Origin of the sequence: Helicobacter sp. (genome assembly GCF_014799995.1) — a bacterium.
GTDB lineage: Bacteria > Campylobacterota > Campylobacteria > Campylobacterales > Helicobacteraceae > Helicobacter_D.
Window position 1 is genome coordinate 1 of record NZ_JAAVGY010000005.1, and the last position, 57,107, is coordinate 57,107.

Genomic DNA, 57,107 nt, shown 5'->3' on the forward strand with positions numbered 1-57,107 from the left:
TCTTCTACTGCTTTAGCAGTTTGTGCAGATTGTGCAATTGCATTTTGGTCTTTTTCTAAGCCGTGTTGGATATTCTCTATATTCTGATTGATTTCTTTTGCCATAATGCCGAATTCGTCATTGGAATTAAGATTTAATCGTGGTGGGAAAGTTTGGCTTTCGTGATTCACAACCTTTAAGAATCTAAATAAATAGGAGGAAATAGATTTCAATCGTGAAGTAATTTGCAATTTAGTAAAAATCATCATTCCAGCCGCAATGATAATAACAACCAAAATATTGGCAATGATTAAAATCCATCTTGCCTTTGTTGCCGCGGCATAGATAGAACTTTCTGGAGCGGACACAATCAAGGTCCAAACAGCAACTTTATTGCCAACTTCAATCGTGGTTACTGCGGTATGGCTCAACTCACCCAAAGAATTGATATAGCTAGACTCTCCCTCAATCTGATTTTCAATCATATGTTTGAGTTCATTCATTGAGGGGCTTTGATTGACTTCCCTTAGATACAATCCCAAAAACTCCTTGCGTCCGTGCGCCGCAATCGTGGAATCTGTCGCATAGATTCCTTTGAAATCACCCTTGAAAACAGCCTTATCGGGTCTTTGAAGGTCGTTTGAGATTTCTAACAAATCAATGAAAACACCCAAAACACCAATAGTTGTACCTCTTTCATCAACAATAGGTTGTCCGATTCCCACACCAAAAAATTCTTTCCCATCAATCTTAGTCCATAGAGGTCTTCCTACTGAAGGTTTTCCTGTGGATAGAACATTTTGCGCATTTTTAAAGTTTGCAATGGTTTCATTGGCTGTTCCAATATGACTTTTCCACACATCTCCCTCATCATCATTGACAGCCAAAATCATAAAATCCCCATTGGGCAATCTGTATTTGGCATCAATATGTTCTCCTCTGAATCTTGAATCCTTGAGTATCAACCACCCAAAAGCCCCTGCTCCATTGCTATTTAGAATATCCATTACATCTTGTTCCAAATAAGCAATATTCCCTCTATACACATCGCGTGCTACTAAATGTCTGGACGCATTCAGAGCGGTATAAATATCATTGAATACCCCCTCTACTTTATAAGCCTCACGTTTAGCTGCATTCACAAGCAACTTGTTAGCCGTCTCTTCTTGGATTCCCCTCAAAAAGCTTGTAACAACAAATGTAGAAATCAACATACAAACAATCAAAATACTTGAAAGTGCTAATATAATCTTACCGCCAATGCCCAATGACAACTTCATAGTGTTTCCTTTGCTATAAAAATTTGGAAGCTATTTTATTGACAAAATCATTAATATAAAATCAAAAAAAAAAAAAAAAAAAAACGAAAATTTGTTTCCAAGATTCTAATCTCGCTCTTACTCCATTTGATTTATAATTACACTTATGGAGGGTTAAATATGCTTAATGTTATTTTTGATATGGACGGGACATTGCTTGATAGTGAAAACTCTATTTGTGAGGCGATTAACGCGATTCGCAGGGATAAAAATCTGCCTGTGCTTCCAAAAGAAACCATACAACACGCGATTCACACACCAAATCTTAATTGTGCAAAGATTTTTTATGGGATAGAGGATTTTCCGCACAAGAGCTATAAAGTAGGCTTTGAGGCTTATTTCACAAAACACTATGAACAAAGTGCGGTATTGTTTGAGGGCGTGCGCGAAATGTTACAAATTTGCAAAGAGAGAAATTACTTTTTAGCCCTTGCTTCCAATGCACCACAAGAGGCACTAGAGGGAATCTTACAAAAGCACAAAATTCATCAATTCTTTAATATCATTCTTGGCACAAATGACACAATAGAATCCAAACCAAACCCTATGATGATTCACCTCGCATTAGAAAAAGCCCCTTTCCAATCTAGCGTCTTTGTCGGGAATTGTCTCAAAGACGAGGGTGCGGCAAAAAACGCAAAGATTCCTTATCTCCAAGCCAAATGGGGCGAAAAGGCACTGCAAAGCAATGAGTTTAGTACCGCGAAAGAACTTCTAGCAAAACTCCAAGACTACGAATCATAAGCCGCTTATAAACCTCAACCCTTAAGGCTTGCATATTCTTGCGATTCGCTCTTGCACATTCCCTAAACGAATCTTTTTAGCTAAAGTCTCATTGGTGTTGTCTCAAAATGCTATCATTTCATTTTGCTTGACTGATACCCGCTCTCATCACTTATAATTGTGTCCATATTCTAAAAAGGAGCAATCATGCACAAACAAACAAGCGCAAATAGCGCAAACAACGACAATGTGGCAGCCGATTCGAGCCGCCGCGAGTTTCTGAAAAAGAGCATTCTCGCAAGCGGAATCGTGGGCAGCGGCACGCTCGCAAGCGGGCTTTTCTCGCCCCTTGCCGCCGCGCCCGCCGCACAAAAGGAAGTCCTGCTTCCAAAAGAATCCCCCAAGCCAAACGTGGAACAGAATCTCGCCGAGTTCCAAAACGCGCAGCCCATCACAGCAAAGGGCTATGCGGCGACAAGCAAGGAATGGAAGTTTCGCCCCTACAACTTCACGCGGCATGCGGTGGGCGAGCACGACATCTTGCTCGAGATTCTCTACGCGGGAATCTGCCATAGCGATTTGCATGCCGTGAGCGGCGACCACCACGCGCCAACCTACCCCATCGTGCCCGGGCACGAGATTCTGGGCAGAGTCATCGCAGTGGGGAGCAAGGTGAGCAAATTCAAGGTTGGCGATTATGCCGGTGTCGGGTGTATGGTCAATAGTTGCGGCGAGTGCGAGGCTTGCAAGGCGAGCAAAGAGCAATATTGCCAAAACGGCAAGACCGTCTATACCTACAACAGCAAAGATGTCTTCCACAACAACGACATCACCAAAGGTGGCTACTCTAGTAATATCGTCTTGAGCGAAAAATTTGCCATTTCTGTACCAAGCAATGCCAAACTCGAGAAAGTCGCGCCATTGCTTTGCGCGGGGATTACGACTTATTCACCGATTATGTTCTCAAACGTCAAAAAAGGGCAAAAGGTCGCCGTTGCTGGGCTCGGCGGGCTCGGGCACATGGCAGCAAAATATATGATTGCGCTAGGCGCGGAGGTTACGGCATTTGATATTGTCGACAAGGCGAAAGAGGCGAAGGTGCTTGGAATCAAGCGATTTGTGAATGTCAAAAGTAAAGAATTTGCGCAAATCGCAAATGAATTTGACTTTATCATTAGCACGATTCCGTATCATTATGATGTGAATGATTACCACAAAATGTTAAAGTTTGGCGGCGAAATGGCGATTGTCGGCTTGCCCGCGCCAAAAGACAAGCCAAAGCTAGATTTTGACGCGTTTGTGTGGCAGTTTCAGAATAAAAAAATCTACCCAAGCGTGATTGGTGGAATCAAAGAAACGCAGGAAATGTTGGATTATTCTGTGAAAAACAACATCTACCCCGATGTCGAAATCATTCCGATTCAAAAACTCGATGAAGCATATCAAGTTGTCGCGGCGGGCAAGGTAAAATTCCGCTATGTGATTGATATGAGCAGCTTAAGTTAAGGGGGACAAAATGGCACGAGGAATGGCTAAAATCTTCGCGATTCTATTCGCAATATTTCTAGGAGGAACAAGCATGGCAGCAGACAAATGGGACAAAGTTTTCGCAAAAAGCGAACAGGTGAATGTGCAAAAAGTGCGTTTTAAAAATCGCTATGGAATCGAGCTAGTCGGGGATTTATATATTCCCAAAAATGTCGGCAAGCAAAAGCTCGCGGCAATCGCAATCGCGGGACCATTTGGCGCGGTGAAGGAACAAGCAAGCGGATTCTATGCGCAAACGCTCGCACAAAAGGGCTTTATCACCCTCGCCTTTGACGCGTCCTACACAGGCGAAAGCGGCGGCGAGCCCCGCAGTGTCGCCTCGCCCGACATCAACACAGAGGACTTCAGCGCGGCTGTGGATTTCTTGAGCAACCACGCAAATGTGGATTCTAAGAGAATCGGAATCTTGGGCATTTGCGGCTTTGGCGGGTTTGCCATCAATGCCGCCGCGATGGACACGCGCATTCGCGCCACGGTGGCTTCGACAATGTATGACATGACACGCGTAAGCGCGCGAGGATACAACGACACGATGGACGCAAGGGCGCGTTATGAGCTCAAAGAGAATCTCAATAAACAGCGCACGGAGGATTTTAAGAAAGGCACATTTGCAAAAGCAGGTGGATTGCCCGAAAAACTCACAGGAAATGAGCCGCTGTTTATCAAGGAATATTTTGAATATTACAAGACGCCGCGAGGATTCCACGAGCGTTCGATTAACTCAAATGGCGCTTGGAATCTAACATCATCGCTTTCAATGATAAATATGCCGATTTTGGCATATAGCGATGAAATCCAAAGCGCGGTTTTGGTCATTCATGGCGACAAGGCGCATAGTCGATATTTTGGCGAAGACGCGTTCAAGAAGCTAAAAGGCAAGAACAAGGAATTGCTGCTTATCAAAGACGCAAATCATGTCGATTTGTATGATAATGCGCAGAAGATTCCATTTGAAAAAATCGCGGCATTTTTCAATGAGAATCTGAAGTAATTAGATTTGCTCCTTGCTTGGCAATTTGCCTTGCGAGGGGCAAGCATAAAAGGAAAATAATGGACAAAGAACAAGCATTCGCATTTATTAGCGAGCAAAAAACCGCCTTTTTGGGCTCGGTGAATGAAAATGGATTCCCCATGATTCGGGCAATGCTCGCGCCAAGAAAGATAGAGGAGAATCAAATTTATTTCACGACAAACACATCATCAAACAAAATCAAGCATTATTCGAGCAACCAAAAGGCTTGCGTGTATTTCTATAAACGCGGACGTTTTAAATATCAGGGGCTCGGAATCATTGGCACGATAGAGATTTGCGAAGACATGCCCACAAAAGAGATGATTTGGCAAGAGGGCGACACGAAGTATTACAAAAAAGGCATCGGCGACCCCGATTATTGCGTCTTAAAATTTACGTGTATTGAGGCAGAATATTATTGCGATTTCAAGAAAGAAAGGTTTGTTTTTTGATGATACTGAAACGAAAATTGATGAAAGGGAATTGGCGCATGAGAATAATCTGGACTCTTTTCTTTTTTCTTTTAGTCTCCACCAACCTCTATGCGCTAACCAAAGATGAGGAAAACTTTTTACAGGCTTCACAAAATGGAGATATAAATAAAGTAAAAGAGTTATTAGCTTTAGGAATTGATGTCAATATACAAAATGAAGAAGGTTTGACTGCTTTAATGTATGCTTCATATAAAGGATATATAGAAATAGTGAAAGAATTAATAAAGAATGGAGCTAATATTAACATGCAAGATAAAGAAGGTTGGGCTACTTTAATGATTGCTTCATTTGAAGGTCATACAGAAATAGTTAGAGAACTGATAAAAGCAGGTGCTGATGTTAATATACAAGACGAATATAGTTTTACTGCTTTAATAGTGGCTTCAAGAGAAGGTCATACCGAAGTAGCTAAAGAATTGATAAAAGCAGGTGCTGATTTAAATATTCAAGCTTTTGGAGGCGATACTGCTTTAATATGCGCTTTTATTTGGTATAACAAAGAAATAATTATGGATTTAATAAAAGCGGGGGCTGATGTGAATATTCAAAATGAACTTGGTGATACTGCTTTAATACGAGCTGTAATTAATGGTGATACTGAAATAGTTAGAGAATTGATAAGAATAGGTGCTAATGTTAATATTAAAAATGAAAAAGGTAAAACAGCTTTAGATTATGCAAAAGAGGAAGGATATAAAGAGATTGTAGAACTTTTAGAGAAAAAAGGAAAGGAAGGTAAAAAATGATACAATCCATAGACCATATTGTCTTGCTCACAAAAGACATTCAAAAATGCCTCGCATTCTATGGCGAGATTCTCGAATGCGAAATCAAAGAGCAAAATGGACGCTATGCAATCTGCTTTGGCAATCAGAAAATCAATATCCACCAACGCTTTGGCGAGTTTCAACCAGCGGCAAGCAAACCTTGCGATGGGGCTTTAGACTTTTGCCTACTCGCAAAGGGCGACATCGAAGAAATCAAAAGAAAGCTTGAATCAAAGGGGGCAAAAATAGAAATGGGCATTGTCGAAAGAACAGGAGCAGTCGCAAAACTCGATTCGATTTATCTCAAAGACCCTGACGGCAATTTGGTTGAGATTGCCACACCAAAGAAATGAGAAGCCCTTGTTAAAGGTAACAAAAATGATAGCAAGAAGCATATAGAAGAATATGTATGGATTCTAAAAAAATAAAAACATAAAGGAGTAAAAATGAAAAAGCTACTATTGCTTAGTCTGTTCTTGTTTGCGAGTGCTTTTGCTGATGAAGCAAAAGTTAAAACCCTCGTGATTGTTTCGCACCCCTACTTTGAACATTCCACGTTTATCAAGGGATTAGAACAAGCCGCTAGGAGTGTCCAAGGTGTAGAGGTACGGAATCTTGAACAAATCTATGGCTATGACACGCGCGCCATTGATGGCAACCTAGAGCGCAAAATCACGCGCGAACATCAAAGAATCGTCTTTTTGTTTCCCACGCATTGGTTTAATATCACGCCAATGATGAAAGCCTATTTAAACGAAACATGGGGCAGCGTGGGACCGGGACTTTGGCAGGGCAAACAAATGCTTGTTGTCTCCACAGCAGGCGGTGGGCGCAGCACATATGGTAAAAATGGCAGAGTGGGCGTGGAGCTAAAAGACGTCTTTTTGCCAATGAAAGCAAGTGCCCTGCATTGTGGCATGGAATATTTAGAACCCTTAGTCTTTGAAGGTGTCAATTCTAGCCAACTAGAAAGCTACAAGCAAGCCTTGATTCAGAGGTTAAAAAATTAAAATAAGGAGCAAAAATGAAAACCCTCGTTGCCTTTTTTAGTGCAAGTGGAATCACAAAAGAAGTCGCGCAAACGATTGCGAATGTTGCCAATGCGGAACTCTATGAAATTGTGCCGCAAGAGCCATATAGCAAGGCAGATTTGGATTGGACAAACGAGCAAAGTCGCACGAGTCTCGAGATGAAAAACAATAAAACATCTCGCCCACAAATCGCCAATAGCATTGACATAAGCAATTACACGACAATATTTGTCGGATTTCCTGTGTGGTGGTACACCGCGCCACATATCATCAACACATTCCTCGAATCGCATGATTTTAGCGGCAAAACCATCGTTCCATTCTGCACAAGCGGTGGGAGTGATTTGAGCAATGCGCCACGCGATATGGCAAAGTCTGCACCCAATGCAATCTTTAAAACAGGGCGCAGATTCAACTTTGGAGAGAGCAAAGGAAGCATTAGAAAATGGCTAGAAACTCTCAAAATAGAGTTAGATTAATGAGCAAAAAGGAGAACAAATGGCTTGGACAATCATAGAAGTCTCGAAACAAACGGGAATCTCGCCCCATACTCTACGATTTTGGGCGAAAAAAGGGGTTTTTGAAACTGTGATAGACAGGGACGAAAACGGCGTGAAATATTTCAATAAACAAGCTGTGGAATGGGTCTCGTGGGTTAATTATCTAAGACACACGGGAATGAGCCTCAAGGACATCAAAAGATATGCCATTCTACTCACGCAAGGAATGAAAACGGCACAAGAGCGGCGAGAAATGCTCGTAAAACAAACGCAGTCTCTTAAGAATCAACTAGCGACAATTCATGAAACCATACAGGCGCTAGAAAAGAAAATTGGCATCTATGATGAAATGATAGCCACAGGTGTTGATTTGTTTAATTCCTGCAATGGTATGAAAAATTGCACAGACACAAAAGGGAGAAAAAAATCATAGAATCTGTTATAATATATTTTTGATTGCAACAAAGGAGCAAAGAATGGTATTTGGGAGTATTCTTATCATTGTTGGTATTATTGCTTTTGGAGTGATATGGCTTATTGGTGCTTATAATTCTCTAGTAACCTTAAAAAACCGCGCACAAAATGCTTTTTCGCAAATTGATGTGCAACTCAAGCGGCGATATGATTTAATCCCAAATCTCATTGAAATTGCCAAAAAATACCTAAGCTACGAGCAAGAAACCTTGATGAAAGTCATAGAGGCAAGAAACACTGCAAAAAGCGCACTAGATAATGTTGCAAAAAATGCACCCGATGCTATCAATGCACTAAATAGTGCTGAAAAATCCTTGCAAAATGCACTGATGAATTTCAATATGACAATGGAAGCCTATCCTGATTTAAAGGCAAATACTACGATGATGCAGCTAAGCGAGCAGCTTGCTTCCACAGAGAATAAAATCGCTTTTGCGCGTCAAGCCTATAATGATAATGTAACAAACTTCAGTACCTATAAACAAACCTTTCCGGTTAATATTATTGTGGGATTCTTTTCACAATTCGCACAAGATTTATCTCTACTAGAGTTTGAGGAGAAGCGTGAGGTATTAAACCAAGCACCCAAAGTGCAGTTTTAAGGTTTTTTTGCAATCTTATAGGGTGTGCTTATGGATTTAGTAGATTCTATTTTTTTGGATAATCATTTTCTTTTAGCCTTGCCTCTAAGCGTTAAGACTTTGCTTATGGTGTTTATCCTTGGGGTGTGGATAGTTACCTATAATAAATTTTCCAAAAAAAGCGGTATTTTGTTTCAAAGTCTTGCTACTTTCTTTGCGATTTTGTTCATAATTTTGTTGATTAATTCTTCCTCACAAATTGTAGATTTCCTAAATTCTTGCACAATGTTTTTTGCAGACATACGCACATCTCTAGGTTTTGATGCGCCCACTCGGTATTTTTTTAATATCAAAACCCTCATTGCACTTCTTGTCTTTGTCGCATTCTGCACACTCATTTTGTTTTTTATCACACGCACTATTTTGGGTAGGGAAGTGAAGCTATCCAATACATTTTGGGAGCATAAAGACACTGCACAATCTAAGATTTTGTGGTGCAACGCTCTTTTTTTTATAATGCTATTTTTGATTTTTTTGACTGCTTTTTCTTGCTTTGGGCTGATTTTTATTTTACTAGATAATCCTAGTGAGTTTAATGTAGCTGTGCCATCTTCTTTTGATTTCCCACCTAGAAGAATGGTTCTTGTAGCGGATAATTCTTCTGAAAATTTTCTTATTTCTCTAGCTTTAGCATTTGTTTTAGTTGCAGTGATTTTTTGCGCCTTTGTTTTTCAAAAATTCTCTTTGGCAAAGCACAGCATTGACAAACTCGCAAAAACACTCAATGCCACAGAAATTACAGAATCTAGTAATTTAGAACAAAAAGAACGAGTGCTTTTAAATGTGATTGCAGAAATGGCAATTGCCTCCTCTTGCCCTATGCCACGCGTGTTTATTCTCAAAGAGGAGAAAGGTATTAATGCAATGTGTAGCGGGGAATATTTTGGCAAAGAGAAAGAAAAAATAGCGATTTTTGTAACGCAAGGTGCGCTAGATTTTCTAAGTCGTGATGAGCTTCAAGGCGTGATAGGGCACGAGTTTTCACACGCTTTTCATCGTGATGTCGCACTCAATCTTAGAATCTTCGCACTTGTATTTGCTCTAAGCTGCTTAGTGGTGGTGGGTGAAGTGTTGCTTGAGGCGATGTCCAATAGCTCTAAAAGAACTTCTCGCTCTAAAGATGATGGCAAAGGCTTTGCCGCACTTGCTGCCATTGCATTTGTATTTTATGCGCTTGGATATGTCGGTATGTTTTTTGCGCAAATCATTCAAGCAGCAATTTCGCGTCAAAAGGAATTTTTAGCTGACGCCTCAAGCACACAATACACACGCAATCCTCAAGGCATAAAATCTGCTCTGCAAAAAATTGCACAGGTTTCAAGCACCTATGAAGCAGGTGAAGATTCTCCCAAAAAGCCCACCTATCTTACCAACCCCAAAGCAAGTTCTTGCGCACATATGTTTTTCCTGCCTTGCCGTGCTATGATTTTTGCCACACACCCTCCATTAGAGCAGCGAATCCTACGCCTAGAACAAATGGGCGCATTGGAATAAGCCCCAAAATCACGCACAAGAAAATTAAATTCGTAGCCAAAGAAACTTTATTAAGAGAATAGTTTTTGGTAATTTTCGCAAAAATCTCTTGACAAACACTAAGTATTAAGCCTTATAATATAATGTCAAAATATACTTTAAGATTGCAAAGGACGAAAATGCAAGAACATTCAAGGCGAAAATTTTTAAAAACAAGTGCGACACTTGCTACAATGGCTTTTTTCGGCACACAAGGACTAGCGCAAACCCCTAAGCAAACCCCCTACCCCCAAAGAAACATTGGGAATCTCAAAGTCTCAAGTATTGGCTTGGGTTGTATGGGAATGAGCGCAAATCATGGACCAGCAAGAGACAAAAAAGAAATGATAAAACTCTTGCAAAAAGCTGTCGATTTGGGCTATACATTCTTTGACACAGCCGAAGTCTATGGACCACACACAAATGAAGAATTGCTAGGAGTTGCACTCAAGCCCTACAAAGACAAAGTTGTCATCAACACAAAGTTTGGATTCTATTATCCTTTTGGAAAACAACAGCTTGATTCGAGCAGAAAAACTATCATTCGCGCCGTTGATGGGAGCTTAAAACGATTGCAAAGAGATTGCATTGACCTCTATACGCAACATCGAGTTGATATTGACACGCCGATTGAAGAAGTGGCAGAAACAATGCAAATGCTTGTTAAAGAAGGTAAAATCAAAGCATGGGCATTGGGCGAAGCGGGAGTTAAGACAATCCAAAAAGCATGCAATGTCTTTGCTCCTGTGGCAATGCAAAGTCAATATTCAATGGCTTTTCGCGAGCTAGAAAGCAATGGCATTATGGATACATGCGAAAAACTAGGCATTACGATTGTCGCATATAGCCCGCTTGATAGAGGGTTTTTGGGTGGAAGTTTTGATAAAAACACAACTTTCCATGCCACGCTAGATATGCGCAATTCTTTTCCGCGACTTTCTAAAGAAGCACTAGAAGCAAATCAACAAGTGATTGATTTTATTAGAAATGTGGCAAAGAGCAAAAGCATTAATGGCAAACCAGCAACCGTGGCGCAAGTTTCTTTGGCATGGATTCTTGCAAATAAGAGTTTTGTTGTGCCCATTCCCGAGACAACTAAGATTCATCGGCTAGAAGAGAATCTTAACTCTTGTCTGCTAACATTTAGCAAAGACGAGCTCAAAGAAATCAATAGCCAGCTTAGTAAGCTTGTCATCGTAGGTGAGCGATACGCTCCGGGTAGCGATGCAGCAAACAGCGTAGGGCTATAACCTAAAATAAAAGGAGAAACAATGCAAAATCACACTATCAATCGCCGCGAGTTTTTGAAAGTCGCGACAATACTAGGGGCAAGTTTGAGCTTAGGTGCTTCGCCACTTTTGGCAGCAGATTCTAAAAAACAAACCATGCCAACGCGCACTTTGGGTAAAGGCGACTATGCCTTCAAGGTTTCAGCTCTCGCATTTGGACTTATGGGGCTCAACTATCACCGCAGCAAAGTCGTGAGCGAAAAAGAGGCAGCAGAGATTGTCGCAAAATGCGTGGATTATGGAATCACGCTTTTTGATACCGCGCAAGTCTATGGACCAGATAGCAACGAAATCTTAGCGGGCAAGATTCTAAAGCCCTATAAAAATAAGGTTTTTGTTACGACAAAATTTGGTTTTGGGGCAAATGCCGATGTGCTCAATTCTTCACCAAAACGCATTAGAGAAGTTTGCGAGCAAAGCCTAAAAAGACTTGGAATAGAGCAGATTCCGCTTTTTTACCAACACCGCTTCGACCCTAAAACGCCGATTGAAGAAGTCGCGGGAGCTGTAAAAGATTTGATAAAAGAAGGCAAAGTCGCGCGCTTTGGTGTGTGCGAATTAAGCGCAGCAACGATAGAAAAAGCGCACAAAGTCTGCCCAATCACAGCCGTGCAAAGTGAATATCATTTGATGTGGCGCAATGTTGAAACCGAACTCTTTCCAACATTAGAAGAACTTGGAATCGGCTTTGTCGCCTATTCACCTTTGGCGCGCGGATATTTAAGTGGAAGACTAAGAAAAAATAGCGATTTCGACCCAAAAAATGATAATCGCGCAACCTTTCCACGTTACCAAGACGACACAATGACAGCAAATTATAAGATTGTCGAACTCTTAAGAGAATTTGGCAAGGGCAGAAACCCTGCCGCTAAAGATGGCAACGCGACCCCTGCTCAAATGGCAATCTCTTATCTTTTAATCAACAAGCCCTACATCGTCCCACTTTTTGGCACGACAAACCTAGCGCATTTGAGCGAAAATATTGAGGCATTGCTGATTCGGTGGGACAAAAAAGAGTTGAAAAACTTTGAGGCAGAGCTCGCAAAAATACAGATTCTTGGCGACCGCTACCCGCCAGAGCAGGCAAAGCGCGTGGGGCAATAAACAAAACCTATAAGCGGGATTCACTTTTGTGGCAAAATTATGCTATCATGCTAATGTCTTTGATGAAAAATGCCCAAAAACGCGCTATGATAGGGCTTCCAAGCCCATTGTGGCTCGGACATTTTCTACCATCGCGCGGCATAAGGGCGTTGATATAATAAAATATAGATAAAGGCGAGACATGGCAGCGCAGCCTCAAAAACTCGAATCGACCCTGTTTGTTGCCGCCGACAAACTCCGCAAAAACATTGACGCCGCCGAGTATAAGCATATCGTTTTGGGCTTAGTTTTCTTAAAATACATCTCCGATAGCTTCCAAGCTATTTTTGAAAGAGTGCAAAGTGGGGGTGGAGACACAGAGGACAAGGACGAATATCACGCACACAATGCGTTTTTTGTGCCCCCAAAGGCGCGGTGGGGTTACATTATGGAAAACGCCAAACAAAGCAATATCGGTAGCCTTTTAGATAATGCAATGCAAACCATAGAACAGGAAAATCCAAGCCTAAAGGGCGTTTTACCTAAAGTCTATGCCAAAGAAAATTTAGATTCCATTTGCTTAGGCGGGTTGATTGACTTGCTATCTAATCTCTCTTTAAGCGGAGAATCGGGAAGTAAGATAGCCCAAAGTAGTGACATCTTAGGACATATCTTTGAATATTTCTTGGGCGAATTTGCACTAAGCGAGGGCAAAAAGGGCGGGCAATTCTACACGCCAAAGAGTGTCGTAGAACTGCTCGTTTAGAGCCCTACAAGGGCAGAGTGTTTGACCCATGTTGTGGTAGCGGCGGAATGTTTGTGCAAAGCGAAGCTTTTGTGCAAAATCATCAAGGCAAGATTGACGACATCTCTATTTATGGACAAGAGAGCAACCAAACGACTTGGCGACTAGCAAAGATGAATCTGGCGATTCGGCAAATTGATTCTTCACAAGTCAAATGGAATAGTGAGGGGAGTTTTTTAAATGACGCGCATAAAGATTTAAAAGCAGATTTTGTGATTGCCAACCCGCCATTTAACGATTCTGATTATAGTGGCGAGCAACTCGCAAACGATGGACGTTGGAAGTTTGGAATCCCGCCAACGACAAACGCAAACTATGCATGGATTCAGCATTTCCTCTATCATCTCGCGCCAAAAGGTGTCGCCGGGTTCGTGCTTGCCAAAGGCTCGCTAACAAGCAACACAGGCGGCGAGGGCGCAATCCGCAAAAATTTAATTGAATCCAATCTAATCGATTGCATTATCAATCTCCCTGCCAAACTTTTCTTAAATACGCAAATCCCCGCTTGCCTATGGTTTATTCGCCGCTCTAAGACAAACCAAGAAATTCTTTTTATAGACGCGCGTAATTGTGGCGAGCTGATTAACCGCAAAAATCGCATTCTAACAAGCGATGAGATACAAAGAATCAGTCAAACCTACCATAATTGGCGAGCGGCAAAAGGCTACAAAGACATCAAAGGTTTTTGCAAATCCGCCTCTTTAGAAGAAGTCGCCGCGCTTGGCTATACGCTGACACCGGGCAGGTTTGTGGGGCTAGAAGAAAACGAGCAAAACTTCGACTTTGAGGCTGAATTTACACGTCTAAGGGCGGAGTTAGAATCTCAAATCAAAGAGGAACAAGAGCTCAACCAAAGGATTTTGGCAAACCTCGCGTTGATAGGTGGAGAGCAAAAATAGCCATTTTGTGCTACAATATTTTACAAAGTGGTTTTACGAGGTGGATTCTGCGGGGGATTTGATTAAAGAAAGAAATTCAGAGTATCCTCTCTTAAAGAGCACCCACCATTCACGGCGGTAAGACCTCTGAACTGAATAGGATTATAACAAAATAAAAATAAATGCAATATTAACGGAGAAATTGCGATGAGTAGCTTTAGTTTAGAAACTCAAAATCTGTGCAAGATAAAAAAAACTCTTTACTCACTGCCCACATTTATTAACACCAGATTTTGAAAATCGCATTAAGCAAAGCACAAGAGTTTTGCATTTTCATTATTTATGGGGAGCGTGCAGAGAAGCGCAGGCTGTTTTGCCTAAATTCCACACAGATAATCTTTTTGATTTTATTATGAGTTTTTATAATAAAAGGCGCAAATCTCATCAAGCGCATTTTTTACTTTTGCATTGTTTTGAAAATGCCTTGCGTAGCACATTAGCAGTAGAAATAGCAAATCTATACAATAACGACAAAGACGATTGGTTTTTAAAATCTCAAAGCCAAAACCTCAAAGAAAATAAGCTTTTAAAGCAGATTAAAAGTATCACCGAAAAAAGACATTTGCGAATTTCCGATTTTAAAGATACCTTTGAAGTTTTTGATATATTTTCTCTAGGGGATTTGCAACAAATTTTAGACAATCATTGGAGCGAACTCACTCCATTGTTCAAGAATCCAAAAGAATATAAAAATCAACCACTCCCAAGCTATGACACAAAAGCACATTTGATAGACAAAATTGATAAAATCCGCAATGCAAGAAATGAGATTTTTCACAACAAACCCACCAAAATAAGATTCCAAAAAGATTTAGAAATTTTGCTTTTGCGTTTAGGATATAATCTCTATGATGCCACCAATATAGGAGAGATTCAATCTTATATCAAACTGCAATATCATTATAACCATAAGAGTGATAAGGAGGAATTTGGCTTTTTTAAAATTATTGAACGGTTGAGGTGCATTATTTTCACACACAAAAGCAAAGTAAAAGGTAACTAATGGTGCAAACACAGAATGAAAATTTCTTCCAATCCCTCCACAAAGAGCAATGGAAAGAAGTCAGGTTGGGGGAAGTGGCGGAGATAAATCCATTAGAATCTATTAAGAAAAATACGATTGCCAAAAAGGTTTCTATGGATAATTTAGAGCCATTTAACAAGAAAATTTATTCTTTCAATGTAGAATCTTTTAAGAGTGGAAGTAAATTCAAAAATGGAGATACACTACTAGCAAGAATTACCCCTTGTTTAGAAAATGGCAAAACTGCTTTTGTTGATTTTTTAGAAAACAACGAAATTGCTTTTGGTTCTACTGAATTTATTGTTTTAAGGCAAAAGGAAAATATAAGTGATAAACACTTTCTATATTATCTAGCAAGAAGTGAAAATTTTAGAGAAACTGCTATCAAATCAATGACGGGAAGTTCAGGTAGAGAAAGGGTGCAAATAGAAGTCATAAGAGATTATGAGTTCCTCCTCCCGCCCCTCAAAGTCCAACAACAAATCGCGGAGATTCTAAGTAGTTTTGATGACAAGATAGATTTGCTTCATAGGCAAAACAAAACCCTAGAATCCCTCGCCCTCACTCTCTTTCGCCATACCTTTATAGACAATCCCAACCGCAACGAGTGGGAAATGGGGAAATTGGGGGATTATGTGAGGATAGTTTATGGTAAAAATTTACCAACTAAAAACTTGCTATCACAAGGATATTCTGTGTTTGGTGGAAATGGTAAAATAGGGTATTTTGATAAATATCTTTATAAAGAACCTCAAGTGTTGGTTTCATGCAGAGGTGAAGCATCGGGCAAGGTGAATGTTTCAGAAAGAAAGTCATTTGTAACTAATAATTCTTTGGTTTTAGAGAGAACAAAGGATAAGGACATAACTTTTTACTACTTGAAATATTACTGCTTGTCTAGTAATTTTTATATATATGTTTCAGGTTCAGCCCAACCACAAATTACTATTGAGGGACTATATCAGGCAAGTTTTTTAAAGCCAGATTTCAACACGATAAATGAATTTAGCAAAATAGTTTCAGATTTTGAAAATAAAATAGAAAACAATCAAAAACAAATTGAAACTTTGCAATCAATGCGGGATATGCTTTTATCAAAAATCTTAAATGAAAAAATGGAGGCGTGAGGGTTTTAAGATTCTTGTTGTGTTGTATTCTCTAAAACAAACCTTGCTTGTTTGCGTCTTAAAAACTCTGCTATATCTATACAATCAATCTCTAAGCTTTCGCAGACATTGGGAATTTTTATTGTATTTTTCGCATTATTGCCGCTTTTGGCTTCGTGCGTTACGATAGTGTAGGATTCTTGATAGGCAAGTGCTATAAGGAAATAATCTGCACCACTAGAAAAATCGCTGATTGCTTTTTGTGTATATTGCATTGTTCTAAGCGTTTGTGAAATGACTGCATAAGATTCTAAGCCTATGTTTTCTATGGATAGGAAAAATTCCCTATTGTTCAACCGCTCTTTAAATTCTTGCAAATTAGGATTATCAGAAGTTATTTCATTATAAACTTTGTCAATGGATTTTACAGAATCTAATCTAGCACATTTTTCTAAAAAATCCCAAAATCCCGGACAAATATCAAAGGCATAAAATCTATAAGCAGATTCTATAAAAATATTTGTATCAATAAGGTATTTAGTCATCAAATCCCCAATTCTTTGGCAAGTTTATCAAACTTATCAAATCCCTTAATATTAAGTAAATTCAGTGCTTCTTTAAAGGTTTCATAGCCATTAAGTGTATCAATGATAACACTTTGAGTAAAGTTTTTGCTATTGGAAGCAATAATATTGGAGTAATAATTACCTCCTTTGGAATCTTTATTTTTTGAAAATTTTTCTAACTCTGCATTTTTAAAATCCTGATATTTTTCATTATCTGTTAATTTAAGTAAAAGTGCTTTGGTAGCAAGTGCTAGAGAGCTTGCCATTTCAAAATTATTTTTCAATTTTTCTATATTTGCTTGAATAGGAATTTGTCGTTTCCATTTTGATTTAAAGGCTTCACTTGGCATTAGAATTTCTCCCGCAATGTTATTGCAACGGTATTCTTCTTCTAACTCAAAATCATAAGAGCTGACGCCACTATGTTTTAGTAAAATATGCGCTAATTCGTGCAAAAGGGTAAAAATCTTTCCATTTTCACTTGTATCTTTAGAATTTATAAATATAAGTGGTGCATATTCATCATAAATGGCATAGCCTCTGCATTCATTAAAGCTGATGGCTTTACGCGTTTGATTTTGTGAAATTCCGCTTTGCTGCACGATAATATTACATTGTTCAATATTGCTTTTAAGAAAAATAAATCTTTGCCCTTTTGAGTAATTTTTTGCTTTATCAAATTGTGTAATTTGCTTGATAGTTTGGATAATATCTTTATCTGAAGTTAAATTTTGATTTGCTAAAAACTTGCTGTGTCCATTCCTTATGAGATAATTTCTAAACCATTCTTGTTTTTTCTTGCTTGAAGCAATACAAGATTTAAGATTTTGACTAAATTCTGCACCATTACTTCTAAAATCTGGCAAAGATTCCTCCGCCTGTGGCATCTCATCTAAAAAGAGGTAAGCAAAAGGAATATCAAAAATATTTGCAAGTTTTATGAGTTTTTCAGTCGTAGTTTCAAAGGTTTTAGAGATTTGATTGATAAAATCTTGGAATTCTTGCGCTTTTTTCTTGCCAAAAATTTTAATAATATCGCTTTCTTGATAGGGAATATTTCTTATAATTTTGCTATTTTCATAATTCAAAATCATAACATATCCCCTAAAAGCTTTATAGTGTGCAGAGATTATAGCTAAAGATTGTATCGCTTATTCTTAATTTTGTTATAATATTTTTTAAATTTTTAATAATAAATTGCAAGTTAAACTCTAAGGAAAACAATGCAAACCGATACCCTCAACGAAAGAGCCATAGAATCCCTGCTCCTTGAGCATTTGGCAAATGCGGGATATATTTGCAAAAGTGGCAAGGAAATCGAGCGCAAAGGCGGAGAGTGGATGCTCGAGAACGAGTTTAGAGAGGCAGTGCAAAGGGTTAACTTTGGGGCAGATTCTAGGCATTTGTGCAATCTTGCCTTAAGCATAGAATCTCAAGAGCGGCTTATTAGCGAGGCGTTGCAAAAGCTCAAAGCCCTTGAAAACGAGGAGCTTATGGAGGCAAACGCCAAATGCCACGCCTACCTCACACGTGGAATCACGCTTGAAGTGTTTTTCGAGGGCGAGACGCGCGGCGTTCTCTTGCGCCTTTTAGATTTTGAGAATCCCTCTAACAACTCCTTGCTTGCGTGCAATCAGCTCCATTTTGCCGCGCCGATGCCCAAAACGTCCCGATGTCGTGCTGTTTATCAATGGCTTGCCTGTGGTCGTGTGTGAGCTCAAAAATCCGCTCGATGCAAATGCGACTTTGGAAAGTGCCCATCAACAGATTCAAACCTACAAGGCGCAGATTCCCTTTTTGTTTATCCCGAATGTACTTTGTATGCTAAGTGATGGGCTAAATGGTAAAATCTGGAGTTTAAGTGCAGACTTCGCGCGGTTTATGGTCTGGAGAAACGAGAATCAAGCCTTGCCCTTAGGAATGCCTGCCGCGTTAGAGCCGCACACACTCTTAGAGATTCTGCGCTTTTTTATCGTGTTTGAGAAGCAAACATTTAACGACAAATCGGGCTTATCTAGCACGCAGATTGTTAAGAAACTCGCCGCTTATCATCAATATTATGCTGTGCAAAAGGCGATAGAATCAGTGAAAGTCGCGATGTGCGGGGACAAAAGAGGCGGGGTGATATGGCACACGCAAGGCAGCGGAAAGAGTCTTACGATGGTGTTTTTTAGCGCAAAGGCGATTGCGACTTTTGGAAATCCTACTTTGCTTGTTATCACCGATAGGAACGACCTTGATGAGCAATTGTTTGAGACTTTCGCAAAGGCAAAGGAACTTTTGCGCACAGAGCCAACTCTCGCAACGAGCACGCAGGATTTAAAACCAAGCTCAAAAGGGCAAGTGGGGGCATTGTTTTTAGCACGATTCAGAAGTTTAGGAGCGAATCGGAAAGCTTCGAGCTTTTAAGTCAAAGAGAAAATATTCTCGTCTTATGCGATGAGGCGCATCGAAGTCAATATGGATTCGAGGCGAGGCTTGATGAGCAGGCGCAGCTGCGCTATGGCTATGCAAAATATTTGCGAGACGCGCTGCCAAATGCGACTTATTTGGGCTTTAGCGGCACGCCAATTGAAAAAGCAGACGCCGACACGCGCCGTGTGTTTGGAGAATATATTGATATTTATGATATTGCTAGGGCGGTCGAGGATAAAGCCACGGTGGGAATCTATTATGAAAGTCGGTTGGTTAAAATTGGGCTTAGTGAGGAGGGGCAAGAGATTTTAAAAGAGCTTGATTCTAAGCTTGTTACAAGCAAGGAACAAGACAGAATCAACGCCAAAGCCACGAGGCTATGCGAGATTGTCGGGGCGAAAAATCGGCTTGAAGTCGTGGCAAAAGATATTGTGGAACATTTTAGCAAGAGGCAAGAGGCGTTAAAAGGCAAGGCGATGATTGTTTGTATGAGCCGAGAAATTGCCGTTTCTTTGTATGATATAATCGTGAATCTTATGCCCTCTTGGCATAGTGATGATTATCAAAAGGGCGCATTAAAGGTGATTATGACAGCAAATAGCAGCGATGGTGCGCATTTAGCCAACACCATACGAGCAAGGCACAAAGAAGCGAGATTGCCAAACGTTTTAAAGATATTGATGATACGCTTGACATTGTTATCGTTTGTGATATGTGGCTCACGGGCTTTGATGTGCCACCTTTGCATACGCTCTATATGGATAAATTCCTAAGTGGACATAATCTCATGCAAGCCATTGCGAGGGTAAATCGCGTCTATAAAGACAAGCCTGCGGGGCTGATTGTCGATTATCTGGGGATTGCCCATGAGCTCAAAAATGCGTTGGAGTTTTATACCCAAAGTGGGGGCAAGGGCGAGTTTGTGCAGGATAAAGACAAAATCATTGACAAAATGCAAGAAAACTATGAAATTTTGATGCAGATGATTCAGGGAATTAATCCCTTAGACTATTTCGCGCTTGATAGTCAAGGCAAGCTTGCATTGATTGCCCAGACTTTAGAAACGATTCTTGCCCAAGAAAATGGCAAAAAGCGATTCTTGGACACTGCGGCAAGGCTCTTGAGGGCTTATGCAATGGCTTTGCCCTGCGCGGAGGCAGAATCGCTTGCAAAAGCTGTGGCATTTTTTGATTTAATCAAAAGAACATTGAAAAAATACGAGCGCGGACGGATAGAAACGGAGATGATTTCTCAAAGTGCAATCAAGCAAATTATTAATGATGCAATCGTAAGCGATGGGGTGATTGATTTGCTAGGGCATTCGGGGATTGCAAAGCCAAATCTTGCGATTTTATCCGAAGAATTTTTGGGCGAGCTTGCGAACCACAAACACCCAAACCTTGCCTTGCAGACATTGCAAAAACTCTTAAATGATGAACTCTCTGCGCGGCTTGCGAACGCGATTTCTGCCCAAAGTCTTATGGAGAGGCTCAAAAACACAATGCGTCAATACCAAAATAATCTGATGAGCGTTACAGAAGCCATTGAAGAGCTGATTATTTTAAGTAAAGAGTTGATTGCTGGCGAGAAGCAAAAGCAAGCAATGGGGCTTAAAGATTATGAGTTTGCCTTTTATGAAGCCATTGCACAAAATCAAAGCGCAAAAGAGCTGATGAGCCAAGACACTCTCAAAGAACTTGCCATAGCCGTTTTTGAGATACTCAAGAAAAATGTTACATTGGATTGGCAATATAAAGAGAATGTGCGAGCTAGGTTGCGTTTGGCGGTTAAAAAGGTGCTTAGAGAATATGGCTATCCGCCCGATATGCAAAAACTAGCAGTAGATAGAGTGATTGAGCAAGCCGAGCTTGTGGCAAAAGATTTGATAGAATCATAAGAAAAATTCGACACAAGGAGAAATAGCATGAAAAATGGAATTACGCCTAATCCAAATAATCCCTTTCCTATGCAGGGGATTTCATATATTACATACGTTAAGCCAACACTCAAGAATCCTAACATTATCGTGGGTGATTTCACGTATATTAGCGATTCGGATTTTGAAAGCCATGTAACACATCATTATGATTTTAATGGCGACAAGATCATCATTGGCAAATTTTGCCAAATCGCTGCGGGTGTGGAGTTTATTATGAATGGCGCAAATCATCAAATGAATGCTGTGAGCACCTTTCCTTTTTATATCTTTGAAGGTTGGGATATGGAAGTGCCCTCGCCTAGCGATTTGCCCTTAAGAGGCGATACAATCATTGGTAATGATGTTTGGATTGGTCAAAATGCAACGATACTTCCGGGTGTTCAAATCGGCGATGGGGCGATTATTGGCGCAAATAGTGTCGTGGGTAGCAATGTTGCGCCCTATACGATTGTGGTTGGGAATCCTGCGAGAGTGATTAAAAAGAGATTTGATGAGGAGCTGATTGCACTTCTGCTTCGGCTTAAGTGGTGGGATAAAAGTATCGATACAATCAATTCCTTGATTCCGATTCTCACAAATAGCAATCTTGACTTTGTCAAAGGAGAGATTCGCAAACTCGTGGAAAAGTAATATTTGCAGAATCATTATAGATAGCCATCTTTTAAATGCTTCAGAATATTTGCCCTTAACTTGCATTTATGCTATTATGTGCAAAAACAAAAGGAGCACCAATGGCACATCTCTTACGGATCGTCTATCCCCAATGGCAGGGCGGCGACATCGCGGGCTGGTTTGATGACCTAAGCCCAAAAGAGGCGGCGCAGGGCTATGTCTTGGGCGCGCAGATTCTCGCGCTGCTCGCCGATTCTATCGCGCCTTGCGACACGGCGGTGGTGAATGTCGCGACCGATTTTGCGCTCGATAGCGTGGGGCGGCGCGTTGTGCAAGACGGAATCATCGACAAAAACACGTTGTTGCAACAGACCAAAAACGCGCTCGCGATTCTTGTGGAGCGCAAGCCCGTAAGGATTCTGACACTCGGCGGCGATTGCACCGCAAAAGGCGCTGCTCGTGGGCTTGCATTCAGACGAGGCAACGCATTATGCGGCGCGCCAAAGGGAGTTTTGGCTCGAATCCCTCGCGCCAAAAGAGGCGAGAGATTCTAAAAATGTCTTGCAATGGCTCGAAAAAGTCGGGGCAAAAAAGGTTGTGATTCATCTTGATTTAGATGTGCTCGACCCAAAAGAACTCTATGCCGCTGTGGGCAACACGGGGCAAATGAGCATAGAACAAGTGTCGCAAATCATTCAAGACGTGGCGCAAAAATATGATGTGGTGGGGCTAAGTATCGCCGAACATCTGCCACAAGTGCAAATCAAGCTCAAAAGGCTTTTGCAAGGTTTGCCGCTAGTAAAAGAAAATTAGGAAAACGCGAGGAAATAAATCGGGAGATTTCAAATGAACCTTAAAACAGCCTACCTTTTCTTAACACTTGCAATCCTTACAGAAGTGCTTGCGGTGCATATCATGAAAGCAAGCGAGGGCGCAATCTTTGGATACGCGTCTATGCTGCTCTTGCTTGTGGTTTCGTATTATCTTATGGCTCTCTCGCTCAAAAGACTTTCGGTGAGTGTCGCCTATGCGATTTGGGAAGTTTTGGGGACATTATGCGTATTGGGACTTAGCATTTTCTATTTCAACGAAGAATTATTATGGACGCAAAAGCTAGGAATCGTGCTTTCTTTTTGTGGCATTGGGCTGATTAACTATGCCGAATTGCGCAACAACAAAAAGGAATCCTAAAATGAGTTGGGCATTGGGGCTTGTCATTTTCGCAGCTATCTTAGATATTTTTGCAAATTTGTTTCTCAAAAAATCTAACGCCTTTACGCACAAGGGCTATGCGGCAGCGTGTATTATTATGATATGGGCAGCATTTATCGCATTGACTTTCGCGATTGAAACATTGCCACTTAGCGTTGCATACTCCACGTGGGGCGCAGTGGGCATTATCGGCACAACGGCGGGAGGATATATTTTATTCAAAGAAAGAATCGGCATAATAGGCTATGTGGGCATTGCAATCATTCTATGCGCTGTGATTTTGCTGCATATCGATGTTTAGATAAGCGTAAAAAGAGTAAATTAATAAGCCTGCTTGTAACATTGGCTTTAGAAATCGTTGCAATATGTGGGCGAGATTCTTTAAAAGGAGCATAAAATGAACGCTGTTTTTGTGAGCAAAAATGCGCAAGAACTTTGCGTGTATGCGAAAGAAAAATATGGCGATGAGCTCGAATTTTTATGGCAGAAATTTCCAAAAAACGCCGTTTTGCGCAAGAAAGAAAGCAAGAAATGGTACGCGGTTTTTTTGGTGATTGACAAAACCAAGCTTGGCTTAAAAGAATCGGGTGATGTCGAGATAATCAATCTCAAGCTCGACCCACAAGATGTCTTGGCATTTGTCGATAATGAGTTTTGCTTCAAGGCATGGCACATGAACAAGAAACATTGGATAAGCATTTTGCTCACGGGCAAGACATTGCCACTCAAACAACTCTATCAATTCCTAGACGAAAGCTATACGCTCGCCTAAGCTTGGAATCTTGCGGCAAGATTCCAAGCCAAGCCCGCCCTATATCTTCGCGTCAAACACGATTTTGTTTTGCGCTAAAATCGCTGTGCCTCACACTTCCTTAAAGCTCCGCAACGATTGCATCAATCTGCGCTCTTAAAGCACTTTGAGCCTTGACTATCTCTTTAATCTCTGCATTTAGAAGCGTTATATCAACCGCTTCTCGCGTATCCTTTGCCTCCACATAGCTAGAGACGCTTAGATTATAATCATTCCTTGCGATTTGCTCTTTTGGCACGAGCGCACTGACAAACTCTTGATTATCCCTTGCCTTGTAGGATTCTAAAATCTTTTCTAAATTCTGCGGTGAGAGCATATTTTTATTAGTTACTTTGATAAACTCCTCTACGGCATTGATAAATAGAACCTTATCGTCCCTCTTATTCTTGCGCAATACCAAGATGCACACTGCTATGCCTGTGCCAAAGAAAAGATTAGGCGCAAGAGCGATTATGCAATCAACGAAATTTTCCTCTATCAAATACTTTCTTATATCCCGCTCTGCCCCGCTTCTATACATTACGCCCGGGAAGCAGACAATCGCCGCACTGCCTTTCTCGCTAAGCCACGCCAAAGCGTGCATTACAAAAGCCAAATCAGCCTTTGATTCAGGAGCTAAAACCCCCGCCTTAGAAAATCTCTCATCATTGATTAAAAATGCATTACTTTTGCCCTCCCATTTGATACTATAAGGGGGATTGCTAACGATTGCGTCAAAAGGTTCGGCTTCTTTGTGTTTTTCATTAGGCTTTGTCAAAGTATCGCCGTGCGCTATATCAAAACGCGTCCATTCCACATTATGCAGTAGCATATTCATTCTTGCGAGGTTATAAGTGGTGATATTGATTTCTTGTCCAAAATAGCCTAATTTCGGGTCTTTTTTCAAAATCTTTTTATATTGCAAGAGTAGTGAGCCACTCCCACAAGCAGGGTCATAGACTTTATTAGGTTTAGGATTATGGCAGAGTGTGATTTCTACGAGAAGCTTACTAACTTCTTGAGGAGTGAAAAACTCCCCGCCACTTTTCCCCGCACTGCTTGCATACATTTTCATCAAATATTCATACGCATCACCAAAGACATCAATTTCATTCGCGTTATAATGCAGCTCCAAACCCCAAATCGCTTTCATTATGCTTAAAATCTTTTTATTGCGCTCACTATTGGAGTTGCCAAGTTTATTAGAGTATAAATCCATATCCGCGAAAAGCCCCTCAAATTGCCTAAAGCTTTCATAATTCTTGCTACTTGTTTGGATTTCTTTAAAATATCCGCTTAAAGTCTCATTGAGTTTCTCTAAATCAGCATTTTTAAGCACATTAGAAAACAACGCACTAGGCTTGATAAAAAATCCATAGGCATTGAGGATAGTCTCCCTGCCATTCTCTGCTTCCTCATCGCTTAAGTTTTCATAGTCTGTATTGTGTAATTCAGCAATGCTATTTTTGAGTTTCTCACTGATAAAGTAATAAAACAAAAACCCCAAAACATAGCTTTTGAAGTCCCAGCCATCGACACTTCCTCTTAAGTCATTGGCGATTTTCCATATCGTTTTATGGAGTTCCTCTCTTTGCTCTACGCTCTTCATCGTTTTATCCTTTGTATGATATTGCCATTTGTTTATCTCTATTTATCCTTATAGTGCCCGCCTACTTGCACAACTTCACAAGAATCTTCCTTAATTCTATAAATAATGCGATGTTTAGAATCAATCCTGCGAGAATAGCATCCACTCAAATCCCCCTTAAGCTTTTCAGGCTTTCCTAGCCCGCTTTTAGGATTTCTTGCAATGTCTTTTAAAAGCGTATTGATTTTGGCAAACATTTTTTATCATTTTCAAAGGCTAGATATTCAAGAAAAGCATTTGCTTGAAATGTAATCTTATGCATTGCTCCAGCCTTGTTGCGCTCTTTGGATTAATGCTTCCTTTTCCTCATTAGTTTTGGCTTTAGCAGTGGCTTTTGAAAATTCCTCAAACTCCTCCCAAGTAAAAGTAATGCCCTTGCCCTCATCAATCTCTTTAATGCGTCTTTTAATCTCTGTTATATTTTCTTTGCTATAAATGGGATTTTTTGCTTCTCTTATAAGCTCAAAAGGGATTTTTTGCTCTCTCACTGCTGCTTTTAAAAACATTCTTAACGCAGTAGTAATATCCAAGCCCAAATCATCAAAAAGCCTTTCAGCCTCTTCTTTGAGTTCTTTATCAATCCTTACTTGCACCAAACTTGTCATTTTTGTTCCTTTATTAGATATGGATTTGTATATATTATACATACTAAACCAATAAAAAGTCATTAAATTTTATGATTTTACTTATCATCTTTGTATAGGCAAGCTTTTAGATTCCACTTTTTCAATTCCTGTATTTCATTTATAAATGCCACCTCTTGAATCCGTATCATACGCATAAATCAAAATCTCTTTTTCTCTTATTTCATACAAGATTCTATATTTGCCAATCCTTAAACGATAGCAATTTTGTGTGTCTTGTAGTCTTTTAATATCTTGCGTGTTTGAGTAGGGATTTTGTGCGATTTGCTCTAATGCGCTGATGACTTTAGGAGCTAAGTCGTGGTGCTTTTGCAGGAATTTCTTGACTTCCTTGCTATATCCTAAGGAATAATTCATTTGATTCCAAGCTCCCTTTTAAGCTCTTCGTGGCTTATGATTTCGCCTCTCTCTAGCTCTTTTATAGCCTTTTTGTAGGCTCTCTTGTTTGCCTCTGTCTCAATAGTATCTGGGTCTATTTCGCTACTTATGCTAAAGGGAATCTCACCTGTTTTAAGCACCTTTGCGGCAAACATTCTAAAGGCTGTGCCTAAATCTAATCCCATATCCTTAAGCATTATTTCTAAAATCTCTTTATCGTTGCTATCCATTCTAAATTGCACAACTGAAGTCATTTTTTATCCTTTTGTATGGTTTTGTATGATTATATCATACTTTTTCCTTGAAGCTTAAGAGCTTCTCCCTATAATATTCATATTGCTTTCTCCTTGCTGCAATCTCGGCGGGGATTCCCTTGCTTAAATCATTGACTAAAGTATCAAACTTGTCTAGGATTTTCACAATTTCGTTTTGAACACTTAAGGGTGGGAGGGGGATAGGGAAGTTTTTAAACTTACTCATATCTACTGAAGCAAAGCCAGAGACATTAACATTTTGCTTGCACCATTGCCCTAGAATAAAACCATAATAAAACATAAATTTCATATTGACAGAATCTAACAATTCACTTTTTAGACTTAAACAAGTGAATTGTTGATTACTTAAGTAATCAACGATTATAAGAGCGTGTTCGCCTATGGTTGCAGTAGTAGCGATAATTAAAGAATTTGCAGGGAAAAGCTTGCCTCCCTTTACTGCTTCTTGCGTGATATGCTGGATAGAATCTTTTAAGATTCTGCCATTTGTGCGTATGTTTTCCATTCTAAACCAAGGGATTGTTCCATTTTCCCAATATTCTTTTTTGGCTTTTGATGGAGTGTAGCCATTTTTGATATGGAATACTTCGCCTAAGCTCATAAGCTTAACCTCTCCTCGTTTGGCAAGCTCTTCCTTGCTTAAAAGTTTATTGCGGTAATACTCGTATTGTTTGCGGCGGGCTCTTAACTCTGTCTCTAACTCTGTAAAGGTGTCTAAGATTTTCACAATCTCGTTTCGGATTTCTAGGGGCGGTAGGGGGATTTGGAATTGTGAATAAGTTTGTATATATTGTCTTGCGTGTTCTATTGGTTGATATTTAATACATTTCATTGCATAAAACACGAATTTAAAATTAAAAGTTTTAATCAAATGACAATTTGGTATTAAAATTTTCATAGCCGATGATTTTATTTTGAAAGGAAAATCAACCCAATGAAAAGAAGTTGTAAAATCATCAAATATAATACAAGGATTTTCTTTATTAGCCTTATAGATTCCACTTGTTTCATTGGTGTAACCAAGAATAAAACTTGCTCCAGCAGTTAAAACGGGTGTTTCAAAGTTATTGTTATAGTTGGTATCCTTTACAATATATTTGCTAGGTTGTTTGTATTGCAATATCTCGCCTAAAGCCCTATACTCCACTTTTTCGCATTTTAAGAATCCTAAAAGTTCTTTTGTTTGCACATTAACCTCTTTCACTTGCATTAAGTTTTGCCTTTTTCGCTAAATCCTCTAGTGTTATCAACGAAGTGCCGCTAAGCAATCGCTTCTCTGCTTCTTGCGCGAGATGAAGCAAGTTTTGGATTTTATTCATTGTTATCCTCTTTTTTCAAAAACACTTGGAATTTCTCAAAGAAAGCCTTGAGTTTAGCAATCGCTTGCTGTCTTTTAAGATGATTGTCTTTGGCAAAAATATTTGTTTTGGGTAAAAGGCTTTGAATCTTTGCTCCTTTATCTTGGAAAAAGTTAATCTCAAAGGCTTCTTGCAAATAGTCTTTCGTATCTTTAGCATTAAGATTTTCGTCTTTGATGATAGAATCAAGCTCTTTTTGGGATTTTTCTTTTATGTAGGCTGCAAAAGAGGCTTTAAAATCTACATTTTTATTATGGTCTATTGTGTTTAAAAATTCCTCTATCAGCTCTTTTTTATCCCTTAAGCTTGGGCTGCTTTGCATAGAGCGCAAAATATGTTCTTTCGTGTTAGATTCTGTATTTTTGTGGTAGGTTTCTAGCAAAAAGAGTATGTAATCTGCGTCAATATCATTTTGCTTGATAAGCTCAATCTCAAAGTTCAAATCTTCTATGATGCTTTCTTTTTCTTGGGCTTGTTTGAAGTCTCTATAAAGCTTCAAATAATGGCTTTGGTAGTCTTGCTTTGCCCTCTGTGGTAGTGGGTTTTTCTCTTCTGTAAATTCATCAAAGACACTTAAGAGGTTGTCAAGTTTTAAAATCTCACTAAAGAGTTTGACAAATGCCTTTTGCTCCTCTTGGGTTAAATGGGTGATGTTTTCAAGTTTAAAATGCGTTTGAAGCTCCTCGCATTTTTGGCAATAGTCTTCAAAATACACCTCAAAGCTTTCAAGCAAAACGATACTAGAGGCTTTTTCATCGCCAAACATTGCAAGGCTGTCGTTGGTGTCTTCTTCTAAATCTCTAAAGCAAACGATATTGCCATAGACTTTTTGTTCGTTTAGGATTCTGTTTGTGCGTGAAAAGGCTTGAAGCAAGGAATGGTATTTAAGGTTTTTATCCACATAGAGAGTATTCAGGGTTTTAGAATCAAAGCCGGTTAAAAACATATTTACCACAATCAGTAAATCAAGCTCTTTGTTTTTGGTTTTTTGTGAAATGTCTTTGTAATATTCCTCAAATCGCTCTAGGCTAAAATTGCTTTTAAAATAGTGGTTATAGTCTTTGATTGCTTCGCTTAAAAAAGCTTTGGCACTCAAGCTATCTTTGCAAGGCTCATCTAAATCTTCGTTTTGCTCATAGGAGTAAATAAGTCCGATTTTTAGAGGCTCTTTTTGGGGGCTTTGAATACTTTGGGCTTTGATTTGCTTTTGAAATTCTGCATAATATTTCTTTGCAAAATCCACGCTTGCAGTAGCAAAAAGTGCATTAAAGCCTTGCATTCTTTGGTTTTGGATTGTGTAGGCGTTTTGTCTTTTGGTGTGGCGGTTAAAAGATTCTAAGATATAAGAAACGATGTTGCGGATTCTTTGCTCATTTATGAGGGCTTCTTCTGTGTCAATCCTATGCACCTTTTTTTCTTTACTCTTTTCTTGCCCCTCTTGCCTCATTGTAGAATGGTAGCTCACTTTAAAGGGCAAGACATTTTTATCCTTAATCGCATTTAAAATCGTGTAAGAGTGCAGACAATCGCCAAAGGTGCTTTGCGTGGTTTTTAGCATTAGTTTGTTGTTTCCTGCGTCTGTGGTGTAGTTTTTGCCTGCATTTTCTGTAAAAATAGGCGTGCCTGTAAATCCAAAGATATAGTATTTTTTGAATTTCTTAATAATGGCTTCGTGCATTGTGCCAAATTGGCTTCGGTGGCATTCATCAAAGATAAAAACGATTTCTTCGTTAAAAACCTTAGAATTTTCGTATTTTTTGATGAAATTTGAAAGCTTTGAATTGTGGTAATGAGGATTTTATTCTCCTTGCTTTCAAGTCGCTTTTTAAGCTCTTTGGTGTCTTTAGTCGCATTTGCGGCATCTTTTTCAAACCTGTCATATTCTCTTTGTGTTTGATAGTCTAGGTCTTTCCTATCCACGACAAAAAGCACTTTATAGATAAAATCAAATTGGGTCGCTAAAAGAGCGGTTTTAAAAGAAGTCAGTGTTTTGCCGCTACCTGTGCTATGCCAAATATAACCGCCGCCTTTTGTGCTACCATAAAGCTTATGAGAATGGGCTATTTTAATCTTATCAATGATTTTTTCACTCGCACAGATTTGATAGGGGCGCATAATCAAAAGTTCTTCATTGGTATTAAACACACAATATTTTGTAAGAATATTTAAAAGCGTCCTTTGGGCTAAAAAGGTCTTAGTAAAATCCTCCAAATCCTCAATTTTGTTGTTTTTACTATCGCTAAAGCTCATACAAAAGGCGTAATTGTCATTAAGACTTTTAAAATCGCGTTTGGAATTGCTGTAATATTTGCTATAAGTGCCATTGCTGATAATAAAAATCTGCACAAACTCAAAGAGGGCATTAGAGGCATTAAAGCTTTCCTCTTGGTAGCGGCGGATTTGGTTAAATGCTTCTTTTAGCTCTATGCCTCGTTTTTTAAGCTCTATATGCACCAAAGGCAAACCATTTACGAGTATGGTTACATCATAGCGATTTTTTGCCTTGCCCTCCTCATTGCTAAGCTGCGAGACAACCTGCAAACGATTCTTGAGAGGCTCTTTTCTGTTTAGCAAGATAATATTTTTATGCTCTCCCTTGTCGTTGCAAAAAGGCAAACTCTCATTATCGGTTTGCAACATCTTTGTTTTGTCTTGCACCCTTAATGTGTCATTTGCGATATGCTCTTGATAGAATCCTTTCCATTCTGATTCGCTAAATTGTATATTATTGAGTTTCTCTAGCTGGGCTTTTAGGTTATCTTCAAGTTCTTTTGTATTTTTTAAACTTAAACGCTCATAGCCTTGTGCTTCTAGCTCTTTGAGCAAGAATCTTTCTAAATCTGCCTCGCTTTGATAGGGTTTAGATTCTTTGGGAGTGTAAGAATATTGTGAGAGAATGGTGGAATTTTCGTTTTGTGCTATCAAATCATTTTTCACCATTATTTCCTTTATATAAGCTTAAATGATTGTATCGCATACTCAATAAAACTTCTCTAAAATTATTTAATATATAATCTCAAAGCTCATAAGTTAAAGTATTGACTGATACTATCTCTCATCGTTTATAATTGTGTATTTTAGTGATAAAAGGAAGCAAAATGCAAAAAATCGTAAGTTTGGCTTTAGTTGGCGCGTTAAGTTGCGCCAATCTTGGAATCGCAAAGGAGTTAGCACAAATGCAAAAGCAAGAAGTGGTTAAAAGTGGAAGCTTGGGAGGCTTCAAGGGAGATTCTAAAATCTTCAGTGGCGAAGTGAATGTGAAAATGTTGTTTAAGAGCGATAGTTATCGCCCGTTTGGCGGCGCGTTGGTGCGGTTTGAAAAAGGCGCGCGCACGGCGTGGCACACGCACCCAGCGGGGCAAACGCTGCTCGTTACGCAAGGCAGCATTTACACAGGCACAAAGGACGGAATCGCCCAAATCGCGAAGCCGGGCGACACTGTGCTTTGCCCGCCTGATGTCGAGCATTGGCATGGCGCGGGGATTCAAGAAATCGGCGAGCATATCGCGATTACACACGAGAAAGACGGCAAGAATGTTACATGGCTCAAGCTTTTAAGTGATGAGGAATATCAAAGCTATGTCCAAGCGGCAGAAAAACAATCAAAGGAGTAAAAATGGCGACACAATTTTCACCCCGCAGCACGCCCGCGCCAAGCACGAATCGCGATATTTTCACGCGCGATTTGGCAGGCGAGCTGATAGATATGAAAAACGACAAAGAGTATCCAAAGATTCTCGAGGTGATTACGCGCACGATTGCGCTCACGAGCAAGCTTAATTCGCGCGCGCATAGTCCCAAGAAAGTGCGCAAGCTTTTTGGCAAAATCATCGGGCAAAAGCTTGATGATAATAGCTGGATAATCCCGCCTTTCTATGTCGATTTTGGACGTAATATTCGCGTGGGCAAAAATTTCTTTATGAATCAAGCCTGCACATTTATGGACAGAGGCGGAATCACGATTGGCGATGATGTGTTTATTGCGCCCAAAGTCTGCCTGACAACGATTAATCACGATTTTAACCCTTATAATCGCCAAGCGACTTTTTGCAAGCCGATTGTGATAGGCGATAGGGTATGGATTGGCATTAATGTTACCGTTTGCCCGGGCGTAACGATTGGCGAAAATTCGGTAATTGCGGCGGGTAGTGTCGTTACAAAAGATGTTCCGCCCAATGTGATTGTTGCGGGCAATCCCGCGAGGGTGATTAAGCAGCTAGAATTCAGCTAATACTCACGATTCTTATATTGTTGTTCTATAAATTTAGGCATTTCTATATAATCTCAATTATTCAGATTGCATTATTAAGGATAATCGTATGTCATTAGCACAGGCAAAAGAACATTTACAAAAGTATGGGCTAGAACACAGAATTATGGAATTTCCTACTTCTTCTGCTACGGTAAAAGAGGCAGCAGAGGCAATCCATTGCAAAGAAGAACAAATTGTAAAAACTTTGTCATTGCTTGTAGAAAACAAACCAATCCTTATTGCCATAGCAGGAGATTCCAAAATCAACAATAGCAAATTTAAAGCAGAATTTCATACGAAAGCAAAGATGATTCCCTTTGATGAAGTTGAGGCACAGATAGGTCATAGAGTGGGCGGAGTTTGTCCTTTTGGGGTGAAAAACAATGTGGAGATATATTTAGACAACTCTTTAAAAAAGCTCCAGACACTCTACCCTGCGTGCGGAAGTGCCAATAGCGCGGTTTGGCTTACTTTGGACGAATTAGAAAAAGTATCTTGTTATAAGAAATGGGTAGATGTGTGCAGTGAGATTTCCCAAAACTAATTGCGAGGAACATTAAAGTTTCTTGCTCTAGCTAGATTGATTGCTCTTGATTAAAGGCAATCATTTAAACCCTGCACAAAGATAAATTAATTTAAATCTGTCTTTATTGCATTTATTTTGAAAAATTATGACTAAAAATACTTGAATAGCCCTTTTCTCCCTTGACTAACACTAAGTATTATGCTTTATAATCCCATAGAAACTTGGATTAAAAAGGGTAAAAAATGCGAGTATTGATTTACAGAATCTTAAGCCTCAAAGATGGGGAGCTCAAGCTCCTTGCACTTTCATGTGGCTTTATCTTTGTGCTCTTTAGCTCCTATGCAATCTTGCGCCCCATGCGCGATGCCTTGGGGCTAGAGGGCGGCGAAGACGAGCTCAAATGGCTTTTTTTGGCAACCTTTATCGTCTGCGTCTTTTCCTCTCTATTGCTGATGTGGCTAAGCGGCAAAATCAAACGGCGATTCTATGCCGATTGCGTCTTCATTTTCTTTGCATTTAATCTTTTGATTTTCTATGTTTTAATGAATCTCTTCGAGCCCCACACGCAAAGTTTTATCTGGCTTTCACGCGTCTTTTATGTGTGGATTAGCGTCTTTAATCTATTCGCATTTTCGAGCGCGTGGAGCTTGCTGTCCGATGTTTTTAGCAAAGAGGCAAGCAGCAGACTTTTTGGAATCATCTCTGCGGGCGCGAGCTTGGGTAGCATCGCCGGGGCTGGAAGCGTGAGCTTTTTGGTCGCAAATCTTGGCGTGGCAAACCTCATCTTTCTCTCTATTGCCTTGCTCATTATCGGAATCGTGCTCAAAAATGCGATTCTTAGAGAGTTGCGCCACTTTGAAAATGCAGAACAATTAGAGCGCTTTAACAAAGTGATTGGCTCAAAGAATCCCTTTGCAGGTTTTAAACTCATCATCGCCTCCAAAACACTCTTAGCCCTCTGCGCATTTATCCTGCTGCTCACGAGTGTTTCGACATTTTTATATATGGAACAAGCGCGAATCGTGCGCGAAATCTTTCCGACACGTGAGGCAAGAATCGCCGCCTTTGCTAATATCGACTTAATCGTGCAACTTAGCTCGCTATTCATTCAAATCTTCCTGACTGCAAAGATTGCACGTTTCTTTGGAATCACCGCTCTTTTAAGCACACTTGGCTTTATCATCGCGCTTGGATTCATCGTTCTTAGCTTCACACACCCCGCCTTTTTGCCTCTGGCAATCGTGATGAGCATGCGGCGCGTGGGTGAATATGCGCTCGTCAAGCCCGGGCGCGAAATGCTGTTCGTGCCACTTAGTGCCGATTCTAAATACAAAGTCAAAAACTTCCTCGACACGGTCGTCTATCGCGGCGGAGACGCGCTTAGCGCGCAGATTGAAAGCGCGCTCGCAAGCATTGGGATTCTCTGCGTGCTACTCGTGGGCGCGATAATCTCGTTTGTCTGGGGGCTTTTGGGTGTCTTTTTGGGCAGAAAATATGCGGAAAAATAATTCACATTTGCCTCACACTTTTTTGCTACAATAACGTAATAAAAACGCAAGGGAAACGATGTTTTCAAGATTCTTTATCAATCGCCCCGCATTCTCGGCTGTGGTTTCTATCATTATCGTCATTGCAGGGCTCTTATGCCTCTTTAATCTCCCGATAGAACAATACCCAAAGCTTGTTCCGACACAAATTGTCGTGAGTGCAAACTATCCCGGAGCGAGTGCCGAAACGATTTCGACTAATGTCGCGAGTATCCTAGAAAATAGCATTAATGGTGTGGAGGGAATGATTTATATCCGCACCTCTACTACCTCAAGCGGCACAATGAATTTGAGTGTTTTTTTCAACAACGATGCCAACCCTGATATGGCTGTTGTGAATGTCAATAATCGCGTGCAAGCCGTTCTTAGCCAACTTCCTAGCGAGGTACAAAGGCTCGGTGTTACGGTGCGCAAGAACTCCACAGCGGTCGTTGGGCTCTACCATCTCTATTCAGAAAATCCTAATTTTTCGCAACTCTATCTAGCAAATTATGCAATTTTGAATATCATCGATGAACTTAAAAGGATTCAGGGAATCGGCGATGTGGATTTATGGAGTCGTTCAGATTATGCTATGCGGATATGGTTGCTTCCCGATAAACTCGCATTATTCAATCTCACGCCCCTTGATGTTATTGACAAAATTGCCGAGCAAAATGCGCAATTTGCGCCCGGAAAGCTTGGTGCAGAACCCATTGCACAAAGCGAATTTGCCTATACAATCGTTACACAAGGGCTATTCTCTACCCCCGAAGAATTTGAGAATATCATCATCAAAGCAAATGCCGATGGTTCTGCATTGCGGCTCAAAGATGTTGCACGTGTGGAACTTGGTGCGCAAGAATACCTCACCTCAAATTTCTACAACTCCACACCGTCCGTACCGCTGCGAATCACTTTGCAACCCGGCGCAAATATTCTCGATGTGGCAAACAATGTCCAAGCCACAATGGAACGATTATCGCAAAAATTTCCCGAGGGAATCAAATATTCTAATCCCTTTCGCCCCACAGAATTTATCGTAGAATCCATAAAAGAGGTGATGAAAACATTTATAGAAGCCATTATTCTTGTCGTGTTGATTATCTATGTTTTTCTAGGAAATTGGCGCGCAACGATTATTCCGTGTATTGCGATTCCTGTTTCGCTCATTGGCACTTTTATCGGGCTCTATCTCTTTGGTTTTACGATTAATTTGCTCACGCTTTTTGGGCTTATTCTTGCGATTGGAATCGTGGTTGATGACGCAATTATTGTGATTGAAAATGTCGAGCGCATTATGCACCAAGAGCACCTAAACGCCAAAGAAGCCACGATTCAATCTATGCGCGAAATCACCGCACCTGTGATTGCCATTGTCTTGGTTCTAAGCGCCGTATTTATCCCCGTTGCCTTTATGGGAGGATTTAGTGGAGAGATTTACCGCCAATTTGCGATTACAATTGTGATTTCTGTCGTGATTTCAGGCTGTGTTGCGCTCACTCTCACGCCGAGTTTGTGTGCAATCTATCTCAAGCCAACAGAATCAAAACCTTTTTATCTCATCGCTAAATTTGATGCGTTTTTTGAGAGGCTCACTTTTAAATTTTCCCAACAAGTCGCAAAGGTTCTTAAGAGAGGCTTGCTCTTTCTCTGCCTCTTGGCTGTCATGCTCTTTGCGACTTACGAGCTTTTCCAAAAAACACCACGTTCACTTGTCCCCGCAGAGGATATGGGGATTGTGCAAATCCATACGATTCTGCCCGAAGCCGCATCGCTTTCGCGCACAACACAGGTGCAAAAAGACTTAATTGCCACTTTGGAAAACAATCCGCTGATTGCCGAGATGACAACAATTGCTGGTTTTAGCTTTCTTTCGCAAGGTTTTAAAAGCAATGGCGGCATAGGATTCTATCGCCTCATCGATTGGAGCGAACGTAAAGATAAAAGCAAAAGCGATAGAGCATTCATTCAAAATATCACCAAAGAATTGCAAAGCTATCCTGACGCGCGATTTATCGCCAATCAAGCACCAACGATTATCGGGCTCGATTCGAGCGGCGTCAATGTCTATATCCAAAGCAAAGAGGGCGGGAGCTTGGAAGAGCTCAAAAAATACACCGATTTAATGGTGCAAGAAGCATTGAAACGTAAAGAGATTCGTAATGCCTTTACGAGTCTATCGGTGAATACACCTCAAGTCTCTGTCTATTTAGATAGAGAAAAGGCAGCAGCCCTTAATGTCAATATCTATGATGTGTTTCGCACAATGCAGGTAACTTTTGGCAACTATTATATTAACAATTTCGAGCTATTTAATCGCACATTTCGTGTGATTGCACAAAGTGAACAAGACTATCGACAAAGCCCCGAAGACTTAAAATATGTCTTTGTCAAGTCCCAAGATGGCAACTTTGTTCCTCTAAGCTCTCTTTTGCGATTCCAATATGTCATCGGCGCAGAGATTGTGAATCGTTTTAACCTCTTTCCTGCCGCGCAAATCATCGGCTATCCAAACGAGGGCTATTCGAGCGGCGATACGATAGCGGCAATCGAAGAAATTGCCGCAGAGATTTTGCCACAAGGCTATGACATCGCCTATTTTGGCTCGACTTATCAAGAAAAAGTCAGCCAAAGCAGCGGCGCAACGGCTTTTATCTTTGGGCTTGTCTTTGTCTTCTTGATTCTCGTTGCACAATACGAACGTTGGCTCATGCCTCTATGTGTACTTAGCGCCGTTCCCTTTGCACTTTTTGGGGCAATCTTGGCAACATTTTTGCGAGGATTAGAAAATGATATTTACTTCCAAGTCGGGCTACTCGTCCTCATTGCACTTGCTGCAAAAAACGCAATTTTGATTGTTGAATTTGCAATGCAACTTAGGGAAAAAGAGGACAAAAGCATTATCGAATCTGCCATTGGTGCGGCAAAATTGCGATTCCGTCCGATTATCATGACATCGCTCGCATTTAGCATGGGTGTTTTACCGCTCGCAATCAGCAGCGGCGCGGGGAGTTTGAGCCGCCATTCTATCGCCACAGGCGTGCTTGGAGGCATGCTCGCTGCGACATTTTTAGCCGTGTTTTTTATCCCGCTATTCTATGTGTATCTTGCAAATTTGAGCGAATGGATTCAGAAAAAACGAGGGAAAGCATAGAATCTTTCGTCAAGATTCTTATTCGCACAGACAAAAGAGAGGGATTCAAGATTCTTTTTTGTTATAGCAATACACTCTCTTGCTTAATTTTTCCAAATCTTTGTTTCTTGAAAAATCCCTTGAAGTCTTTTTTGGAAAAATACTCTTGGAACGAAACTGATACCAATCCCTTTGAGGTTCGCCAATAATCTACTATCAGCCACTTACAAATCCTTTAAATCAATGTGTTTGCGAGAAGTCCAACGAAGACTTCCTCGCAATTTCAATGTTTGCGACTCTAGTTCATTATTATTTGCGAGTTTTACCCGAAATGATGAATCGCAAGGCATTAAGCTTGATAAAGCCTCCCGCATCACTTTGATTATAAACAGAATCCTCTTCAAAAGTGCTATATGCGGCATTGAATAGGGAATTTTTGGATTCTCTCCCTAGCACGACGACATTACCTTTATAAAGCTCCAATTTCACAACGCCCTCAACTTTTTGCTGTGTTTTGTCAATCAAAGCCTGCAAAGCCTCGCGCTCTGGGCTAAACCAATAACCATTATAGATTAAGCTGGCATATTTTGGCATTATTTCATCTTTTAAATGCGCTTCTTCCCTATCTAAACATAAAGATTCCATTGCGCGATGTGCTTTAAGATAAATCGTCCCACCGGGAGTTTCATAACAACCGCGTGATTTCATACCCACATAACGATTTTCTACCAAATCTAAACGCCCGATTCCATTGCAAGAACCCAATTCGTTTAATTTATGCCAAAAATTTGCTGGTGTTAATTTTTCACCATTGATTGCAATTCCATCGCCATTTTTAAATTCAATCGTAATCACCTCTGCTTTGTCTGGAGCGTCTTTTGGTGAAACACTCCACCGCCACATATCCTCTTCTGGAGCGATATTTGGATTTTCTAAAATCTGCCCTTCATAACTAATATGCAACAAATTTGCGTCCATAGAATAAGGAGATTTGTTTGCCTTTTTCTCAATCGGAATCCCGGCAGATTCTGCATATTCTAACAACCTTTCACGGCTATTTAAATCCCATTCTCTCCAAGGGGCGATGACTTTAATGTCTGGATTGAGCGCATACGCACCGATTTCAAAGCGCACTTGGTCATTTCCCTTACCTGTCGCACCATGAGAAATCGCGTCTGCTCCGACTTTGTTTGCAATTTCTACCAAATGTTTGGTAATCAAAGGACGTGCAATGCTTGTTCCCAATAAATATTCGCCCTCATAGATGGTATTTGCGCGAAACATAGGAAACACAAAATCTCGGATAAATTCTTCACGCAAATCTTCAATAAAGATATTTTCGGGCTTGATTCCTAGTTTCTGTGCTTTTGCGCGTGCAGGCTCTACTTCTTCACCTTGTCCAATGTCCGCAGTGAAAGTTACAACTTCACAATGATAATTATCTCCAAGCCATTTTAAAATCACACTTGTATCTAAACCCCCGCTATAAGCAAGCACAACTTTTTTGATATTTTTTTTGCTCATTTTCCACTCCTTAAAAATTTTGTGTTATTATAGCAACAATTTAATATTGTTTTGGCTACAATTTTGTAAATTTTAAGGACAAAAATGCGTGTGGATAAATTTCTCAATGCCGTCAATCTTACAAAAAGACGTTCTATTGCACAAGATATGCTTGCAAATGGTGTAGTCAAAATTAATGGAATCGCGCTGAAAGCAAGTCGTGATATTAAGGTTGGAGATGTAATTGAAATCGCTTATTTAGAAAAATCACGATTCTACCAAGTTCTCCAAATCCCCGAGCAAAAAACGATTAAGAAAAACGAATCGCATTTGTATTATAAAGAGTGCGAGGGGAAAGCGTGATTTATTGTGCGGGAAAAATAGAAACCTTTTCATTTGCCAAAAGCATTGGTGTGGGATTAATAGAATCTGCTACGAATTTAACACGTTCTGTTTTGTATGATAAGCCCGATGAAATCGTTTTCGTTGGCACTTGTGGTGCTTATACAGATTCTATTCCTTTGCTTGAAATCTTTGAATCACAAAGTGCTGCCAATATAGAATTGTCCTTTTTGCAAAAACAATCTTACACTCCTTTGAATAATTTTTTAACTAATGTTTCATGTGAAACAATAATGAAAGATTCCGATGCTATTCTCAAGCAAAAGCTAAAGATTGTTAATTCTAGCAATTATATCACCACAGATTCTACGCTCGCCAAAAAATTTTCAAGTCTTGGAATCGCTTATGAAAATATGGAATTTTTCAGTATCTTACAAGTCGCAAACACATTTAAATTACCCGCACTTGGAATCTTTTGTGTTACCAATTATGCACACGAAAATGCTCAAAAAGAATTTTTCGCTCACCACAAAAATGCAATGGAAAAATTAGAATCCTATATCCATACAAAGTTAAAGAGTTGAACCAATCTTCAAGAAAGGCTACAATGGACGCACCAGAGCAAACAAAAAAACAAAATATTTTTGATTTGACTTTGGAGGAGCTAGGTGCTACATTAGAAAAATCAGGATTCCAAAAGTTCCGCGCCAAACAAATTTATCATTGGCTTTATATCTGCTATGAAGAGAATTTCAATGCGATGAATAATCTACCAAAAGACTTAAGAGATTATTTAAAGGAATATTTTACAACCCAAAATGTTAGCATTCACAAAAAGGAACAAAGTCTTGATGGAAGCATCAAATATTTATTCAAGACAAAAGATAATCTGACTTACGAAGCAGTCTTTTTGAAAATGAAAGAGGATAAATTTACCCTTTGTTTGTCCTCACAAATTGGCTGTAAAGTAGGTTGTAGTTTTTGCCTAACAGCCAAAGGAGGATTTGTCAGAAATTTAAGTGCAGGAGAAATCGTTTATCAAGTTTTTGCAATCAAAAACGACCAAAATATTCCTAGCAACAAAGCAATTAACATTGTCTATATGGGTATGGGTGAGCCGCTAGACAACTTGACAAATGTCGCACAATGTATCCATATCTTGAGCGAATTAAATGGTTTGAGCATTTCCGTAAGCCGACAAACGATTTCTACTAGCGGAATCGCACCAAAAATCAAAAAACTTGGCACATTAAATTTAGGTGTGCAGCTTGCGATTTCTTTACACGCAGTCAATGATGACTTGCGCACCAAACTAATGCCAATCAACAAGGCTTATAATATCCAAACGATTATTGATGAAGTTGCTGCCTTTCCTATCAATAGTCGCAAACGCATAATGTTTGAATATCTTGTCATTGATGGATTAAACGATGATTTAAAGAGTGCTAAAAAGCTCGTTTCACTTCTGAATAAAATCAAGGCAAAAGTCAATCTCATTTATTTCAATCCTTATGAGGGTAGTCCATACAATAGACCCAAAAAAGAAAAAGTTGAGGCATTTCGTGAATTTTTACTTAAAAAGGGTTTGCTCTGCACGATTAGAGAATCCAAAGGCTTGGACATTAGTGCCGCGTGCGGACAACTAAGAGAACGAGAAATTAATCAAAAAGGATAAAGATGAGTTTGCTAGATATTGTAATGATTGTATTTTTAGCAGTGGTATTTATCATAGGTATGGGTACGTTTTTGTATTATGCCTATAAAAAATAATAATGGCTCAATAACCACTATATAGGCAAAACTCTAAAGCCCTCTTAAATTCTTAATATTGTATCGTGAAATTACAGAGTAAATTAACGAAACCAATAAAAAACTTTAAAAAACAAAATCAAAAGCAATACAAAAAATAAGAAAAAAGAAAGTGCCATTGCGAATCCTCATCAAAGTCGTTTATAAGATTATACCATTTTACTCTCTCTTTATAGTAGAACTTCTGCACAAACCTATTCAAATCTTTCAATAAAGCAATATGTAATAATGGGATTCCAAAATAGCCCAAGAATAAAAACTCTAAAATCTCTCCAAACCCAAAAGCAAATTAAATTCTATTTGGCAAAGTCTCCACTAAGGAAAAATGCAATATAATCACGAATATTACATTTCACTTAAAAAGAGGAAACAATGGCATTAAAAGTTTATTACGACAAAGACTGCGATTTAGGACTTATCAAAAAGAAAAAAGTTGCAATTATTGGCTTTGGCTCTCAAGGACACGCACACGCAGAAAACTTGCGCGATTCCGGTGTAGAAGTAGCAATCGGACTTTATAAAGGTGGCAAAAGCTGGGCAAAAGCGGAAGCCAAAAACTTTAAAGTATTAGAAGTAAGCGAAGCAACAAAGTGGGCAGACTTAGTAATGATTCTAATCCCTGATGAATTGCAAGCCGATGTATTCACGCGCGATATTGAACCAAATTTAAATGAGGACCAAATTATTGCATTTGGGCACGGATTTAATGTGCATTTCGGACAAATCAAAGCACCAAAAGGTGTGGGCGTGATTATGGTTGCACCCAAAGCTCCCGGACATACCGTGCGCAGTGAGTTTGTCAAAGGTGGTGGAATCCCTGATTTGATTGCCGTAGAACAAGACACAAGCAAAGGTGACGCAAAAGCCATTGCATTAAGCTATGCAAGCGCAATCGGTGGCGGACGCAGTGGAATCATTGAAACAACTTTCAAAGACGAAACGGAAACCGACCTATTTGGCGAACAAGCTGTGCTTTGTGGTGGCGTCTCTAGCTTGGTGAAAGCTGGATTTGAAACACTCGTTGAAGCTGGTTATCCTGAAGAAATGGCATATTTTGAATGCTTGCACGAGTTAAAACTTATCGTGGATTTAATCTACCAAGGAGGTTTGGCAGATATGCGCTATTCTATCTCCAACACAGCGGAATATGGCGATATGATAAGCGGACCACGCGTCATCAACGAAGAATCCAAAAAGGCAATGCGTGCGATTTTGAAAGACATTCAGGGAGGTAAATTTGCAAAAGACTTTATCCTAGAACGCAAAGCAGGTTATGCAAGAATGAATGCGGAACGCAAAAATTTAGCAAATCACCCAATTGAAAAAGTCGGTACAAGACTTCGTGAAATGATGCCTTGGATTTCTGCGGGCAAACTTGTAGATAAAAGCAAAAACTAACCAATGACTTTTTATGTTTGCAACTTTTTGCAAACATAAATTTATGCCACAGAATCTTTACAATCTCGCTCTTAACGCTTGATAAGATTTATCATTGCACTAAGGATTTAAAATTGTTTTTCAATAAAAAATCTTTTCTAAGATCCGAAATCGCTAGACTCGCAAACGAGGGTTTGATTAACAGAACACAAGAAAGAGAGATTCTAAATTTTTATTCTCTTGATAAAGGTTCAGATTTTCCTTTTCTAGTCGTCTTTGCCTTTATCTTTATAGGGCTTTCTATCCTCACGCTTGTTGCTTATAATTGGCAAGAGATTCCGAATCTTTTAAAAACCTTTTTACTTCTCACCACACTTTTTGCCACGCATTTGGGAATATTTTACTCCAAAAGCCCCTTATTTAAGCAGAGTTTTGGAATCCTAAGTGGGTTTGCCTTACTTGCAAATATTGCTCTACTTTCACAAATTTATCATCTAGGGGAGGATACTGCTTTAGCCTTTTTAAGTGTGGGCTGTGTCGTATTGGTGTTGGCTTTTGCCCTCAAGTCCTCTGCCATTTTCCTTGTGGGCTATTTATTCACTAGTGTATGGTATTTTTTAAATCTTGTGGAATACTATCACTCTATGAGCTTATTTATTTGTATTATTGCGCTTGGAATTATCGTGCAGAGTGGAATCCTTTTTCCCATCTCCTTAAATGCAAAAAAGATTCTTGCTTTGCCTAATTTTATATTTCTTGGTTTGTATCTGTGCAAGATTCAGAAAGAGAGCTTAAACCTATCCGCTTTTGTATGGCTTTCTCTCATCATTTTAGGCTTTCATTTCAAGCCCTACAAAATTTATGCTTATTTTGCTTTGGCTTTAATCCTTGTTGTCTCAAGCTATTATCCTTTAGGGGATTCATTTTTGTCTCTCTCCTTTTCTTTACCTATTTTGCTTGTCGTATTAGGCGTTGTGAATCTATATTTTAAACACTATCCTTTAGGGATTCTCATCATCGGTTTTGCTCTGATGGATTTTTATTCCCATTTATACTCCCTAGATACAATAATTCACAAAGGGTTGTATTCCTTTTTAACACTTCTTTTAGGCATTCACCTCATCAAAGAAAACCATACAATCTCAGGATTGTTTGTTTTGTGCTTGTTGGCGTTGGTGCGCTATTTGGATTTGTTGGGGGATTATATCGGCGCAAGTCTTATATTTTTGTGCTTTGGACTAGGATTGCTTTTGTTTGCAAGGAGAAAAAATGCTTAAAGTAAAATGGCTTTTAATTGCGTGTGGATTACAATTTGCTTTGATTGGCACAATGTTTATCAATGCTTATTTGCCAATCTATTTCGGCACAGAAGTGAAAGTCATTGTCAAAGGATACGACCCTAGAGATTTACTTGCAGGGAATTTTGTGTGGCTAGATTATGGGGTAAAACTTAAAAAATCTATGTATGCAGAGATTCCATTCAATGCAGAGGTTTTCGTATGTCTTGAAAAAGCAGATAAAAGAAATTTTATCTTTAAAGAGATTCTAACTAAACCACCCAAAAATCAACTTTATATCAAAACAAAAGCTCCGAAAAGCGAATTTTCGAGTCTTTCTTTAGGAGGCATAGAAAAATATTTCACCACAAAAGACAAGGCGCAAGAAATGCAAAGCCTCCTTGCCAAGCCTAACAATCAAGCAATTGTAACCTTGAAAATCTTTAGAGGCAAGGCAAGGATTGTGGATTTAGAAGTAGAATCTGCCAAAAAATTATCATTGGATAATTTAGACGAAATCTTATCCAATGATAAAACACAAACTATTGAGTTACTGCCACAGCAAGGACATTAAAGGGATTGCACTCGCCCTCATTCTCCTCTCCACCAAAGGGACGCATATCCAAGACACTTAGGAGTAAGCCCACACTGCCCTTGAAATACTCATTTAAAAGATTCTCTAAATGCTTGGGTGCAGATGCTATATCCTCATCATTTGGTCTTTGTTTGTAATTATAAACAATTGGAATCTGAAATAAAGCAACTTTAAACACCGCACCCTTTGTGTATTTGCTAGTCGCTTTATCTACTCCTGCACTTTTAAGTCTTTTAATTTGAGAAATTGCTTCGTTAATGCGTGTCTCACACGCACTATCCAATTTCCATTTAGCATTTTTACCAATATTTAACCATAGCTTTTTAGATTCTATATAAGCCTCAAATTTAAAGCTTTTTTCTGCACACCAAAAATCTACACGTCCATTTTTATCTTGTTTTTCAGGCTCTCCTTTAATTTTTGTTTTATACTTGATAGGATTCTCGCTAAAAACATACGGTGTTAGCGAATGCAGCGCATAACCAATGCTTGCATAGGCGTTTTGCTCCTCAAACATTATTGGAAATAATCCCAAACCCTTTTGCGTTTCAAGATTTACCGCAAATGCCCGCTCGCAAAATTCTGTAAAAAATGACTTAAACATTCTCCCATTCTTAAAACTATCAGATTTATAATAAGAATCCAATAGCTCAATCTCTGCTTTTTTGGGTAATTTATAGGGCATATTATTTTTCCTGCACAACTTCCGCAATAATATATTCATCACCTTTATCATTGCTAGTAACTTTGTAATGGATAACGGACTTCGAGAATTTGTCCAATATTTCACGATAAAGCGTGTATTTGGCGACTTCATTCATCTCTATTTCTGGCTCATTGATAATCATTTTCGAATATTCACCTCCTTGTTCATATTTTTCATAACTAGTAAGCGCAACATTATAACCCATTAAGCGATAAATGGAAAATTTTTCTAAGGCAAATGCTGCAGCAAGCATAAATCCAACATCGTCATTTGCTTTTTTGCGCTCAGATTCAAGCCACTGATTAAATTCATCAACTACTTTAATATTAACTTTTGCTTGGCATACATTAGATTCCTTATCCAATAATACCACATCACTTGTATAAATTCCTAATTCTTTGGCAGTTTTTTTATATTCTTGAAGCAATATATCAAGGGCTTGATTTGCCATACCTTTCTCATCACAACTCGTTGTGCCACAGCCACTAAATAATAAGCCAAATAATAAAATTAAACCAAGTGCTTTACAACTGAAATTCATAAAATCTCCTTAATAGCCTAAAATTGCTTGACGAATCTTCGTCAAATTATCTTTTGGGATTCCCCTCCAAACCAAAAACAAATCCGTGATTGCCCATATAGTAACAACCAATCCTAATATGCCACCAAATCCGGCTATAACTTGACTTCCAAGTGCCCCACCAATGGATAAAACAACAATATAAACACACATAAGGGTTAATTTATAAACCCCCAATCTCTTGTCTCCTTTATAGAATCTATCCACCCCCAAACCTCCGAGAAAAAGCCCAAGAACAAGTCCAATAAATTTATTTTTCAGAGAAAGAGAATAAAGAGTTGCGATTTTTTCCTGAGAAAGTGATTTAATCTCCTCTTGTAGTGTATATACAGAATCCGCAGGAATTTTACCTGACCATTGTGATATTAGACTATGTGCGTCCAATTTGACCTCCTAAACTAATTTTATAATCTGGATTTCTACCTTACTTTTATTTAGAGAATAACAAAGTAATAATTACTGATATAATAATAAATTTATGTAATTATTCCCTTGTTAAAAATTATAAGAAAATTCTATACATTCCTTGAAAAATATGCTTTTAAAGGAATCTTATGCCAAAACAAGAAGACCACTTCCTCCACTCCAAACTATCCCAACGCGATATTGCAGGGATTTTACAAATTGACACCAAGACGCTTTATAATTGGAAAAAACACAAGCCAAATCTTTATTGCATTGTAATGCTAGGATTCAGGTTTAACGAAATGTTAATCTCAAGCAAAAAGTATTATGAGGAACTGCTCGCCATTGAATCCAATATCAAAGAATCCCCACTATTACGAGATGAAATAATCCGCCATCTCCACAAAACCAATCTATAAATAATGCAATAAACAACGCAAAAGCTTAAAGATTCCTTTGCTTTATACAATACTAGATTGCTTTGCCCGCACTTGCAAAAACAAGATGACAATATTCCATTTTGATTAACCTTAAGCTTATATTAATTTAATAATAATAGTCGTAAAATAACCCTTTGCTTTTTCACTTTTAATTCAAGGAAAGCCAATGCGCAGCATTATATTACTTCTCGTTTTTGGTGTTTTGGGATATTTGTTTTATGAATCTAGCTCATTTTTGGGAGCGTGTTCTGGAATCGCCATTTTCTTATATGGTGTAATGTGTCTCAAAAATGGCTTTAGCAACTTCAGCACCTTTATCGAAAGAGTGTTAAAAAAATGGGCAAACACCGCGACTAAAAGTTTGATTTTTGGTGCAATTTCTACGATGATTATGCAAAGCAGCGGGCTTGTTTCTGTGCTCGCAATCTCTTTTTTATCCGCTGGATTTATCACCTTAGGGCAAGGGATTGGGATAATTTTCGGGGCGAATGTCGGCACAACGATTGTTGCTTGGGTAATTGCGATTGCGGGTGTGAAATTTGATATTTCCTCTATTACGATGCCCTTGCTCGTCTTTGGTGTGATTTTAAACCTCCAAAACTCAAAAACTTCTAAAGCCTTTGGTTCAATTCTCTGTGGCATTGGATTCTTTTTTCTTGGAATCTCGCTCGTCAAAAGTGGATTCAATGAGCTAAAAGACATTGTAGATATTGCGCAATATGGGCAAATGAGCGGAATCTTGGGCGTCTCTTTATTTGTTTTTATAGGAATCGTGCTTACCGTGATTATGCAAAGCTCCAATGCAAGCTTGCTTGTGGCAATCACGATTCTAGCCGCAGGACAAATGAGCTATGAAAATGCACTAGGTTTTGCGATTGGCTCTAATATCGGTAGCACCGTAATGGCAATTATTGGCTCTATTGGCACAAACATCACAGGCAAAAGACTTGCTGCGGCGCACTTGCTCTTCAATAGCGTAACGGCACTTGTGGCGGTTGTCTTTTTGCACCAAATGATTTCTGTTGTGCGTCTCTTTTGTGATGCGGTTGGAATCGCAAGCGATGATTATATCTTGCAGCTCACTGCATTCCACACGCTCTTTAATATCGTAGGCATTGCCTTGATGATGCCTTTCATAGAAAAAATGGTTTGGCTTCTTGAAAAATTCATCGTGGATAAAGAAGCGAAAAAATACGAGCCAATCTACCTTAATCATTCTATTGTAGAATACCCCGATACCGCAATTGAAGCTCTAAGAAATGAAATGGAACACTTATATGATAACTGCTTTTTAGTCCTCACCTATGCGCTCGGATTTACGCGTAAAGAAATCCATTCCAACACGCCTTTCCGCGAGATTATTGCGAAGAAAAAATTGTATAGAAGAGATGTAGATTTTGACAATTTTTATCAAAAGAATATCAAATATCTTTTTGACAAAATGTTCGACTTCGCGACTATTGCACAAACCTATATCCACGAAAAAGACCAAATGAGCGAAATTGCGCATATCAAAAAGGCAGCGCGTAGGGCAGTAGAGTCTATCCACCAATTAAAAATGCTTTACCGCAATCTAAAGGAAGCAACACAAACTTCCAATGAAGCATTAGCAGAGATTTATAATGAAATACGGATTAATTTAGCCGAAACTCTACGCAGTATTGAAAACCTTGAAACTATTTCAGATGAGAAAGTCCAGCTGATTTTGGCAAGCATTCGTAAGGGCTCTGCACTATTAGACCAAGCCGATGACAACGCCATTAGCAAGGTAGAAAAACTGATTCTTGATAACAAAATCAGTGCCAATAATGCCTCTTCTATCCTTAATGATATTGACACTGCCAATAAAGTCAGTAAAGACTTGCTTGTGATGACACAACATCTTTATGCCGCCTATCACGATGAGGAATCATAATTTCTTATCGTGATTGCTCAAACTCGCTGACGAATCCAACTTCATAATGACAAACTTCGTCTTTGCGAGAATCATAAATGATTCACAAACTATTGCAATTATTTACACAAATTGATAACGCGTATCTTTTCGTATGTCATAGAGTTCAATCTTTTGCCCATTGTTTATTTGATTAAAATACAAAATCGGGGGCACAAAAGGATAGAATCCCATAAACATAAACCATTCCTTATTATATTTAAAAGTCGTGTGGTGGTTGGCATCAATTTGAGTTTGGATAAACTGCTCGTATCCTTGGCTTTTATCCACCCAAAATTCATTGGAATAAAAGCTCAAAATCTTGCGCTTGCAATAAGGATTCTTAATGATTTCTTGCACTCCAATATCAAAATACATATTAAAAGTTGGGTCTAAAATCTGCCATTTCTCATTGATAAACACCTCACAAAATCCGTGCGCCCAACCAAAAATATCGCTATAACTGATTACTCTAGCCTCTATTCCAAAATTTTCCAATAACATACAAAGCGCATAGGACTTCTGCCCACAATGTCCATATTGCAATTTGATAAAATATTCTATCAGCGTTGCAAACTGCACACTTTCTTTCAATTCTCTTGGAGTGTAATGCTTGCTCTTGTGTATAAAGACATTGAGATAAAAGCAAAAGGCTAGCTGCTTTGGGATTCCGCGCACATTGAGTTCTCTCTCTATGCTTTTTTGCCTTTTTTCAAAATCGCCTTGCAAAGATACAAACAATTCTTGCAGGCACTGATTGGCTTCTCTTGCCTTTAAAGGCTTATTTTCTGGGGGGGGGGGGCACAATAAGGCATTCTTAAAAATTGCCTTATTAATGTCAATTTTTAGCGGGAAATATTCTTGCACATCAAAAGGTCTAATGCAAGAAGAAGTGTAGCTATATTGTCTTTTTGTGTCAATTTGATACATTAAAGCCTACCGCTCACCTGTTCTTTTGGTAAAATACCCTTTAAATCATAGACAACAACTTCACCCCGATGACTAAAGTCTAATGTTTTAAATTCATTGTGTGCCACTGCGATAATCACAGCTTGATAGTCGTGCAATCTAAAGTTTTCCATTTCTTGCAATATCAAACCATATTCCTTTTGGACTTCCTCTGCACTTGCCCACGAGTCATAAATATCCACCTTGCATTCAAAATCTTGCAATTCTCTAATTACATCTACCACGCGAGAATTACGAATATCTGGACAATTTTCTTTAAAAGTGATTCCAAGAATAGCAACTTTGCTACCAATGATTTGATGCTTGTTTTTAATCATCAGTTTAATGACCCTTTCTGCAACGACAATTCCCATATTATCATTAATATGTCGTCCTGCTAGAATCACTTGAGAATGGTAACCTAGAGATTCTGCTTTGTGCGTAAGGTAATAAGGATCTACACCGATACAATGCCCCCCAACAAGACCCGGACGAAAGGGTAAAAAGTTCCATTTGCTTCCCGCTGCTTCCAACACTTCTAAGGTATCAATGCCCAAACGTTCAAAAATTAACGCAAGTTCATTGACAAAAGCAATGTTAATATCTCGTTGTGAATTTTCAATTACTTTTGCCGCTTCCGCGACTTTAATGCTTGGGGCTTTATGCGTACCTGCTGTAATAATACTTGCATAAAGCGCATTGATTTCCTCTGCTATTTGAGGTGTAGAACCACTCGTTACCTTTTTGATATTAGGCAAACGGTGCGTTTTATCACCAGGATTGATACGTTCTGGTGAATATCCGCAGAAAAAATCCACATTGAATTTCAAGCCACTCTCACGTTCCAAAATCGGCACACAATCCTCTTCTGTGCAGCCGGGATAAACCGTGCTTTCATAGATGACAATATCACCCTTTTTAAGTACTTTTCCTACACTACTAGAGGCTTTTTGAAGTGGTGTCAAATCAGGCTTGTTATAATGATCAATCGGGGTTGGCACGGTAACAATAAAAATCTGCGCCTCCTTTAAATCTTCCAAATTTGTCGTAAAATATAAATTTGTAGCACTTTTCAGCTCTGCTTCTTCTACTTCTAATGTGCGGTCATAACCACTCTTTAATTCTTCAATTCGTGTTTGAAAAATATCAAATCCTAGCACCTTATAAGTCTTGCCAAATTCCACCGCTAAAGGCAACCCAACATATCCAAGTCCAATGATAGCAAGAATTTTCATCTTCTCCCTTTTTTCTGCAATCTTTGCGTAATTTTACTTACTTTTTCTAAAGATATTCTAATTTGCGATTTCACTTTTACGTCTAATTAATAAAATCTGACTTTTTAATGCCAAATTCCATTTTAAAGGGCAAAACCTTTAATGGCTCACCTTCTGCAATAGAATCGCGTGATGCGTCAAACACAACTAGCGCATTGCTTAAAGCCATTGGAGTAACTTCACTAGAACCATACTTTCCTTTTTTGACAAAATACACACAATCCTCTTGCATAAACCCAAGCAAAGCCTCCGTACGTTTCTTGCGCGTAAGATTCTGCGCAGATTTGAACAACAGAAATTGAGGATAATAAGCCCTTGCCCCACTTAATTGATACAAAAATGGCACGATAAGCAAACGCAATAAAACTGCTCCGGCTAAAGGATTTCCCGGTAATGCAACAATGAATTTAGAATCCAATTTTGCAACCATTATGGGCTTTCCCGGCTTGATTTGCACACCCTCTAACACCATTTGTGCGCCACATCTCTTTAAAGCCTCTCGCATAAAATCCGCTTCGCCTTTACTTGCCCCACCACTTGTAAAAATCACATCACTTTGAGACTCCAATGCTGCCTTGATAGAATCGCAATCATCTTTTAAGATTCCGCCATAATGACTTTCAAAGCCATAGCTCTTGAGGATTGCGGCAATCATCGTGGCATTAGAATTGTAAATGTGATGAGAATCTGCCTGCTCCCATATTTCCTTTAGCTCATCACCACTTGCAAACACACTAATCCTTAAAGGCGCAAAAACCTTGATATAACTAATGCCCTGCGTAGCAAGCAAAGTAAGAGAATCTGCATTTAAATTTGAACCTTTTTCTAAAAGCAAAGAATCTTGCGCGACTTCTTCACCACACTTGCGAATATTCGCACCCTGCTTTAAAGTATGTGGTGCATAGATTTGAGTTGTGTTTCCAAATCCTCCCTCAACTTCCTCAAAAGGCACAACACAATCTGCACCACTAGGAACTTTCGCACCTGTCATAATCTTCGCACATTCTAAATTCTCTAAAGCTACTTGCGTGCAATCGCCTGCAAAAATGCTTGTTTTAATATGCAAGGTCCTTCCTGCATCACTCGCCTTTAACGCGTAGCCGTCCATTGCAGAATTATCAAAACAAGGCAATGCCTTTTGAGCATAGACTGCCTCTGCCAAAACTCTATCCTGTGCATTTAAAAGTGGTACAATCTCTGCCTGCCGATAGAATCCTTGCGCTGCATTCTGTAAAGATTCTATGGCTTCCCTTAAACTCTGTGCTTTATCTCCCATTATTTTACTTCCTTGAAAGAAAATTTTGTTTAATGCTCTAAATTTCTTAGCTGCAAATATCTCTTTGCAATTTTTTGGGCAATTTCTGGAATCAGACTTGAAGAAATATCTAAAAAACTAAGGCTCAATAATTCTCTCGCTTGCGCCTCGCTATATCCCATTTCACGTAGCACGAAAGAAGGACGCGCAAAACCAAAGAGACATTCTTGCCCATTAATTACACCAATATCGTCAAAAAGCAAGCTTTGAATCAGATTCCGCGCCTTGATTCCTTTAAGTCCCAAAGCTAAAGTATTTGGCGGCGTTTGATAAAACAAATAGCAACTCTCCCTCATTCCCATTTTCTCCAAATTAATGCACAAAGCGTCAAAGAAAATGCGCGCCAAATCGATTGGAATCTCGTTTGTCGCAGATTTTGCATTAGAGTTTTTAAGCATAATGGCTTGTCGGAAAGTCTCATAAAGACGTGGAATCTCCAAAAAATTATTGGAAACGCCATAAACGCCCCAATACTCATTAGAAGCGAAAATGCCAAAAGGGCGCATAATTCCTAAATTTTCTCCATTAAGCAGCATAATATCCGCTTGAGGCAGGGGCAGATTTAATGCAAGAGCATAGCTAATATCTACAACTTTGATAACATTTTGGGGCAAGGATTCTATTGCATTAAGCGTCAAAATATCCTCGTTTAAAACGGGCACAATAAAACAATTTGCCCCCCAATTCAGTGCGGCATTAATGGAATCTTGGCTAATGCTTCCACTCGTAAAATCTGGCAAAAGAGGAAAAATATTTTCTCTGTATTGTAAAGGCAACTCCCAATAAGCACAATAAAGCATATCGTGGGACGAAAGTGCAAGGGCAATTTTCCAATTTGCACTACAAAGATTTGTGAGCAAACAATAAAAAGATTCCAAGTTAAAACTAAAAGGACGCGAAAACTTTTTCCCCAAAAGCTCGCAGAGTGCTGCTTTTTCTTTAAAAATCTCTTGAGATTGCACAGGAAAGATAGATTGATAATTTGCCGTTTTAATGTCTATTAAATACTGGTTTAGCTCTTTGTTTAGAGGTGGATTCTGTAATCTATCAAGCATTAGATAATCCGAGCTATTTAAAGGTGCGTCTGCCATCGGTATTTACAATATCATCAAAACTATCCAAATAATCCAAATAAGCAATGAGATATTTACGACTTAGATTAAAATGCGCCTTGAAATTCTCTAAATCCAAATGTCCTTCTTTTTGAATAATTTTACGCATTAACTCAAGCAGACGCGCCAAAACATCGCTGCAAATAAACAACCGATGATTCAAGCGCACAATCTTTTTCTCACGCGTCAAACGTTTGAAAACGGAATCCCCTGTTTGCCTATCAATATCCAATGCGTCATATAAATTATAAGGAGCAATGGGCTGAAACTCCTGACTTTGCAGGGTTTGATAAATCGTTCTATAAAAATAATCCGCAATCTGTTTGGTATCGCTCGCCTCTAATCCTAAAACATTATTAGGGGAAATATAAAAAGAATCCACTTTGTTTAATTCTCCCCTCTCCAAGCTTTCCTCCAAAACACTTTTAGCAAATTCTTCCGCAATCCAACTATGCTTTTGGCTCAAAAGTGCCGCACTCAAAAGTGCGTTAGGATTCTTGGACAAAATCCCTAAAATCATTTTATACACCATTTCTCTAGCGGCTTTTGGATAAACAATCAATTCCTTTTCACACACAAAACATTGTGGAATCTCTGACGCAATCTCTAATGCCCTAGATTGTGAAATCCCGAAACGTTGAGTCGCACTAATAAGCCCAAAGCCTTTTTTGTGTGCTTGCAGCATAACCGCAAAAGCACCCCTTAAGTCTCCCTCACTTAAAAGATTTAAATATTTTACCTTTTGTGCCTTTTTCATCGGATCTACAATAGGATTCAAGATTCTACCTCCGCCCAAAGTTTGCCTATCATCACGCAAGATGAACCTTTCATTAAATATGCCAAAGATTGGGGTTGAGGTTTTTAATGTTGCAAACTTTTTATTTTTATCCAAAAACAATATGCGCGCATCGCAACGCATTGCTCCTATAAAGAGCTGCACTTCGCTATTATGCTCAATTGCTTCAAAGGCGCAAATCTCTACTTCTATGCTATCAAATCCGCGCAAATATCCTCTCTTTGTAAGCAAATCCCCACGTTTTAATTCTTGGTGCGAAACACCATTGAGATTAATCGCTACGCGTGCGCCATTAGGAGCTATGGATTGGGATTGCCCATGCACTTGGAGATTCTTAATCCCAAGCATTCTTCCAAGCTGCGCACACCATATTTTTTCTTTACTATCTAAATCTCCATTCATTAATGTTCCGCTCACAACACAACCCGCACCTTTAATCACGAATGCGCGGTCAATATAGTAGCGGAAAAATCCCAAATCCTTATGATTCTTTTTAGGTAATGCAAAAAGCACTTCCTCTAATGCTTGAATGCTCTGTTTATCGTGGATAGAACAACTCAAAATCTGAAAATTCAAGCTTGGGAATTTATCAAAAAGCCTTTTAACCTCCCCCTTTAGCTCCTCTATTCTTTCTAAATCCACCAAATCAGATTTACTCAATACGACAATAAAATCACTAATGCCAAGCAAATAAGCAATCCTTAAATGCTCTAATGTTTGGGGCATAATCCCCTCATTTGCAGCAATCAAAAGCAGTGCATAATCCACGCCAAATGCCCCAGCAATCATATTCTTCACTAATTTTTCGTGTCCGGGCACATCAATAAAAGAAATATTTTTTTCTTTTTGGCTTAAATTAGAAAAGCTTAAATCTAATGTAATACCCCGCTCTTTTTCTTGCGCGAAACTATCGCCCCAAAATCCATTCATTGCGGCAATTAAACTTGTCTTGCCGTGGTCAATATGCCCCATTGTGCCAATAATTAAATTTTCTTGCATTGATTCCCTCATTTCTATTTAAACTTATTTGTTTTTAAATTTCATAAAAGCCTCTGCGATTCTTTCCTCATCGCCTTCTAGTAAAGTGCGCAAATCCAAAATCAATGCACCACTTTCTAACCTTGCGATAATGCCCTCTTTACGCAAATACCTTTCTAACTGCTCCTCATCAGAGCCAAAAGCTGCTAAATCTTTTGCCGCAATCGCAACCCCAAAAGATTCTAAATAATGGCTCGGCATTGCCCCTCCTCCGCTATAACTTTTGGTCGGTACGACTTTGGGGGCAAAATCTTTTGGAATCAGACTCGCCAATGTCTCTGCCTTGCGTCTTAGCTCCTCTTTATCCCTAAGCAATAAATGGCAAGTAGGGATTTTTTCTGTTTTGCCCTCCAAATAAGCATTTAATGTCGCCTCAAGGGCTGCAATCGTGAATTTATCTACACGCAACATTCTTAAAAGTTGGTTTTTCTTGAGTTTGTCTATCAAGGCTTTTTTGCCAAAAATAATTCCCGCTTGCGCCCCACCTAAGAGTTTATCTCCACTAAAGCTTACAAGGCTTGGATTAAGGCTTGCAATCTCCTCTAAAGCAGGTTCAAATTTCTTGAGGCTATTCTCAAATCCATTCAAGCCGAAATATCCGCTTCCCAAATCATAATAATCAATAAGATTCTTTGTAGCAGCGAGCTCTACGATTTCTCTAAATTCAACTTCTTTTACAAACCCACTCATAGCATAATTAGACTTGTGCGCCTTAAACAGCATTGCCGTATTTTCATTAATCGCTTCTTGATAATCTTTCAAATGCGTTTTGTTTGTTGTGCCAATCTCACGCAAAATCGCACCAGAATCCGCCATAACTCTTGGAATCCGAAAACTCCCGCCAATTTCAATCAGCTCTCCACGTGAGACAACCACTTCTTTGCCTTTGGCAAAAGTATTGAAAATCAAAAAAACCGCTGCGGCGTTATTATTAACCACCAAGACATCTTCTGCTCCCAAAAGTGCCTTAAATAAACCCTTTAAATGCACATAACGTTCGCTGCGATTCCCCCTTTCTTGGTCGTATTCTAAATTATTATAACGCGTCAAAATGGGTAAAATCTCTTGCAAGATTGAGGGAGAAAACACACTGCGCCCGAGATTCGTATGTACCACGATTCCGGTAGCATTAACGAGAGGTTTTAAGGATTTTTGTGTGAGGGCGTGGTATCGTTTGGCAACTTGTTGGACACAAGATTCCAAATCCAGAATCTTGTCCCCTTGTAACAAATCTTGACGATAGTCGTTTAAAAATTCCACAAGGAGATTTTTGACTAAACCTGAATTAAAATTACCCCCCAATGCGTTCTTTAGCGCATTGAGCAATTTATCTGTTTTTGGGATATGTCGTAGAATATCTTGCATTACCTATTCTTTTTGTGTAAATTTTAGCTTAAAAATCGTAGCGCATTCTTACTTTATTTTCTGTGAATTTTGCAAGATTTCGCACAGATTTTGATATAATTTTTATCATTTTATTTAATAAGGCTTGCGATGAAAAAGATTTTATTTGCCGTAGATGGGACGAAATCTTGTCAAAAAGCGGCGGAATTTGTAGTAAATTTCTTTGGCGATAGAGACGATTGCGCTATCACTATTATTCACGTCAAAACCCCCATTATGCTTTATGGAGAAGCGGCACTTGCGGCTTATGAGGAAATTGAAAAAAAGGAAAACGCACAAAGCGATAAATTACTAGAAGAATTTTGTGCAATTTTCACCGACAAAGGCGTCAATATCAAACAAAAGTTACTAGAGGGCGAAGCTGTAACAGAAGTTCTAGCTTATGCTAAAGATTTTGATTTGCTCGTCATTGGACAGAGCGAGGAGAGCTTTTGGAATAAAATCTTTTCTACCAATCAAAACGATTTTTCACAAAAATCCCCGATTCCTATTTTGATTGTAAAATAAATGACAGATTTAAAGCCCTGCAAAAGTCAAGGATTCTAATGAAAACTCTAACGCTCGCAAGCATTTATGAAATACAAGGACACGCTCACGAAGCAGCGGAGATTTATAAAACCATTTTAGAAGAAGACCCTAGCAACATTGAAGCCAAAATCGCCCTAAAACGTCTAGTCAGCAATCGCAAAAACTATGGTAAAGCAAGGGAGGATATGTTGAATCTCTTTATC

At 39.2% G+C, this 57,107-nt stretch carries 59 protein-coding genes and 3 pseudogenes (1 of these 62 running past the window's edge); 40 read left to right on the top strand and 22 right to left on the bottom strand.

Annotation, left to right across the window (positions count from 1 at the left end; genetic code table 11):
- The coding region (locus HDT10_RS00900; protein ID WP_290878995.1) for a PDC sensor domain-containing protein at positions 1-1,259 on the bottom strand (1,259 nt) is incomplete at its 3' end.
- Positions 1,260-1,418: 159 nt separating this feature from the next.
- Between HDT10_RS00900 and HDT10_RS00905 the strand changes: the two genes are divergently transcribed.
- The 16 genes and pseudogenes from HDT10_RS00905 to HDT10_RS00980 all read left to right on the top strand — a co-directional run bounded on the left by HDT10_RS00905 (position 1,419) and on the right by HDT10_RS00980 (position 16,266).
- Positions 1,419-2,042 carry an HAD family hydrolase gene (locus HDT10_RS00905; protein WP_290878998.1) on the top strand — a complete coding sequence of 208 codons (624 nt, stop codon included), beginning with the start codon at positions 1,419-1,421 and terminating at the stop codon, positions 2,040-2,042.
- 186 nt (positions 2,043-2,228) lie between these two features.
- Entirely contained in the window at positions 2,229-3,527 is a 1,299-nt protein-coding gene (locus tag HDT10_RS00910) for an NAD(P)-dependent alcohol dehydrogenase (RefSeq protein WP_290879001.1), read from the top strand.
- Positions 3,528-3,537: 10 nt separating this feature from the next.
- Positions 3,538-4,560 carry an alpha/beta hydrolase gene (locus tag HDT10_RS00915; RefSeq protein WP_290879003.1) on the top strand — a complete coding sequence of 341 codons (1,023 nt, stop codon included), beginning with the start codon at positions 3,538-3,540 and terminating at the stop codon, positions 4,558-4,560.
- A gap of 59 nt (positions 4,561-4,619) precedes the next feature.
- Complete coding sequence (locus HDT10_RS00920) at positions 4,620-5,033, top strand: pyridoxamine 5'-phosphate oxidase family protein (RefSeq protein WP_290879005.1); 414 nt, start codon at positions 4,620-4,622, stop codon at positions 5,031-5,033.
- A gap of 38 nt (positions 5,034-5,071) precedes the next feature.
- Entirely contained in the window at positions 5,072-5,821 is a 750-nt protein-coding gene (locus tag HDT10_RS00925) for an ankyrin repeat domain-containing protein (protein WP_290879007.1), read from the top strand.
- The gene (locus HDT10_RS00930; RefSeq protein WP_290879009.1) at positions 5,818-6,195 is read left to right on the top strand and encodes a VOC family protein; all 378 of its coding nucleotides are present in this window, start codon (positions 5,818-5,820) and stop codon (positions 6,193-6,195) included. Before HDT10_RS00925 ends, HDT10_RS00930 begins: the two co-directional genes overlap by 4 nt.
- A gap of 93 nt (positions 6,196-6,288) precedes the next feature.
- Positions 6,289-6,852 (top strand): NAD(P)H-dependent oxidoreductase, encoded by a 564-nt coding sequence (locus tag HDT10_RS00935; protein WP_290879011.1) that lies wholly within the window; start codon positions 6,289-6,291, stop codon positions 6,850-6,852.
- A gap of 14 nt (positions 6,853-6,866) precedes the next feature.
- On the top strand, positions 6,867-7,352 hold the full coding sequence (locus HDT10_RS00940) for a flavodoxin (RefSeq protein WP_290879012.1): 486 nt from the start codon (positions 6,867-6,869) through the stop codon (positions 7,350-7,352).
- 19 nt (positions 7,353-7,371) lie between these two features.
- On the top strand, positions 7,372-7,806 hold the full coding sequence (locus HDT10_RS00945; protein WP_290879014.1) for a MerR family transcriptional regulator: 435 nt from the start codon (positions 7,372-7,374) through the stop codon (positions 7,804-7,806).
- A 43-nt stretch (positions 7,807-7,849) separates the two neighbouring features.
- Positions 7,850-8,449, top strand: a complete 600-nt coding sequence (locus HDT10_RS00950) for a LemA family protein (RefSeq protein WP_290879016.1) — start codon at positions 7,850-7,852, stop codon at positions 8,447-8,449.
- Positions 8,450-8,479: 30 nt separating this feature from the next.
- On the top strand, positions 8,480-9,982 hold the full coding sequence (locus HDT10_RS00955) for a M48 family metalloprotease (RefSeq protein ID WP_290879018.1): 1,503 nt from the start codon (positions 8,480-8,482) through the stop codon (positions 9,980-9,982).
- 158 nt (positions 9,983-10,140) lie between these two features.
- Positions 10,141-11,250: an aldo/keto reductase gene (locus tag HDT10_RS00960; protein WP_290879019.1), complete on the top strand. Its 1,110-nt coding sequence runs from the start codon at positions 10,141-10,143 to the stop codon at positions 11,248-11,250.
- Between the two features lie 21 nt (positions 11,251-11,271).
- Positions 11,272-12,393 carry an aldo/keto reductase gene (locus HDT10_RS00965; protein ID WP_290879021.1) on the top strand — a complete coding sequence of 374 codons (1,122 nt, stop codon included), beginning with the start codon at positions 11,272-11,274 and terminating at the stop codon, positions 12,391-12,393.
- Positions 12,394-12,574: 181 nt separating this feature from the next.
- Positions 12,575-14,076, top strand: a pseudogene (locus tag HDT10_RS00970) (N-6 DNA methylase).
- Positions 14,077-14,380: 304 nt separating this feature from the next.
- Positions 14,381-15,118, top strand: a complete 738-nt coding sequence (locus HDT10_RS00975) for a CAAX protease (protein ID WP_290879023.1) — start codon at positions 14,381-14,383, stop codon at positions 15,116-15,118.
- Positions 15,118-16,266 (top strand): restriction endonuclease subunit S, encoded by a 1,149-nt coding sequence (locus HDT10_RS00980; RefSeq protein ID WP_290879027.1) that lies wholly within the window; start codon positions 15,118-15,120, stop codon positions 16,264-16,266. Before HDT10_RS00975 ends, HDT10_RS00980 begins: the two co-directional genes overlap by 1 nt.
- Positions 16,267-16,271: 5 nt before the next feature.
- Here the strand turns inward: HDT10_RS00980 and HDT10_RS00985 are convergent, their stop codons facing one another.
- Positions 16,272-16,790, bottom strand: coding sequence for a DUF4411 family protein (locus tag HDT10_RS00985; RefSeq protein ID WP_290879028.1), 519 nt, complete (start codon positions 16,788-16,790; stop codon positions 16,272-16,274).
- A complete protein-coding gene (locus tag HDT10_RS00990) occupies positions 16,790-17,905 on the bottom strand; it encodes an ImmA/IrrE family metallo-endopeptidase (protein ID WP_290879030.1) in 1,116 nt (371 codons plus the stop codon). Before HDT10_RS00990 ends, HDT10_RS00985 begins: the two co-directional genes overlap by 1 nt.
- A gap of 129 nt (positions 17,906-18,034) precedes the next feature.
- On the opposite strand from HDT10_RS00990, the gene HDT10_RS00995 reads away from it, so the two are divergent.
- The 9 genes and pseudogenes from HDT10_RS00995 to HDT10_RS01035 all read left to right on the top strand — a co-directional run bounded on the left by HDT10_RS00995 (position 18,035) and on the right by HDT10_RS01035 (position 23,761).
- Complete coding sequence (locus tag HDT10_RS00995; RefSeq protein ID WP_290879032.1) at positions 18,035-18,526, top strand: type I restriction endonuclease; 492 nt, start codon at positions 18,035-18,037, stop codon at positions 18,524-18,526.
- Positions 18,519-19,999: pseudogene (locus HDT10_RS01000) on the top strand (type I restriction endonuclease subunit R). Before HDT10_RS00995 ends, HDT10_RS01000 begins: the two are co-directional and overlap by 8 nt.
- The gene (locus HDT10_RS01005; protein WP_290879035.1) at positions 19,939-21,123 is read left to right on the top strand and encodes a type I restriction enzyme endonuclease domain-containing protein; all 1,185 of its coding nucleotides are present in this window, start codon (positions 19,939-19,941) and stop codon (positions 21,121-21,123) included. The pseudogene HDT10_RS01000 and the gene HDT10_RS01005 overlap by 61 nt, the downstream one beginning before the upstream one ends.
- A gap of 27 nt (positions 21,124-21,150) precedes the next feature.
- Positions 21,151-21,795: a CatB-related O-acetyltransferase gene (locus tag HDT10_RS01010; protein ID WP_290879038.1), complete on the top strand. Its 645-nt coding sequence runs from the start codon at positions 21,151-21,153 to the stop codon at positions 21,793-21,795.
- A gap of 101 nt (positions 21,796-21,896) precedes the next feature.
- The gene (locus HDT10_RS01015; RefSeq protein ID WP_290879040.1) at positions 21,897-22,331 is read left to right on the top strand and encodes a hypothetical protein; all 435 of its coding nucleotides are present in this window, start codon (positions 21,897-21,899) and stop codon (positions 22,329-22,331) included.
- Entirely contained in the window at positions 22,237-22,590 is a 354-nt protein-coding gene (locus HDT10_RS01020) for an arginase family protein (protein WP_290879042.1), read from the top strand. Before HDT10_RS01015 ends, HDT10_RS01020 begins: the two co-directional genes overlap by 95 nt.
- A 33-nt stretch (positions 22,591-22,623) precedes the next feature.
- Positions 22,624-22,968 (top strand): SMR family transporter, encoded by a 345-nt coding sequence (locus HDT10_RS01025; protein ID WP_290879045.1) that lies wholly within the window; start codon positions 22,624-22,626, stop codon positions 22,966-22,968.
- Between the two features lies 1 nt (position 22,969).
- Positions 22,970-23,290 carry an SMR family transporter gene (locus tag HDT10_RS01030; protein ID WP_290879048.1) on the top strand — a complete coding sequence of 107 codons (321 nt, stop codon included), beginning with the start codon at positions 22,970-22,972 and terminating at the stop codon, positions 23,288-23,290.
- A 96-nt stretch (positions 23,291-23,386) separates the two neighbouring features.
- Complete coding sequence (locus HDT10_RS01035; RefSeq protein ID WP_290879051.1) at positions 23,387-23,761, top strand: MmcQ/YjbR family DNA-binding protein; 375 nt, start codon at positions 23,387-23,389, stop codon at positions 23,759-23,761.
- A 100-nt stretch (positions 23,762-23,861) separates the two neighbouring features.
- Here the strand turns inward: HDT10_RS01035 and HDT10_RS01040 are convergent, their stop codons facing one another.
- From HDT10_RS01040 to HDT10_RS01080, 9 genes and pseudogenes are all read right to left on the bottom strand, one after another.
- Positions 23,862-25,388 carry a type I restriction-modification system subunit M gene (locus HDT10_RS01040; protein ID WP_290879054.1) on the bottom strand — a complete coding sequence of 509 codons (1,527 nt, stop codon included), beginning with the start codon at positions 25,386-25,388 and terminating at the stop codon, positions 23,862-23,864.
- 38 nt (positions 25,389-25,426) lie between these two features.
- Positions 25,427-25,624, bottom strand: coding sequence for a Txe/YoeB family addiction module toxin (locus HDT10_RS01045; RefSeq protein WP_290879058.1), 198 nt, complete (start codon positions 25,622-25,624; stop codon positions 25,427-25,429).
- Positions 25,625-25,681: 57 nt separating this feature from the next.
- Complete coding sequence (locus tag HDT10_RS01050) at positions 25,682-26,032, bottom strand: type II toxin-antitoxin system RelB/DinJ family antitoxin (protein ID WP_290879061.1); 351 nt, start codon at positions 26,030-26,032, stop codon at positions 25,682-25,684.
- Between the two features lie 135 nt (positions 26,033-26,167).
- Positions 26,168-26,428, bottom strand: coding sequence for a type II toxin-antitoxin system RelE/ParE family toxin (locus tag HDT10_RS01055; RefSeq protein ID WP_290879064.1), 261 nt, complete (start codon positions 26,426-26,428; stop codon positions 26,168-26,170).
- Positions 26,425-26,703 (bottom strand): type II toxin-antitoxin system RelB/DinJ family antitoxin, encoded by a 279-nt coding sequence (locus HDT10_RS01060; protein ID WP_290879066.1) that lies wholly within the window; start codon positions 26,701-26,703, stop codon positions 26,425-26,427. Before HDT10_RS01060 ends, HDT10_RS01055 begins: the two co-directional genes overlap by 4 nt.
- Positions 26,704-26,737: 34 nt before the next feature.
- A complete protein-coding gene (locus HDT10_RS01065) occupies positions 26,738-27,934 on the bottom strand; it encodes a restriction endonuclease subunit S (protein WP_290879068.1) in 1,197 nt (398 codons plus the stop codon).
- On the bottom strand, positions 27,915-28,043 hold the full coding sequence (locus tag HDT10_RS01070; RefSeq protein WP_290879071.1) for a hypothetical protein: 129 nt from the start codon (positions 28,041-28,043) through the stop codon (positions 27,915-27,917). Before HDT10_RS01070 ends, HDT10_RS01065 begins: the two co-directional genes overlap by 20 nt.
- On the bottom strand, positions 28,036-29,760 hold the full coding sequence (locus tag HDT10_RS10195; protein ID WP_367159054.1) for a hypothetical protein: 1,725 nt from the start codon (positions 29,758-29,760) through the stop codon (positions 28,036-28,038). The genes HDT10_RS01070 and HDT10_RS10195 overlap by 8 nt, the downstream gene beginning before the upstream one ends.
- Positions 29,755-31,022, bottom strand: a pseudogene (locus HDT10_RS01080) (HsdR family type I site-specific deoxyribonuclease); the annotation flags it as partial. The pseudogene HDT10_RS01080 and the gene HDT10_RS10195, both read right to left, overlap by 6 nt.
- Before the next feature lie 158 nt (positions 31,023-31,180).
- Here HDT10_RS01080 and HDT10_RS01085 point away from each other — a divergent pair.
- The 5 genes from HDT10_RS01085 to HDT10_RS01105 all read left to right on the top strand — a co-directional run bounded on the left by HDT10_RS01085 (position 31,181) and on the right by HDT10_RS01105 (position 37,543).
- Positions 31,181-31,696 carry a cupin domain-containing protein gene (locus tag HDT10_RS01085; protein WP_290879074.1) on the top strand — a complete coding sequence of 172 codons (516 nt, stop codon included), beginning with the start codon at positions 31,181-31,183 and terminating at the stop codon, positions 31,694-31,696.
- Between the two features lie 2 nt (positions 31,697-31,698).
- Positions 31,699-32,313, top strand: coding sequence for a sugar O-acetyltransferase (locus HDT10_RS01090; RefSeq protein WP_290879076.1), 615 nt, complete (start codon positions 31,699-31,701; stop codon positions 32,311-32,313).
- An 88-nt stretch (positions 32,314-32,401) separates the two neighbouring features.
- Complete coding sequence (locus HDT10_RS01095) at positions 32,402-32,878, top strand: YbaK/EbsC family protein (protein ID WP_290879078.1); 477 nt, start codon at positions 32,402-32,404, stop codon at positions 32,876-32,878.
- 224 nt (positions 32,879-33,102) lie between these two features.
- Positions 33,103-34,368 carry an NTP/NDP exchange transporter gene (locus tag HDT10_RS01100; protein ID WP_290879081.1) on the top strand — a complete coding sequence of 422 codons (1,266 nt, stop codon included), beginning with the start codon at positions 33,103-33,105 and terminating at the stop codon, positions 34,366-34,368.
- Between the two features lie 58 nt (positions 34,369-34,426).
- On the top strand, positions 34,427-37,543 hold the full coding sequence (locus HDT10_RS01105) for an efflux RND transporter permease subunit (protein ID WP_290879084.1): 3,117 nt from the start codon (positions 34,427-34,429) through the stop codon (positions 37,541-37,543).
- A gap of 288 nt (positions 37,544-37,831) precedes the next feature.
- On the opposite strand, the gene HDT10_RS01110 is transcribed toward HDT10_RS01105, so the two are convergent.
- The gene (locus HDT10_RS01110) at positions 37,832-39,046 is read right to left on the bottom strand and encodes an argininosuccinate synthase (protein WP_290879087.1); all 1,215 of its coding nucleotides are present in this window, start codon (positions 39,044-39,046) and stop codon (positions 37,832-37,834) included.
- An 84-nt stretch (positions 39,047-39,130) separates the two neighbouring features.
- Here HDT10_RS01110 and HDT10_RS01115 point away from each other — a divergent pair, with 84 nt between their 5' ends.
- From HDT10_RS01115 to HDT10_RS01140, 6 genes are all read left to right on the top strand, one after another.
- Positions 39,131-39,388: an RNA-binding S4 domain-containing protein gene (locus tag HDT10_RS01115; protein ID WP_290879091.1), complete on the top strand. Its 258-nt coding sequence runs from the start codon at positions 39,131-39,133 to the stop codon at positions 39,386-39,388.
- Positions 39,385-39,951: a purine-nucleoside phosphorylase gene (locus HDT10_RS01120; protein ID WP_290879092.1), complete on the top strand. Its 567-nt coding sequence runs from the start codon at positions 39,385-39,387 to the stop codon at positions 39,949-39,951. Before HDT10_RS01115 ends, HDT10_RS01120 begins: the two co-directional genes overlap by 4 nt.
- Before the next feature lie 23 nt (positions 39,952-39,974).
- Positions 39,975-41,042, top strand: coding sequence for a 23S rRNA (adenine(2503)-C(2))-methyltransferase RlmN (gene rlmN / locus HDT10_RS01125; RefSeq protein ID WP_290879093.1), 1,068 nt, complete (start codon positions 39,975-39,977; stop codon positions 41,040-41,042).
- A 506-nt stretch (positions 41,043-41,548) separates the two neighbouring features.
- Positions 41,549-42,574: a ketol-acid reductoisomerase gene (gene ilvC, locus HDT10_RS01130; RefSeq protein WP_290879095.1), complete on the top strand. Its 1,026-nt coding sequence runs from the start codon at positions 41,549-41,551 to the stop codon at positions 42,572-42,574.
- Between the two features lie 113 nt (positions 42,575-42,687).
- Entirely contained in the window at positions 42,688-43,830 is a 1,143-nt protein-coding gene (locus HDT10_RS01135; RefSeq protein WP_290879097.1) for a DUF2157 domain-containing protein, read from the top strand.
- Complete coding sequence (locus HDT10_RS01140; RefSeq protein ID WP_290879101.1) at positions 43,823-44,404, top strand: GDYXXLXY domain-containing protein; 582 nt, start codon at positions 43,823-43,825, stop codon at positions 44,402-44,404. Before HDT10_RS01135 ends, HDT10_RS01140 begins: the two co-directional genes overlap by 8 nt.
- Here the strand turns inward: HDT10_RS01140 and HDT10_RS01145 are convergent.
- From HDT10_RS01145 to HDT10_RS01155, 3 genes are read right to left on the bottom strand one after another with little or no spacing between them, the layout of a single operon-like run.
- Positions 44,373-45,110, bottom strand: a complete 738-nt coding sequence (locus HDT10_RS01145; protein WP_290879104.1) for a hypothetical protein — start codon at positions 45,108-45,110, stop codon at positions 44,373-44,375. The two genes, HDT10_RS01140 and HDT10_RS01145, sit on opposite strands and share 32 nt — an antisense overlap.
- 1 nt (position 45,111) lies before the next feature.
- Positions 45,112-45,672: a hypothetical protein gene (locus HDT10_RS01150; protein WP_290879107.1), complete on the bottom strand. Its 561-nt coding sequence runs from the start codon at positions 45,670-45,672 to the stop codon at positions 45,112-45,114.
- A 9-nt stretch (positions 45,673-45,681) separates the two neighbouring features.
- Positions 45,682-46,095, bottom strand: a complete 414-nt coding sequence (locus HDT10_RS01155; protein WP_290879109.1) for a TM2 domain-containing protein — start codon at positions 46,093-46,095, stop codon at positions 45,682-45,684.
- Between the two features lie 170 nt (positions 46,096-46,265).
- On the opposite strand from HDT10_RS01155, the gene HDT10_RS01160 reads away from it, so the two are divergent.
- Both HDT10_RS01160 and HDT10_RS01165 read left to right on the top strand, forming a co-directional pair.
- A complete protein-coding gene (locus HDT10_RS01160; RefSeq protein WP_290879111.1) occupies positions 46,266-46,535 on the top strand; it encodes a transcriptional regulator in 270 nt (89 codons plus the stop codon).
- A gap of 187 nt (positions 46,536-46,722) precedes the next feature.
- On the top strand, positions 46,723-48,471 hold the full coding sequence (locus HDT10_RS01165) for a Na/Pi symporter (RefSeq protein ID WP_290879112.1): 1,749 nt from the start codon (positions 46,723-46,725) through the stop codon (positions 48,469-48,471).
- 102 nt (positions 48,472-48,573) lie between these two features.
- On the opposite strand, the gene HDT10_RS01170 is transcribed toward HDT10_RS01165, so the two are convergent.
- The 6 genes from HDT10_RS01170 to selA form a co-directional block, all read right to left on the bottom strand.
- Positions 48,574-49,419: a transglutaminase-like domain-containing protein gene (locus HDT10_RS01170; protein ID WP_290879114.1), complete on the bottom strand. Its 846-nt coding sequence runs from the start codon at positions 49,417-49,419 to the stop codon at positions 48,574-48,576.
- Positions 49,419-50,672: a Vi polysaccharide biosynthesis UDP-N-acetylglucosamine C-6 dehydrogenase TviB gene (tviB, locus tag HDT10_RS01175; protein ID WP_290879115.1), complete on the bottom strand. Its 1,254-nt coding sequence runs from the start codon at positions 50,670-50,672 to the stop codon at positions 49,419-49,421. Before tviB ends, HDT10_RS01170 begins: the two co-directional genes overlap by 1 nt.
- Positions 50,673-50,754: 82 nt before the next feature.
- Positions 50,755-51,987 (bottom strand): molybdopterin molybdotransferase MoeA, encoded by a 1,233-nt coding sequence (locus tag HDT10_RS01180; RefSeq protein WP_290879116.1) that lies wholly within the window; start codon positions 51,985-51,987, stop codon positions 50,755-50,757.
- 29 nt (positions 51,988-52,016) lie between these two features.
- The gene (locus HDT10_RS01185) at positions 52,017-53,117 is read right to left on the bottom strand and encodes a nitrogen fixation protein NifS (RefSeq protein ID WP_290879118.1); all 1,101 of its coding nucleotides are present in this window, start codon (positions 53,115-53,117) and stop codon (positions 52,017-52,019) included.
- The gene (gene selB, locus HDT10_RS01190) at positions 53,095-54,933 is read right to left on the bottom strand and encodes a selenocysteine-specific translation elongation factor (RefSeq protein ID WP_290879119.1); all 1,839 of its coding nucleotides are present in this window, start codon (positions 54,931-54,933) and stop codon (positions 53,095-53,097) included. Before selB ends, HDT10_RS01185 begins: the two co-directional genes overlap by 23 nt.
- A gap of 24 nt (positions 54,934-54,957) precedes the next feature.
- Positions 54,958-56,337, bottom strand: coding sequence for an L-seryl-tRNA(Sec) selenium transferase (gene selA, locus HDT10_RS01195; RefSeq protein WP_290879120.1), 1,380 nt, complete (start codon positions 56,335-56,337; stop codon positions 54,958-54,960).
- A 129-nt stretch (positions 56,338-56,466) separates the two neighbouring features.
- On the opposite strand from selA, the gene HDT10_RS01200 reads away from it, so the two are divergent.
- Entirely contained in the window at positions 56,467-56,883 is a 417-nt protein-coding gene (locus tag HDT10_RS01200; protein ID WP_290879122.1) for a universal stress protein, read from the top strand.
- 38 nt (positions 56,884-56,921) lie between these two features.
- Positions 56,922-57,107, top strand: the 5' portion of a protein-coding gene (locus tag HDT10_RS01205) for a tetratricopeptide repeat protein (protein ID WP_290879124.1). It continues 63 nt past the right edge of the window; only the first 186 of its 249 coding nucleotides appear in the window; it begins with the start codon at positions 56,922-56,924; its stop codon lies beyond the right edge, outside the window.

Coding starts and splice junctions, on each gene's coding strand:
- selB (WP_290879119.1), bottom strand. CDS start 54,933: ATGCAAGAAAATTTAATTATTGGCACAATGGGGCATATTGACCACGGC.
- HDT10_RS01085 (WP_290879074.1), top strand. CDS start 31,181: ATGCAAAAAATCGTAAGTTTGGCTTTAGTTGGCGCGTTAAGTTGCGCC.
- HDT10_RS01160 (WP_290879111.1), top strand. CDS start 46,266: ATGCCAAAACAAGAAGACCACTTCCTCCACTCCAAACTATCCCAACGC.
- HDT10_RS00960 (WP_290879019.1), top strand. CDS start 10,141: ATGCAAGAACATTCAAGGCGAAAATTTTTAAAAACAAGTGCGACACTT.
- HDT10_RS01115 (WP_290879091.1), top strand. CDS start 39,131: ATGCGTGTGGATAAATTTCTCAATGCCGTCAATCTTACAAAAAGACGT.
- HDT10_RS00995 (WP_290879032.1), top strand. CDS start 18,035: ATGCAAACCGATACCCTCAACGAAAGAGCCATAGAATCCCTGCTCCTT.
- rlmN (WP_290879093.1), top strand. CDS start 39,975: ATGGACGCACCAGAGCAAACAAAAAAACAAAATATTTTTGATTTGACT.
- HDT10_RS01170 (WP_290879114.1), bottom strand. CDS start 49,419: ATGTATCAAATTGACACAAAAAGACAATATAGCTACACTTCTTCTTGC.
- HDT10_RS00945 (WP_290879014.1), top strand. CDS start 7,372: ATGGCTTGGACAATCATAGAAGTCTCGAAACAAACGGGAATCTCGCCC.
- HDT10_RS01045 (WP_290879058.1), bottom strand. CDS start 25,624: ATGTTTGCCAAAATCAATACGCTTTTAAAAGACATTGCAAGAAATCCT.
- HDT10_RS00965 (WP_290879021.1), top strand. CDS start 11,272: ATGCAAAATCACACTATCAATCGCCGCGAGTTTTTGAAAGTCGCGACA.
- HDT10_RS00930 (WP_290879009.1), top strand. CDS start 5,818: ATGATACAATCCATAGACCATATTGTCTTGCTCACAAAAGACATTCAA.
- HDT10_RS01010 (WP_290879038.1), top strand. CDS start 21,151: ATGAAAAATGGAATTACGCCTAATCCAAATAATCCCTTTCCTATGCAG.
- HDT10_RS00950 (WP_290879016.1), top strand. CDS start 7,850: ATGGTATTTGGGAGTATTCTTATCATTGTTGGTATTATTGCTTTTGGA.
- HDT10_RS01145 (WP_290879104.1), bottom strand. CDS start 45,110: ATGCCCTATAAATTACCCAAAAAAGCAGAGATTGAGCTATTGGATTCT.
- HDT10_RS01200 (WP_290879122.1), top strand. CDS start 56,467: ATGAAAAAGATTTTATTTGCCGTAGATGGGACGAAATCTTGTCAAAAA.
- HDT10_RS01095 (WP_290879078.1), top strand. CDS start 32,402: ATGTCATTAGCACAGGCAAAAGAACATTTACAAAAGTATGGGCTAGAA.
- HDT10_RS01025 (WP_290879045.1), top strand. CDS start 22,624: ATGAACCTTAAAACAGCCTACCTTTTCTTAACACTTGCAATCCTTACA.
- HDT10_RS00905 (WP_290878998.1), top strand. CDS start 1,419: ATGCTTAATGTTATTTTTGATATGGACGGGACATTGCTTGATAGTGAA.
- HDT10_RS01180 (WP_290879116.1), bottom strand. CDS start 51,987: ATGGGAGATAAAGCACAGAGTTTAAGGGAAGCCATAGAATCTTTACAG.
- HDT10_RS01110 (WP_290879087.1), bottom strand. CDS start 39,046: ATGAGCAAAAAAAATATCAAAAAAGTTGTGCTTGCTTATAGCGGGGGT.
- HDT10_RS00980 (WP_290879027.1), top strand. CDS start 15,118: ATGGTGCAAACACAGAATGAAAATTTCTTCCAATCCCTCCACAAAGAG.
- HDT10_RS00955 (WP_290879018.1), top strand. CDS start 8,480: ATGGATTTAGTAGATTCTATTTTTTTGGATAATCATTTTCTTTTAGCC.
- HDT10_RS01185 (WP_290879118.1), bottom strand. CDS start 53,117: ATGGCAGACGCACCTTTAAATAGCTCGGATTATCTAATGCTTGATAGA.
- HDT10_RS01150 (WP_290879107.1), bottom strand. CDS start 45,672: ATGAATTTCAGTTGTAAAGCACTTGGTTTAATTTTATTATTTGGCTTA.
- HDT10_RS00925 (WP_290879007.1), top strand. CDS start 5,072: ATGAGAATAATCTGGACTCTTTTCTTTTTTCTTTTAGTCTCCACCAAC.
- HDT10_RS01040 (WP_290879054.1), bottom strand. CDS start 25,388: ATGAAGAGCGTAGAGCAAAGAGAGGAACTCCATAAAACGATATGGAAA.
- HDT10_RS01015 (WP_290879040.1), top strand. CDS start 21,897: ATGGCACATCTCTTACGGATCGTCTATCCCCAATGGCAGGGCGGCGAC.
- HDT10_RS01035 (WP_290879051.1), top strand. CDS start 23,387: ATGAACGCTGTTTTTGTGAGCAAAAATGCGCAAGAACTTTGCGTGTAT.
- HDT10_RS01070 (WP_290879071.1), bottom strand. CDS start 28,043: ATGAATAAAATCCAAAACTTGCTTCATCTCGCGCAAGAAGCAGAGAAG.
- HDT10_RS00920 (WP_290879005.1), top strand. CDS start 4,620: ATGGACAAAGAACAAGCATTCGCATTTATTAGCGAGCAAAAAACCGCC.
- HDT10_RS00935 (WP_290879011.1), top strand. CDS start 6,289: ATGAAAAAGCTACTATTGCTTAGTCTGTTCTTGTTTGCGAGTGCTTTT.
- HDT10_RS00990 (WP_290879030.1), bottom strand. CDS start 17,905: ATGATTTTGAATTATGAAAATAGCAAAATTATAAGAAATATTCCCTAT.
- HDT10_RS10195 (WP_367159054.1), bottom strand. CDS start 29,760: ATGCACGAAGCCATTATTAAGAAATTCAAAAAATACTATATCTTTGGA.
- tviB (WP_290879115.1), bottom strand. CDS start 50,672: ATGAAAATTCTTGCTATCATTGGACTTGGATATGTTGGGTTGCCTTTA.
- HDT10_RS01165 (WP_290879112.1), top strand. CDS start 46,723: ATGCGCAGCATTATATTACTTCTCGTTTTTGGTGTTTTGGGATATTTG.
- HDT10_RS01105 (WP_290879084.1), top strand. CDS start 34,427: ATGTTTTCAAGATTCTTTATCAATCGCCCCGCATTCTCGGCTGTGGTT.
- selA (WP_290879120.1), bottom strand. CDS start 56,337: ATGCAAGATATTCTACGACATATCCCAAAAACAGATAAATTGCTCAAT.
- HDT10_RS01065 (WP_290879068.1), bottom strand. CDS start 27,934: ATGCAAGTGAAAGAGGTTAATGTGCAAACAAAAGAACTTTTAGGATTC.
- ilvC (WP_290879095.1), top strand. CDS start 41,549: ATGGCATTAAAAGTTTATTACGACAAAGACTGCGATTTAGGACTTATC.
- HDT10_RS01055 (WP_290879064.1), bottom strand. CDS start 26,428: ATGAATTATTCCTTAGGATATAGCAAGGAAGTCAAGAAATTCCTGCAA.
- HDT10_RS01140 (WP_290879101.1), top strand. CDS start 43,823: ATGCTTAAAGTAAAATGGCTTTTAATTGCGTGTGGATTACAATTTGCT.
- HDT10_RS00940 (WP_290879012.1), top strand. CDS start 6,867: ATGAAAACCCTCGTTGCCTTTTTTAGTGCAAGTGGAATCACAAAAGAA.
- HDT10_RS01100 (WP_290879081.1), top strand. CDS start 33,103: ATGCGAGTATTGATTTACAGAATCTTAAGCCTCAAAGATGGGGAGCTC.
- HDT10_RS01050 (WP_290879061.1), bottom strand. CDS start 26,032: ATGACAAGTTTGGTGCAAGTAAGGATTGATAAAGAACTCAAAGAAGAG.
- HDT10_RS00985 (WP_290879028.1), bottom strand. CDS start 16,790: ATGACTAAATACCTTATTGATACAAATATTTTTATAGAATCTGCTTAT.
- HDT10_RS01030 (WP_290879048.1), top strand. CDS start 22,970: ATGAGTTGGGCATTGGGGCTTGTCATTTTCGCAGCTATCTTAGATATT.
- HDT10_RS01090 (WP_290879076.1), top strand. CDS start 31,699: ATGGCGACACAATTTTCACCCCGCAGCACGCCCGCGCCAAGCACGAAT.
- HDT10_RS01060 (WP_290879066.1), bottom strand. CDS start 26,703: ATGACTTCAGTTGTGCAATTTAGAATGGATAGCAACGATAAAGAGATT.
- HDT10_RS01005 (WP_290879035.1), top strand. CDS start 19,939: ATGTGGCTCACGGGCTTTGATGTGCCACCTTTGCATACGCTCTATATG.
- HDT10_RS00915 (WP_290879003.1), top strand. CDS start 3,538: ATGGCACGAGGAATGGCTAAAATCTTCGCGATTCTATTCGCAATATTT.
- HDT10_RS00910 (WP_290879001.1), top strand. CDS start 2,229: ATGCACAAACAAACAAGCGCAAATAGCGCAAACAACGACAATGTGGCA.